The organism is Paenibacillus sp. FSL R7-0272 (assembly GCF_037969905.1).
GTDB lineage: Bacteria > Bacillota > Bacilli > Paenibacillales > Paenibacillaceae > Paenibacillus > Paenibacillus polysaccharolyticus.
In genome coordinates, this window is sequence record NZ_CP150221.1 from 6,341,618 (window position 1) to 6,399,288 (window position 57,671).

A 57,671-nucleotide genomic window follows, 5' to 3' on the forward strand; every position below is an offset into this window, starting at 1 on the left:
AATATGGTACACACATGTCACGTATTGACCTGACATTTGCCAAAGAGGACGGCAAGGTTGTGTTGAAGAGCAAGGAAGCCAAGGCACTCGCTGTCAAAAAAGCAGACGGCACTTATGAAGTTTCCGATCCTTCTCTGGAAAAAACACTGCATCCGTTCCACGAGTTCGCTCGTGCCGATGCTAATATCGTGGTCGCGGAACTGAAAGGAATGAATCTGGTTCCGGCGGATGAGATCAAAGGCATCCCTGCCGTGCAGATTCAGGAAACGCCGCTGTCTGATTTTTTCACCGAGGTCATGCTCCATTACAGTGATGCTGACGTTGTTGCCCATCAGATTGATAATGACAAAGCCAAGCTGGACGTTGGCCCGATCAAGAAAAAAGATATTGCGTTTAACTACCAGTACACATTTGGTGAAGTGACGGTATATGAAGTGACCGGACGTGATCTTAAGGATTACATGGAATGGTCCGCAGGATACTTCAACTCTACTCGTCCCGGGGATGTGACCATCAGCTTTGATCCGAAGCGACGTGCTTCCAAGTACAGCACCGATGATTTCTTCGGCGGTGTGACCTATGAGATCGACCTGACCAAGCCATATGGTAGCCGCATTACCCATTTGAAGTACAGTAACGGAAAAACGGTTCAGGCAGATGATACACTCAAGCTCGGTATGAATGCTTATCGAATGGAAGCACTGGTTGCCAAAGGCGGAGCACTTGAAGGACGTAAGCTTAAACAACTCTGGTCTTCTAAGGATGCTTCGGCCTTTGGTGAGATTCAAGGCACGATCCGTAATCTGTCTATCGCATATCTGAAAGACGTGATGAAAGGTGTCTACGAACCGAAAATTCAGCAACATTGGAAAATCACTGGCGTAGACCTGACTGCACCGGAGCGTACAGATGTCGTGGAACTTATTAATGCTGGCGTTATGACGGTACCGACAACAAAAGATGGCAAGTACACCAATATTGCCTCCATTAACATTTTGGATGCTGTAACTTCGGACGAGATTGAAGCTCTCTCTTCCAAAGCAGGGGTTGATGCAGCACAATTCAAAGGCGTAAAAACAAAAGGTGCGTTCTATCAACAGTTGAACAAGGCTCGCAAAGCAGTAGAAGGTAAAGACAATGACGGGACTTCAACACCCCCTTCATCTGAGACACCGGTAGCTCCTGCTCCGGAAAAACCAGGTAATCCAGTGAAACCAAAACCAACTCCGGTTCCTACACCTGGAGCGCCAAAATCAGGTACTCCGAAACCAGGTAAACCACCTGTTTCTTCGGACAATGGTAAGCCAAGTGTCACAGTTCCAGGCAAACAAGCGAGGGTTACAGCCTCTCATCTGAATGTACGTGCGGGCGCATCCTCCAAATCAAGAGTGATTACTTCTGTGCCCCAAGGTACGATGCTTAAGGTAGTCAGCACAGGCCATGACTATGGCTGGGTTAAAGTGAAGCTGAATGGACAGATGGCATACGTTTATGGCAAATATGTAAGCATTTCAAAATAACACTGTATGTATCAAGGCGGTACACCCATGTAATGATGGAGGTATCGTCTTTTTATTAATATGAGTTCACTTTCGAGGAAGCCCTCAGTAGAATGATACAAATCGTTTCACGTGGAACGTCGCACATCTAACGATCCCCAGAAACGCTATTTAGGTGATTTTACGCGTTTTTGTTTTCTAACGAACTGAGGAGACCTTATTTGGGCAAAATGAAGTGAGATCAGTCATTTTTATCATGTTTTCAGCAAGATAAGCTCCCTGGTGATCGTTACAATTCCAACACGCTCTATATCTTTCAAATAAGCTCATCTGAGATTGTTAGAATAATGCGGGTGCGGGTAATGACCGTAACCACCTTCACCTGCATGGAGGGGCGAACCGCTATCCAGTAGGAGGGTCTCTTTATTTCCCACGCGCTTCCCGTGCACATAGAGTATAATAAGCAGGTATATGTTACATGTACGGTGCAATGCTGGTAAGTAAGATCATTCACATGGTTACCGAGACCAAAATAACGTGAGCAGACTGCATTTCAAAACTAAACGCAAAAGAGGTAAACGATGAGTAAGCAGTATTTTAAAGATTATGGCTTGGGGGAAGAGATCGTCAAAGCACTGGACAGCCTGGGTTACGAGAATCCCACCGAAGTTCAGACCCGGGTTATTCCCGTTGCTCTGGAGAATCAAGATCTTGTTGTGAAATCACAGACAGGTAGCGGCAAAACAGCCGCATACGGTATACCGCTCTGCGAACTGGTAGACTGGAACGAAAATAAACCGCAGGCTCTGATTCTGACTCCAACACGAGAGCTGGCGTTGCAGGTCAACGAAGATATTACCAACATTGGCCGCTTTAAACGTATTAAAGCAACCGCGCTGTATGGGCAGTCCCCTTTTCACATCCAAAAAGCCGAGCTGAAACAACGAACCCACGTGGCTGTCGGCACACCAGGCCGGGTTCTGGATCATATTGAACGGGGCACGCTGCCGCTGGATCGTATCGCATACCTGGTCATCGATGAAGCAGATGAGATGCTGAACATGGGCTTTATTGAGACGGTACAAGCGATTATTCAGTCATTGCCGCAGGAACGGACAACGATGCTGTTCTCCGCAACGTTCCCGGAGGATGTGGCGAAGCTGTCACGTCAATACATGAACACTCCTGTAGAAATCGAGATTAAGGCTAGCGGACTGACTACAGCAACGATTGAACATGCCGTGATTCGCACTTCGGAAGTGAACAAAACTGCACTGCTTCAGGACTTGTTGATTACTGAAAACCCGGACAGTTGCATTGTATTTTGCCGCACACAAGAGAATGTCGATAAGCTGTTCCGCGTGTTGGCTGATTTGGACTATCCGGCAGATCGTATCCATGGCGGTATGGAGCAAGATGAGCGAATCGAAGTGATGAATGCCTTCAGACGTGGACAATTCCGTTATCTGATCGCCACCGACGTTGCCGCGCGTGGGATTGATATCACGAACATTACACACGTCATCAATTATGATATCCCGCTTGAAAAAGAAAGCTATGTGCACCGCACAGGTCGTACGGGTCGTGCAGGTAAGACAGGCAGAGCCTTCACTTTGGTAACCCCGAAGGACGGCAGACGTCTTGCGGAGATTGAATCCTACATTGGGTTTGAGATTCCTGTGGTCAAAGCACCTTCAGAAGATGAGGTGGATCGCTGCCTGGAAGCATTCGAAAAACGCCTCAAGATCGCACCTGAACGCAAAAAGGACAAGCGTGAGCAGTTGAACCAGCAGATCATGAAGCTGAACTTCAACGGAGGTAAGAAGAAGAAACTTCGTGCAGTTGATTTTGTAGGAACCATTGCGAAGATCGAAGGCGTAAGTGCAGACGATATCGGGATTATCACGATTCTGGATAACGTGACCGATGTGGAAATCCTGAATGGTAAGGGACCGCTCGTGCTGGAAGTCATGCAACATACTACGATTAAACGTATGCAACTTAAGGTACGTAAAGGGCGTAAATAGACGGATCATAGGATCATATATAGCGAGGGATAACGGAGAATTTTTACGATCCGTTATCCTTTTTTATCCCTTTACGTTGAGAATCATTATCAATATAATAAAAAGAAATGCCCACGCACGGCAGGAGGTTCGTACGAATGACAATAACACTAGATGATCATATCCAAGTATGGAATCATTCTTCGGTCAAAGTCATGGATATTCGCCTTGCCGTGCTGGAACCCGGAGAAAGCGTACAGCGTTACCAGCTCCCCGCACATTCATTCATATACGTGCTGGACGGACATGCTCAAGTACGCCTGGATCAATTGCAATATAACATGAGTCGATTTCATATCCTACATGGAGGGCGCGGCGCGTTCATCGACATTGTCGCAGAGGATCGATTGGAATATTATTTAATTCTGTACAAAGCCGTAATGATGTTACCCTCTTCTCATCCACTGCTTAAGCACCATGGAGTCGATTCTTCCTTTAGATATCAATATGCTTTCATCCCGGGTCATCCAGCCTCTTTGTTGTTGAAACTGGATGATATGTATGAAAATTGGATGACTCCTGATATACTCCATCAATTTCAGGCTCGAACACTGTTCTACCAGTTTGTTCATGCACTTCTTTTACAGATGAAACAGCAGGGAATTGAACCCGTGGCCCCGGATTTGCTCTCACAGGTGTTGCATTACATACAGGAACATTATATGGAACCCATCACACTTAAATCTCTGGCAGAGCTGTTCGATTGCAGTGTTAGCTATCTGACCAAACTGTTCAAGTCTCGTCTGAATGACAGCCCCATACGGCTGTTAGCCAAAGTTCGTGTACAGGCGGCTGCCAAGATACTGGCACGCAGAGGAACCTCCCTTCAAGAAATTGCCGAACTTGTTGGTTATCCGGATGCGCACACCTTAAGCCGCAGTTTCAAAAAAGCTTATGGCATGACTCCTGCTCAATACCGGGCAGCCATTTCTCAGACGAGTAATGTGATACCAGATATGCCCAAGCTGCGTACCCGATCTGCCCTTGTTGTGACTGAACCTCAATGCTATAGTTTCAATGATTACGATTCTCATTTACATTTAAGCGGAGGTTTAACCATGTTTAAGACAAGCAGATCATCATCCATTGCCACAGCGGCATTGCTCTTGTGTTTCACCTTAATTCTCTCAGCATGTGCTGGTGGAGCAACAGCACCGAACAACTTAGCATCAGGTACAGCAGGAGAATCGAATGTATCTCAACAAAAATCAGCCGCCACATCCGAGACATCAACGCCAGCAACCCGGACCTACACCGATAGTAGAGGAACTATCACCATTCCCGCCCACCCTCAGCGAATTGTCGATCTGACAGGCAGTGCCATCGGGAATTTACTGGTGCTTGGTGTCAAGCCGGTAGCATCGACTCATGATGCGATGCGAAACCCTTACCATCAAGGCATGCTGGAAGGGATCATCAATCTGGAGGAAGGAAGCAACGCAGAAGCCATACTGAACCTGGAACCCGATCTGATCATCACATATGACTATCTGGTGGACAATCAATATGAAGCCTTGTCCCAAATTGCCCCTGTAGTGAGCTTGAAATATGGCGGTGCAACTCCACAAGAGCTCTTGCTTGAATTCGGAAAATTAACGGGCAAAGAGAAAGAAGCTCAGACTTGGGTAGACCATTGGAATGCCAAAATCGCCAACGTTAAACCAAAGATTCAAGCAGTCGTGGGCAATCATACGGTTTCTATCCTTCAGCCCTATGCCAAAGGCATCTACGCGTGGGGAAATAAGGGTGCACGTGGGGGAGAGATTTTGTACCGGGACTTTGGTCTGAAAGCCCCTTCTCTAATTCAGAAGGATCTCATTGATGGGGAAGGCACAGGTGCAAGCCTGTCCTTGGAGAAACTGCCCGAATATGCAGGCGATTATATTTTCACAAGCAATTGGGGGTGGGACGACGGCAACCCTGATGTGGTGTACGAAAGCAACATTTGGAAGGGACTTCCTGCTGTGAAAAACAAACAGGTTTATTTCATCAACACAGAGGGCTCATTCTATAATGACCCGATTTCTCTGGAAGCACAGCTACAATTTATTGTAGATAGCTTTTTGAACAAATCTGAGTAAAGTAACTTCTCTGACGACAAACAAGCTGATAGCTCAGGCATCCCCCCCTCCTTCCAACACAGGGAACAGGAGGGGATTTTTTGAATACCGTTTTTTTGATTTCGAATGTTCTGTTTCATTTCTATCTCTATTTTCACTTCTTCTTTTTCCGTACTACACTTCCTGCTACCGTATAAAAGAACAGCTTATCCTCCGCACTACCTTGATCATCCGTCACCTGAAAAGTCTCAGCATCCGCCGTTTTGTATACCCCTCCTGTCACAAAACTGAATACGGCCTGATTATCCTTGCCCCAATACCTGTTTAACATGACAAAAGATGCTCCATTGATGCCTTTTACGGTACGTTTGCCGTTCGCATTATAGAGCCCATTCCGGTCCTTGGACCAGCTCTGGGGATCAGCTTCGAACAGATGAGTAAAGCTAGCACGATCTATCTTTTTATTGACTATGCCCCACAGATATACCTGATTCGCATCTACAGCCCAACTACCGGATGGTGTGAGCACTTCAAAACTTGCCGCATCCGCTCCCTTGATCCGTTGAAGTACATCATCAGGATGACCGAAAGGCTGACTCGTACGCGCATACTGCGCATGATATACGTCGTTCTGATCTCTGGATAAACCCAGATGCTCCGTACCGCCTAACAATTCAAATGTGAATACGTCCGCTCCCTCAACACGATACCCGTTATAATAAACATGCTGCTTGTCCCGACCAAATCGTCCTCCAAGTGACTCGAAGCTGTCCGGATCTGCTCCACCTATGGCACGCCACTGAAAATAAACCCAATTCCGATCACACGCAAACTGTTCGTCTAGCGGTTCAAATGAACTTCGATCCGCGCCGCGAATCAAATTAAAAGTTTCTTTAGCATCTCGCCTGTACCCACCGCCGGACTCTGTCCGATAGAATACGGAGGTAGCCGTGGCGTACCAATCCCCCGTAAGCTGCATCGCATCATCTGCATGATGAGCGTAGTCAGTCCGCCACCAGCCCGGTATATCTGGGTAATGCTCCCGGAGCCAATCTACGATCTCATGTTTATATTCATTGGCGTAACGAAGGCCGCTCGACAAGTGAAACAAATGATCCAGATCCGTACAGTAATCATGCCGCGCAATGGCTGAACTTGTATCAATTTCATCGAACACATGAAAATGCTGGCTGTCTTTGACGTATAGTTGATGTTTATCCTTTGCAAAATAAGGCGTCCCTGGCAACAGCCCAAAACTGCCTGGATCGGAGGGAGAGACGGGCTTGTCCTCCAGATAGACATGCTGCGAATCAAAGCTGTAATCCTCGTGCACGACGCGGAACGCTTCCGTATCTTGACTGAACAAACTGGCCTTGTTCGTACGTGCATTGAACCACCATATACCCTGATAATCTTTTAGATAGGCAAATGTCAGCCAGCCGTTGGGATAGGTCGATAAGACTTCGAAACCATCAGCAGTGATCCCGCCTTTGACCAGAACCGCCTCTCCGTTCTCTTTCTGCAAGACCACTAGAGCATTCGCATTGATCACAAAGCGATCCATAACCGTCCCTCCTTCAATCCATGGCTATATCGTCAGAAATTATAAATGAGAGCCACCACTGGCATCCAGACATTGTCCTGTCATCCAGCGACTATCCGCCGAGGCAAGAAATGCAGCGATATCAGCCACGTCCTCGGGCTCTCCCCAGCGATTCATTACAGAGAGCCCGGCTGCGTACGCCTGTCCCTGTGGGTTCGCAAGTGTTCCTGCATTCATCTCGGTGTTAATGATACCCGGTTGTATGGCGTTAACCCTGATCTGGCGGCTCCCCAGTTCTTTAGCAAGCAGCTTAGTGAACGTATCCATGGCCCCTTTGGTCATACTATAAGCAAACACTCCTGGGGAAGCTACACGTGTAACAAAAGAGGAAATGTTGATGATACACCCTCCATCCCGAAGCCGAGAGACAGCCTGCTGTGTCACAAATAGAGGTGCTTTTACATTAATTCTCATGACATCCTCAAAAGATTCTTCCGTCGTTTCCTCCAGGCTAAGGATCTGTCCTATGCCAGCGTTATTCACCAAAATATCCAACTTGCCTTCTTGCCCATGCTTCTGAACAGCAGCATCGATCTTGGAAAACAATGCATGAACGCCATCCAGCGTACTTAAATCAGCTCCGATGGCCTGCCCCTGTCCACCACGGTCTATGATGTGCCGCACCACACTCTCCGCTTCCGCCTGCCTTGTTGCAAAATGCACAAGAACGTATGCCCCCTCCTGTGCCAGACGGATCGCAATACTCCGGCCAATACCTCTGCTCGCACCTGTTACTACGGCTACTTGTCCTTCCAGTCTTCTGCATGTCTCGTTCATAACGTCATCCCCTTCAATGAATAATCTGACCTTCTCAAAGGCTCAGGACAGTTATATCACGAGACGACAATCACAATCTTGCTCTTATATTCGGGCGATACCTCAATCACTTGTACAGTCCCAAACGGTGATGAAGCTGCTCTCGAATCTCTGTTTGATTGAGTACTTTAACGATCAGCACAGGTGTGTACTGCTGTTGCATGATTTCAAAAGAAAACTCCGGACTGCACGATGAGGGAACCGTCTGAAACAACTGATAGAAATATAGGCCATTCGGTTCGTCTGAGCCTCTATACTTATACGGTGCCTGATAAATCAGGTAAGGCATTTGGGCCAGATCAGGCTTGTGAAATCCCTTTTTATCGTGATCCGACAGCAGATTTATCCATCGCGGGTCATCGCCCATATCCTCAATCAAGTTATAACGAGATGTCTTCATTTCCACATTCTCCAATATCAGTTCAGTCACGTCGGCTGTATTCTCTCTCGCAAAACCGTATACGTACCCCGCCTGACTCGGCTCCTCGCTATGATCGGTGCGGCTCAAACAGGCAAAGTACAACGCACGTAGCGGAGACGCTGTAAGTTCCAGCAAGTTCGTAGGCAGACCCTCATGGTGACACCAGGCTAACACATGCTCGCGCTCCCACTCTCCCGCTTGATCTGCCATATCTCGAACATAATCGTTTACTGCATCCACATAATATTCCGGGTTATCTCGAAGCAATCGCGCTATTCCTGATCGAAGTAAAGACGAGGATCGAGTGGCATATCGCCTGTTTTCTCCGCGATAATAATACCCCTCCTGACCATTCGGTAACTCTTCAATCATCGCTATGTAGTCTTCTATCGATTTCACCTCATAGCATACGGCATCATTCATAGCAATCTAGCACCTCCAGCACCTATATGTGTTTATCCTTCATCTTCCTACAAACATACTACCATTTACATACGACTTCATCTGATCTTTGGCTTCATATCATCAAACCATTGGGGAGGGAATTCATGCTCTTGCCGCCTATTCTCCATCAGATGTTGCTCTGTTCAGCAATCTCTGAATTGTTCACTTGCTAAATATTGTAAATCAACTACAATAGATTTGAAAGCGCTTTAATTATTCTCTAATCTATATGGAGGTGTACGTAATGGGGAAACGTAAGACGGTCTGGCTTCTGGTTTTCACACTCGCATTAACGATGTTTGGTCTACATCCTGAACGAAGCAACGCGGCAAGTGTAGCAATTACCAATGGTACCGATTGGCTTGATACGGCTGGCAATCCCATTCACGCCAATAGCGGTAATATCCTGCAGGTAGGCTCAACGTATTATCTGTATGGTGAACACGCTGTGGGCGGTAAGTTTGACAGCGTGAACGTCTACACCTCAACGGATTTGAAAAATTGGACCTTCAGCAATGCCATCTTGACCAAAGACTCCGCGACGGAACTCGCCTCCAGCAAGATTGAACGTCCCAAAGTGATCTACAATGCCTCCACCAAGCAATATGTACTCTGGGCTCACTATGAGAACGGAACAGACTACAACCTCGGCCGCGTTGCGGTAGCCACAAGCAGTACACCCAACGGCAAATTTACGTATGAAGGCAGCTTCCGCCCGCTTGACTATGAATCTCGTGACATGACTGTTTTTGTGGACACGGACGGCACAGGTTATCTCGTAACGGCCTCCCGTAAAAACGGCGGTGCGAATGATACGATGGCTATTTTTAAAATGAATGCAAGTTATACAGGGATACAATCGTTCGAAGGATGGTTGTTCGAGAATGCATACCGCGAGGCCCCGGCTGTTGTGAAAAAAGGAAACCGCTACTACCTCTTCACCTCCCAAGCGGCCGGCTGGTATCCGAATCAGGGTGCATACGCTACAGCTACTTCAATGACCGGACCATGGTCTGCACTAACGCCTTATGGCAACCCGTCTGCCTTCGGCTCCCAGATCCATGATATTGCCACGATTCAGGGCAGCAGCACCACTTCGTATATCTATATGGCGGATCGCTGGAATCCGATGAATCTGGGCGAGCATAAACATATCTGGTTGCCCCTCACGCTGAATGACGGCAATGGAACGGCATCGCTGGAATGGTATACCACATGGAATATTGATGCGGCAACAGGTCAGATCACGTTACCTGCTCTCGTCAATCATGCCCAAGGCAAGACAGCCTCCGCCAGCTCGACGGCCTCTGGCTCGTCCCCTTCCCTTGTCAATGACGGTAACTATCAGACCTCATGGGTGGCTTCCTCCAACAGTTGGCCTGCATGGTGGCAGGTCGATTTTGGAGCACCAAAGACCATTACGGAGATTAACACTTCGTGGTTTATGTATAAAGGTTCCGAGGGGTATTACAAATACAAAATCGAGATTAGCAACGATGGTGTAAACTACTCCACGCTGGATCGCACCAACAATCTGACATATGGTTTCACCACGGATGCTGTACATTTCACGGCACGCTATGTGCGAATCAATATGGTCAACGCCGTATTGTGGAACAATCCGGGCAATTGGTACACCCCAACACTGCATGAAGTCAAAATGCTGGGCCCATCCACGCCTGAAGCTACAGGCTACAGCCAGTTCACTTCACACAATGTATCGGATCGCATGATCCGTCATGCCAACTATGTTGCTCGCATTGATGCGAATGTCACCCCCGCTCTGGATGCCCAGTTCCGCGTTGTACCGGGTCTTGCCAGCTCTACAGGTGTTTCGCTGGAGGCAATCAACTACCCTGGTTATTTCCTGAAGCGTAATGCGAGTAATAAAATTGTACTTGAAGCCTTCACAAACACCACTGCATATAAAGGCGATGCCACGTTCCTGATCAGCCCCGGCTGGGCAGACGGCACCAAAGTATCTTTGCAATCATACAGCCAACCGGGATATTACATCCGACATTATGATTATGTGTTGCAACTGGATGCCGTGAATGCCGCCAGCAATACGACTACAAAAGCAGATGCTACGTTTGGGCGATTGAATTTCTAAGCAACAATGATGTTCAAATTCACCTTTTTCCATGCTCAGCAGACTATTTCCTTCACAAGAAATAGTCTGTCTACCCATCAATTGAACCTATGATTCGAGAAACGAAAGATTAATTTGAGCCCATCCTCGTCTGCGGTCATGGCTACTTCTTCCTCGTACAAACCTTGCGTATAATTCGCTACCGTCTTGCGCCAGAAATGCTGACCCGTTTTGTTTTTCTCCCCTGGATTGGTGAATATCTCCCAGTTGCCCTTAAACATAGCGAAGATCATTACAGCCGCCTTCTCCGCGATACCCATTCCCCGATACGGCTGCAACAGGAAAAATTCATGCATGAAAAAATCGATGCCTGGCGCACAGTGAGGCGGTGTTGCCACCATTGCAAATCCAGCAGGTCTGTCCTCAGCCATGATCAGGAAGGGATAGAGACAGTCCGGCTTTTCCCACCATATATTTTGTACATCGTATTGGTCGTGTAATGTTCGGTAATCAGAACTCGCTTCGTAAATACCATGTACATTCGGTCGATGTGCCTCCTGCAACCCATAATGTCCAGACAGGTCATGCAGGTATAACGGATACATGTTTTTGATGATATATGCCTTATCCTGATTTGTCAGTTCCACTTGGATATTCATGTTTATCTAAATCACCGTTCCTTCCACTGGTTACGGCCGCTTCCTTACTCTAAATAAGTAAACGTGCCCTCTGGACTCTATTGTACGAATGCTGGTGTTGGACAGATATGTAATATTCGTTTTCTAATCATTCTGTACATCCACATGTCTACTCATTGAAAGAACATAGTAAAAAGCCACATCCGATGGCTCGAATGTGGCTTCCTTTTCATCCAATCTCATTTCATTTCTATTTCTATTTCGCTTCGCTTTTTAGAATATACAATTTTCTTAATACTCTCGATGGATAAACAATATTGCTCTGCAAGCTCATCGATCGTTGCTTCCGTAGCAAACTTCTGGCGAATCTCGTTGTTCCGCTCCCGAATCAGTTGTCGACCGCCTGAATTCTCCCCCCATTTCTTATGGGTATCCTTAGGCCTCGGAATATAGATTAATCCACCAGGAAGATGACGTTGTATCTCCTCGAGCAATGCCTTCGGAAGGACGGCATCCGCATTCACATATTTCATCGTACTCCACTCCTTAAAAAGTTAATCTTTAAGGCAGCAGAGTCTTACGAAGAAACTTTTGACTTCATCGTGTCAATGATGGCGGGAATGGATATTAGGCTCTATGCAAACAACCGCCGTTGTTCCTCGCATGGACTCTGCATAGAGCGTGTCGTGAAACCTATTATGAATCGAATCATGGTAGCCCCCCTTTCGCTGAATCGATATAAAATTACGTAAAATCATGCCCCGGCATTTCAAATTGCACTCCTATATCTTCCATATAGGAAACTGATATCCTCTAATCCTCCTTATACTGCGCTACACTTTGCTCCAGCATCACACGCACCTGCTCCTGCAATTCTGGTGGGGATATCACCTTGACCTCGGGTCCATAGGAGAGTAGCCTACGCGCTGTAAAAGCAAACTCCGAATGTGGCACAACGCCGCGCCACTCTTGATCTGATACGGTCTTGAATAATGTATCCGACGCGGCTATTCTCGCCCCGAATGCTGTAAATTGCAGTACAACCTCTTCGCCATCCGTGTGCGCTGCCTGTTTCATCCATGCTTTTAGTGTGGGTACAGATTCATCCATCTGATCCAGCACTGTAAGCTGCTTTATTCGATCCACACGATATAACAATACGCGATCGTTATGACGTGCAGGCATGTACCAATACCCCTGCTCATAATAGATGCCTATGGGATTGACGGCCACCTTTTTCCAGCCACTGCGAGCGTTGTACAAAAATGAAATCACTTTCTTCTCGACTGCGGCTGTTAGCAGATCGGATGTGAGGGAATCGTGATGCTCACCCGGATGCTGCATAAATGCAATATGCTCTCTCATTCCTACAATCCGTTCCTGTACATCCGAAGGCAGTGTAGAGAAATACTGTTCTGCCAGATGTCCACGAATCGAACCATACGGAAAATCAGGAACCATCTCCAAATATTCAAGCATCATAAACAAACCTAATGCTTCCTGCTGCGTCAGCTGCAGAGGTGGCAAAATGCGATTGGGCAGCACACGGTATCCACCGTTAACACCTACCTCCGTGTATAAGGGAAAGCCCATCGCCTGTAATGCATCCAGATCACGCTGGATGGTTCGAACCGATACTTCGAATCGTTCTGCCAGCTCCCGAGCCGTGAACTTATGTCTGGAATCCATGAGGCGCATCATCGCCAGCCTGCGTTGATTCATCCTATCCCCACCTTAACTACGTCACTTTTTGTCATAGAAAAATTGTAACATATCCGAGCTATTCCACGAACGCGAAGACGTTATAGCATCCTTGAATGATTTTGCTTTGCAGGCAGGCTCTCCGCACATAGATGTAGAATATTAAGGCATCTACCATTAAATGTCGGGAGTTGAGACCAACAATGACCAGTAAAGAAATCTTTCCTGAAAATGTACGTGAGATTATTGATTACATAGAACATGGCGATGTATTGAAAAGGGCATATTTCCCCGTTACCGATGGCGTTACAACAGATGAAGACGCTTCTGAGGTACCAAATCCGTTTACGAATCTAGAGGAAGCCTTGCTATTTTACCAAGATCAAGATGTAGAACCACCTTATTATTTTCTATTAGACATCACCGCAGATGCCTCAGGAGATATTCCGCCCGCCTCTGGTGATCAGGAGAAGTCACTTGCCCGAGCGTTCATTATGTATGAAGAAGAGCAAGACTTCTACGGCATAATGAAGAAAAAATTAGAGGGACAGGCCCCGGAATTGGTACTGAAGCCTGATCAAATCAACCATCTCGCTGATATCATCAGCGGTGATCTATTTCAGATTGCGAGAGCCCGATTGTTATGCAAGGAGCCACATCCGTATTTTGAAACCATGTTTAATGTCTACAAAAATCAAGGACTGCCTGTAGGCTGGGTAGGTGGCGAATCTGCCAGTGAAGGGCACTTCGTCATTTACAGTCGTCCGAGACAGGAGAGATGATGTTGAGAGACCGGATTGCAGCCTTTCGAGGCTCCAAGCATTTTGAATTAAAACATGTTACGGATCACGTCATTGCGGCCATTGCAGTTCCTGGTACAGGATCTTTAGGGAATGCAACCATCATTGATCTGGGCGATGCAACAATGGTCGTGGATACTTTCCTAACCCCGCAGGCCGCATCAGACCTGAAAGAAGCAGCCACTTCTATTACAGGGAGACCGGTAACCTACGTTGTGAATACACATTGGCACAGTGATCATACCTCTGGAAATCAAGTGTTTGTACCAGAAGCTCTCATCATCTCGACAACGGCTACCCGCGAGATTATGGATACCTTTTCAAGACAAAGAATAGCTCAATATCGGGAGAATACGGAGCAGATGAATCAGGCGATTCATCAACAAGAAATACAACTGCAGCAAGAGACCGATGAAAAGTTAAAACGAGAGATGGCCTGGGATAATGCTAGTGACAATGAGTTTATGCAGATGCTCCCCGATCTGGTACATACCGTTCCCACGATAACCTTTAATCAACAGATGGTCATTCACGGTAGCCAATGTACCATCCAACTCCTTACATTTGGTGGGGGACATACCCAGAGTGACACGATCCTGTATATTCCTGAAGAGAAAATCGTTATTACAGGAGATCTGGTCCTGTCCAAACATCATCCGGTTTTGGCTAATGCCAACCCGCAGGAGTGGCGGCGTATATTGGAACAGATCGAGCAGCTTGGGGTGGAGACAATCATTCCCGGGCATGGAGAGGTATGCTCTCTGCAAGAGCTTCATGATGTAAAAGGATATATTCAGGATATGCTGGCTCTGGTGACAGAAGCCGTGAAGGCCAAACAATCTATAGATGATATTGAAGTACCGCACAACTATAAGGAATGGTTGTTTACAACCTACTTCAAATCGAATTTAAGCAAAATTCACACGCTTATCACGGAGTCAGAAACATAGTGTAGTTTATAAAATTTTGAAATTTGCATAAAATAAACATTGAATTATTTTCCATTACAGGGTATGGTTAAGAAGCTTAGCGATAAGCAAGTTCCTTACACGAAGGGAGAGGTTTTAAATGGCTGCTACTTATACGAATATGGTGGTTCAGTATTAAAACCGAATAGCTGGCATATCTGAAAAAAGCGGGATGACTCCCGTATTCTTTGTTATGCCATCCAAAGTAACCTTTCGTGAATATTGCTGTTTGCAGATACGATGAAGGTCGTATCTTTTTTGCGTCCTGATGCCGCAGAACAGTAGCTTCTTAAGAGGCTGCTTGTTTGCGGCATTTTTGCGTCCAAAAACAACATTTAAAGGAGCTAACCTTATACCCATGATGAATTTAAAAACCTACGGATATATCGAAACAGAAGAGGTCCCCGATGGATTAATACCTGGAAGAATCACAGAACTTCGGCGGGAGCAATTCACGGTCATGACAGAGCTCGGTGAAGTCACCGCAGTATTGAAAGGTTCATTTTATTATCAGGCGGATATGCCAACCGACTTCCCTTGTGTGGGGGATTTTGTCCTGCTGCGCCACAACGATATCGGTGATTCCCTGATTGTTAAGGTGCTGCCCCGAAGGTCCAAATTCTCGCGTGCAGACTATGCAGGCCATGCTGCAGGCTATGCCAAAACGATATTGGAGCAGGTTGTCGCCACCAATTTCGATGTCGTATTTATCCTGACTTCGTTGAACCAAGATTTCAATGTGAATCGCATTCTGCGTTACCTGACACAAGCCAGACAAAGCGGTGGTAAACCGGTCATCATTTTGACCAAGGCAGACCTCGTTACAGAAGATCATGCCATGCTCACGGAAGTTAAACAAAGGATCTCCGATGTACCTGTTCACGTGATCAGCAGTCATACTCGCTTGGGGCTGAACGAACTGGACACTTATCTAGCACCAGGTCAAACCGTTGTATTTCTCGGCATGTCTGGCGTGGGTAAATCCTCTCTGCTCAATGCATTAATTGAAAATGACGTCATGAGAGTGCAGGCCATACGGGAGGACGACAGCCGTGGACGCCATACCACAACACATCGTCAACTCTTTATGTTGCCTTCGGGCGCAATGGTTATTGATACGCCTGGCATGCGTGAGCTTGGGCTTTTCGATGCTGACGAAGGTATTCATGCAAGCTTTGCCGATGTCGAAGCATTATTCGCTCAGTGCCGCTTTACTGATTGCCGCCATCAGACCGAGCCTGGATGTGCAGTTCTCTCAGCACTCGCGGACGGTTCATTACAACATGAACGGTGGGAGAATTATATTTCCCAGCAGTCAGAGAACAAGTATGTACAACACAAAACGAACTACCTCATCGAAAAAAGAGCAAAAAACAAAATCAACAGGATTCAGAGTAAACAAACCAACAAAAGCGGAGGTCGGAAGAAATGAATAAGACGAAGATGACGAAAATAAAGATGCAAACGTTAACTCATGTTTTAAACCAATATTTTAAGAAGAACATTATTGTAGCGGACTATCATACAACCACTCTACATGGCGGAACTGTGGGTAACGTCAATCTGGTAACAGGAACAGCCGAAACCGAAGATGGTCAAAGGTTGCCTTACCAACTCGTACTGAAGGTTCAGAAACAATGGGAACGTTATAATGATCCCGGTTCCTGGCGCCGGGAATATGATCTGTACATGTCTGACCTCGAAACAACATTCTCGGAAACCTTCCGCTGGCCCACATGTTATTACGCGGAGATGAATGCCGAGGAAAATGAATTTCAGCTGTGGCTGGAATATATCGATGGCGTATCTGGTCTTGATCTATCTGTTGACATGGTTGAACAGGCTGCGCTGGAATTAGGGCGTTATCAAGGCAAGCTGTATGCGGAACAGCCCGCAGTGCTGAAGAGTCTGACCAACCTGAGCCATGCCGATCTCATGAAAAATACGTATCTGCACTATCGCTCATGGCCTGTCGTTTATAATTACATCCGTTCTGAAGACTGCGAATTCCCACTCCATATCCGGCAAATGTTGATCGATATGGATGAACACTCGGACGAAATGTTCGCTCGTATCGAACAGTTGCCACTTGTGTTAAACCATCGGGATTTCTGGGTGACCAATCTGATCTATGCCGATGGGAACATCGCGCTCATCGATTGGGATACATCGGGGTGGGGATACTTTGGAGAGGATATCGCAAGCCTGGTTGCCGATGAGTGCGATATTGAGCATATGGTGGAATATTATCAGCGCTGTGTTCCTGCGTATTATAAGGGCTTTGCGGAATATGCCGATGCTCCTCCACTCGCCGACCACTGTGTACACGAGATGATTCTGTTCGTGTTTGGATACAGACTTGTCGAGGGTTATGTACATGCCGAGTCCGATGCGGCGAAGGAAGAGAACCTGCATATACTCCAGAAAATCTATGAAATGAAACATAGCCCGCTACAGGGATAAACGGTGCGGTAGTTCATTGCTTATCCATGCTTCCAAGCTCCCTCCTTGGCTGTACTTTAAGTAAATAAGCATTTAAACTGCGTCAAGTATTGTCATAGTTATGGTGTATCTTACAGGTATCACAGGAAGGGAGCGATGAACGATGAATACTTCTAATTCAAAAACGATTCTTTACATTGCCATGAGCCTGGATGGATATATTGCCCGATTGGATGGTACGTTCGATTGGTTGCTTGATGTGGAAGGTGATGGCGGCGATAACGGCTATGCCACATTCTATGAAACGATTGGCAGTGTGGTTATGGGACGTTCCTCGTACGAGGCAGTGCTTACCATGCCGGGAGACTTCCCTTATGCAGATCGTCCGACTTATGTGCTTTCTCGCTCAGAACAACCACCTGCACCGCATGTACAATTCACAACCGAGAGCGTAAAAACACTCATTCCCCAGCTGAAACAGTCTTTCGAGGGAGATGTTTGGATTTTAGGCGGAGGCCAGCTTGTTCATTCTGTGATGGAGCAGCAGTTACTGGATGAAATTGAGGTCGCTATTATCCCGAAAGTACTGGGTGAAGGTATTCCCTTATTTCCAATGGGCACCGTACCGACCCTGCTGAAAACGATTCGTACCCAGACGCTTGGACAGATTATATCCATCCGTTATGAGGTGCAATGCCATCTTGCAACAGAGGGTTCATTAGAATTAAACGACCAGACTCGATAAAAACAACTCGAAGAAGACCGCACAGCGTCCTGCTGCGCGGTCTTTCGTTACCCTTGGGTATATAACAACCATTGCGAGAATCGATATAAGCCGGAGAGTTTATTTACACAACTTGTATATTATAGAATTCTCCGAATGTACTCTGTTAAAACATCAGCCGACCGGCGATGTGATTGATCGCCAGGGTGTGACCTTGCGCCCATCGTTTCCTCGGTCGTATTTGGCAACTGAAGGATCGACACAGCATGATCTCTTGTTTGCCCGTGATAGGCATCCACCGCACGGTAGATGGCGGGAAGCAGAGAAGATCCAAGCATGCCATACGCCCAGATGATATGCGCTTGCGGGTTATTTTTTCGCAGCTTGATCAGAAAGCGCTCCACTGCATTCTCGAACTTGGCCAAGTCCGCCTCATGATACGTCCCGTCTTCGTTCAAGCGCTGCTTGTACACTTGTCCGGTCAGTGGATCTGTCCAGGCTGGAGACTGGAATGCACCATCGTCATTGCTACCCAGATTGACCACAACCACATCAGGCTGCCAGGAGCTAAAATCATGTGGCTCCAACGCACCAAGCCGCTCATTGTGCTCCCCTTTTAGCAGACCGCATACCTGCTCATAATACTCCGGAATGTTGCCAGCGGGATTGTTGTCCCAACTACTCAGCACGCCCCATCCGCTCTGAGAGATGACACGATACTCTGCATCTAAGGCCTCAGCCGTCATGAACGTATAATTGTGTAGTGCACTGAACCACATGGGTACCCAGTCCTCTTCTGTCTTCGCCCCAATTGCTCCTTCTCCCGAGGTGATGCTATCTCCGATAAACTCGATTTTAAGAGGTTTCTCTTCTACAGGTAGGAACGTGCCCTCCGCCTTCACCGCATGAAACTGCAGACTGTTGTTCAGGTCACCACTCATCGCCTGTACATCCTTGATGATACGCACATTTTTGACCGCATTAGGATTCATGCCACGAAATACACAGATCCAGGCTCTACCCCTGGTTAACATCTGACGGCTTACCGGAACACCATTGATAACAATGCTGATCCAGAGCTCAAGCAGATCATAGGAGGATTCTATTTCAACCCAAAATTCCGCACCCTGTACGTTCAATTCAACTGCACTACCTGTCCAAAACAAGGTCAATGGTGACCGCCCTACCGCAGTTCTACCATGTATTTTTACATGCTGTACATCTGAAATAGCGATAACCTCTAATTCTCCATTGGAGCTGTTACTCATAGGAAACCTCCTGTTCAATTCATGGTTATATTCTCACTTATCGGATACTACCACCCGGAATGGAGCATGCCCTGTTTCCGCATGAAGAAGCTGTGTGGGTTTGCGTAGACGCGGACTGCAAACCAGTCTAAACACTGCCTGCTTCTGTTCAACTTCCACCAATGAAACATCAATCCATAGAGGAACCAACGGGGCATGCCAGCATAGGAGATCCACGGCCTCATCCACTGTAAATTGCCGATGCTCTACATTCTGCGGAGCAAGCACAACCAGCCGCATCATCTCGTCTGCACCGTTCAGCGATTTGTCCAGTTCGGGAGCAGGTTCAATGAGCAAGCCAATCTCTTCATACTCCAGTTGGTCCCGCTCCCTAATCTCTTCGATGGCCTGTATCAGATGTGCTCGGAAGATTACTTTATCCATCTGAGTTATTCGCTCCATAAACCCATGCCCTCCCTGGTCGTGATATGTACTGACACAATTGATGAATCTATCAATATGTTTACACGGACACTCCAACTTATATATACCTTTTATAATTATTATGCACAACAGCAAAAATCCCCTGCAAGCAACCCTGTTCAAGTTCATCATATCAGATGTGCTCAAGTCCATGGTTTGTCCGTAAGGGATATGTTCATTTATTTTTGATTGTCGGAGGAAAAAGGTAGCCTTTCCGGCTTCTCTTCTGCGCGTTACAGCACCTTACCCAGGAATGCCTTGGTTCGTTCATGACGCGTATTCTGAAAAAGTTCCTCTGGCGTGCCTTCTTCGACAATATAACCGCCGTCCATGAAGATCACCCGATCCGCGACCTCACGGGCAAAGCCCATCTCATGTGTCACAACAATCATCGTGATTCCTTCATGCGCAAGGTTTTTCATGACTTGTAGCACTTCCCCGACCATCTCGGGATCAAGAGCCGAGGTAGGCTCATCAAACAACATCACACTCGGATTCATGGCGAGTGCGCGCGCAATGGCTACACGTTGTTGCTGTCCACCGGACAGCTGATCGGGATAGGCATCTTTTTTCTGAGACAGCCCTACCTTACCAAGCAGTTCCATTGCTTTTTTCTCATTTTCGGCTTTGCTCAGCTTCCGGATATGTTTGGGCGCCAGCATGATGTTCTCCAGAACGGTCAGATGTGGAAACAGATTGAACTGCTGGAATACCATGCCCACATTCGTGCGCAGCTCGTCGATATTGGTCTTCGGGGAGGTAACCTCCACCTCGCCAATCATGACCTTGCCTGACGTGACCTCCTCCAGTAGATTGAGGCAGCGCAAGAAAGTACTTTTGCCAGACCCCGAAGGACCAATGACACATACCACTTCCTGCTCCCGAATCGTTGTGGAGATATCCTTCAGCACCTCGTTCGCACCAAACTGCTTTCTTAAGTTCTCTACAATAATCATCGGATTGCATACCTCCTTTCAATGAATCGGGATGCCCGGGATAACAGCACAATAATGATCAGATAGAACACACCGACTGTACCCCAGATTTCAAATGCCCGGAAGTTCGCGGAAACGATAATCTCCCCGCTCTGTGTAAGCTCCGCAATCCCTATCGCTGATAATAATGAAGTATCCTTAATCGTAATAATAAACTGGTTTACAAAAGTAGGAATCATACGCCGGGTTGCCTGCGGCAGTACCACGAGCCACATGGTTTTGAAACGACTCAGGCCTAATGACCTTGCTGCCTCATGCTGCCCTTTGCCAATAGATTCAATCCCTGCCCGGAAAATCTCCGAGATGTATGCACCAGCATTTAAGCTAACCGCGATAATGCCTGCCGTCATGGCCGGAATGCGCATATCCAGAAACACCGGCAGACCGAAGTAAATGAAGTATACCTGCACGAGAAGCGGTGTGCCACGGATGATATCCACATAAAGCGAAGCCACCAGTCGCAACAACCGATTCAGGGAAGTGCTCATCAAGCCAGAGATCAGACCAATCACCATTGCAAAGATGAGCGAGATCACAACAATTTTTAACGTAACGACCGTTCCCTCTAACAGAAGAGGCAATGCGTCCAGTATGACTTGCCAGGAGGAATCCATCCGTACCACCGTTCCTTTCTACTTCGCTGCTGTTCCTAGGTATTTTTCAACGATCTTGTCGTATTCGCCGTTTGCCTGCAATTTTTTCAGTCCGTCATTGATCTTCTTCTGCAATTCAGCATCGCCTTTAGCTACAGCAATTCCGTAGAAGTCACCGTTCAAGCGGTCACCAACAATCTTAAGTTTAGAGTTAGGGTCCACAGCGATTTTATAAGAAACCACCGGGAAGTCTTCGAGTGTCGCATCCGCGTTTTTATTCGCTACTTCCTGATACATGGATGGGCTATCATCAAAATATTTCACGGTTGCGCCATAGGTCTTCGCATATTCATCAGCGAGATTCGCACCTGACGTTCCTTTTTTGATCGCAATTGTTTTACCTTTCAAATCCTGCGGACTCTTAATATCGTTGTTATCCTCATTCACGATTAAGGACAGTCCAGCTTGATAGTACGGTTCGGAAAAATCTACAACCTTTTTGCGCTCATCCGTAATACTGATGCCTGCAATTGCGCCATCCAACTGATTTGCTGTAATGGCTGGAATGATACCTTTGAAATCCATCGGCTTGATCTCTACCTCAAAGCCTTCTTCTGCCGCAATCGCATTCATCAGGTCAATGTCGATCCCAACGTATTTTCCATCCTTCTGAAACTCAAACGGAGGATATGTTGCATCCGTACCAAATGTATATTTGGTTACTGCCGATCCACTTGCAGACTGGGCACTGCTGTCTTCTCCTGATTTTGCTGTGCCGCAGGCACTAAGTGCCAGAGCAAGAACTGAAGCCATAACGATGGATGCTACCTTTTTCATGGAAAAACCCCTTTTCCTGATTAGATTGGAATCGACCGAATCGATCATTTGTATTTATGTACGTATTGTATTTCTACACCTACGAGAACTTACGCAATCCTACACATTTTATTAACAACATATGAAAAATAAATTAACACAATGTTGTTTTTGACTACTTTTTTGTACAAAAATCTAAATAATTATATGAAAAACCCTCGTTTTATGTAACTTTATATAACACATAAATAAAAAAAGACCCTTGGAAAGGGTCTCTAGAATTTTGACTTACACATGCCTGCGCTGTGATATGGATTTTATTCACTTACTATTCTAGCTATTTATTTTCTCTACTGTCTCCATGTAGAATACTTGCAGGAATTTCTTGATGTTTACCTTGCTCTTGTTGTCGCTCGCCTGCTCTTCTTCCATCGCCCTCATCTTCATACGCACGTCCTGAAAATCAAAATAAAGCGGCGCATAATGCTCAAATTTATGATTGCTGTAATCCGTAAGCCCAATGGAGGCGAGATTTGTCAGTGCCGTCAGAACCGTTCTGCGGATGCGCTGCTCCATAGCCTTGCACTCCTTCTCCACTTCCTTGGCCGTTAGCTTGTACTTCTGAGCCACAGCTTCATAGGATTCCTTCAGCGGCGGCAGCTCGGAGGCTTGCTTTTGCTCAATAGCGTACTCCATCAGAGCTACGATATCTTTGCTCCCACTCTCACCGATGATGCCCAGATCCATTAATATGCTTCGCGCCGAATCTCGCACCGTTCGGGTCTGAGCAGGAGCCAGGGCCGGAGCTTCTACCAGATTCAGGCGAGCCATGGACTGTTTGATCTCCTGTACGTAACGCTCATACTTCCATTGCTCATTCACTTTATTGAGCACATGCTCTACTTCCACCCGGTTGATCGGTTTGTGAATGAAGAACTCAATCCCCTTCTGGTAGGCCGCTCCCACCATCTCTTTGTTGACCACCTGTGAGATCATAATAAATTTGCCGTTATAGCCGCTCTGCTTCAGGTTAGCCACGGTTTCAATCCCGTCTTGATCTGGCATCAACAGGTCAATCAATACGACATCGGGTTTGAGATCCAGAATCATACGCTGTCCTTCCAGACCGCCCTCGGCCATGCCTGCAAGCTCCCCGGTTCCACAATTCTCGATGATATCCTGTAGCATGCTGCGGCTCACCACATCATCATCCACGATCAGGATCGAAAGTGTCATGGGCATCGGCCTCCTTCATTAGATTGACCCTGGGGATCATGACTGTGAACACGGTACCCCGCCCGAATGGAGCGGCTTCTACTTGAATCTGTCCTTCCAGCGACTGAACGATATCACGTACATGGGAGAGACCAATACCTGTGGCAGCAATGCCCACTTCATTAAACTTGGTCGTATAACCGGGTTCAAAAATAACCCCGCGCTTCGCGTCAGGTACACCTTTTCCCGAATCGGTCACCACAAAATGCACATCGGCATCCTGTTCAAACACCCGTACTTGGATCATGCCCTCCTGCTCAATTGCTTCAACCGCATTAGCCAGCAAGTTATTCATGACCGTAAGCAGTGGGATGTAGTATGGAGACTCCCCTTCATATTGTTGTTCAATCTCGATCTTCACCTGTTTGTGCAACATCTCACTGTATTTCCGATTGGCCCTGCCTGCAAAATGTACCACTTCCGACAGACTCATATTGACCGTCTTCTCGTTATCATAAAGCTTCAACAATCCGGCCAGAATCCGCTGCGAATCCTTTTTAACTTCATGAATCTGTTGAGCAATGCCCAGGGTTCGCTGGCTGTATTCGTTCATGTCCTGCTCACGCAGATCACGATATAGCTCATAACTGTTAGCCGTAATACCTTCAATAGTATTCATCGCTTTTTTCAGGTAAAAAACTTCGCCGTACAGTCCCGAATTCACACTTAACATCTGTTCGATCCGCTTTTCCTGTTCTGCATGCAGGAGCCTAATCTGTCTGACCGCAAAACTGTTATACAGCCCGATGACAAAGTAACTTCGCAAACCACCTACAATCAGCAGATAGAGCCATTCACGCATATAAAAAATATTCGTCCCGCCCAGCACACCTCGCACGAATAACTCCACCAGGTTGGAGGAAAAATCTATACCGGTGATGATACCACCAAGCAATAGCGGGGGAATTTCATGAAAACGGTGTTTGAGCTTGCTTAGCCCATAGGCAAAGACCACATAGTATAAACCTGCTCCAAGGTTATCTTGCATGCTCTCTAGTACGGAGATGGTGTGTATATGGTGAATCAAATCAGCCGATTGGAAAGCTATGCTCGCTAGCCCCGTCAGGATTCCTGTTTTTATATAAGATAAATGGGGCATAATCATCAGCAAAAACAAAAGAATGCTGACCCCGAGGCCGATCCGGAAATAATCTTCCCGAAAGGGATTAATTTTGAACTGTGCACCTACGGACGTAGCCAAGGCAACGGCAACCATCTGCACATTCTCGTTTTTGACCCAATTGCGCATCCCTTAATCCACCTACTATCGCAACGTTCACAAGCCCACACTGCTACGGCTCATGCTTCTGATGTTAAATATACTAACATACGAGAGAAACATTAGAAATATTTAAAATTTGGGGATTGTGTCATTCCACTGTTAAACAACATAAAAAGGCTGGAAGTTTGATAAAATGTACCCCTTGTAAAGGACAAATTAAAAAAGGTTAGGCAGCTTCAAGCTGTCGTCTGTATCTTGCAGGCGGCAGCTTGTTTAAGTTCCATTGGCCTCGATAATGATTGTAGTAGATCATGTAGCTCTTTACTTCTTGCTTAACCTCCTCCAGAGTCATGCATGTTTTAAAATTGGTTTCATCTTTAAAATGCCCAAAGAAGGATTCTTGTGGAGCGTTGTCCCAACAGTTTCCTCGCCGTGACATGGATTGATTGAACCCCATTTGTTTCACAAGCTTTTGGAACTTGGGGCTTGTATAGTGAAATCCTTGATCCGAATGAATCAAGGCATCCGAAGTCAGATGCCTATGCTTTTTGAGTTGTTTCAACGACTCCATTGCAATGTCCAATCCAAGGGAAGCGGAGACTTCATAGGCTAATATTTCATTCGTCTCGGCATCTTTAATCGTTGATAGATAGGCTCGTTTGCTTATCCCATAAGTTAAGTACGTAATGTCGGTTAAGAGAACCTTGCCTGCAATTCCTGGCTTAAAGGCTCGCTTTAACAGGTTGGGACAGGTTCGATGCTCTTGCGTCGCTTTAGCCATACGACGTGCTGGATTTGCTTTTCGAATGGGACAAACGATGTTGTACTTCTGCATGATCCGACGAATGCGCTTAAGATTGTATATGACGTTATACTCAAGTGCGAGCGTCATTTTAATTTGACGTGCGCCTTTGTTCCTCCTACGGTAATGGTAGGCTTTCAGGATGATCGCTTTCACCTTATGGTCGTCCTGTTCCTGCTTTTGACGATGTAGCCTGGCGCTTTCACTACAATAGCGGTAGTAGCCTGAGCGTGAAACACCAGCAATAGCACAAAGAACATGCACCTTGCCTTGGAAAGAGCAGGTATGCATCATCTGTTGAATCAGTTCGAATTTTTGTCGTGTACGGAGTTGGATTTTTTTCTTCTCATCTGCCTTTCGAGGTGATCGAGCTTTTTTAAGAATTCATTCTCCGCTTCAAGCCATTTCATTTTTGCTTCCAAACGGGCATATTTTTCTTCAAGACTTAATTCACGGTTTAGAGGACGGCCTGAAGCGTGTTTTCTACCATCCGTTAATCCAGCAGATCCTTGTTCCTGAAATGCCGTACGCCACCGATTGGAAGCCTTTTGAATCCGGGTTGCACCCAAAACGTCAATGGGGAAGCCAGCTTCCTGAAAGATTTCACTGGGAAGCGTACCTTGACTATGTTGTTGAATAAATCGTTCTTTGAATGCATCCGTGTATGTAATCGCTTTAGCACTAACATTTCTTACATAGGGATTTCTTCTCAACTGATCTTGCTCTTGCATTGTAAAGTGTTTTTTTGACATTTGCTTGACCACCGCTCGTTTTTTATTCATTGTACACAAAAAAGACCCTACAAGATGACCTTTTTTAAGTGTCCATCTTATAGGGTACATTTTATGACTTCAACAGCCTTTTTTATCCTTGTCTCCTACCTGCAGGTTTTCCGCTCAACGATTCTGGTCATACGTGAGTATTCCTTGGAGGTTAGGAGTTTAGCTATTCGATCCGAAACGAAACTCCGTAGCTACGGGTTATTCCGTTTCACTGTCAGGAATCTCGAAAGATACCGTGGTCCCCTCGCCCGGCTCACTTACAATGGTTAGTCCGCGGCCATAACGCTGGAGCAATCTACGGTTTGTGTTCGCGATCCCAATCCCGCCTTTACTGCTCCAGGAAGCTTCCTGTAATGCGGCGACTTGCTCAGGTTGCATGCCTTTGCCATTATCCTTGACCTCAATTCGGGTGTAACCCTCACACCGGTTAATGCTCAACCATATCGTTCCTCCGGCAGTACGGCTTAATAAACCATGTTTAACCGCATTCTCCACCAGAGGCTGAATGGATAGAGGAGGCAGACGCAGCGTGAGATTAGACTCCATGTCCAAGACAACAGACAGCCGGTCCTCAAATCGTGTTTTTTCGATAAACAGATACGCTTCGACGAGCTCCAACTCATGGGACAACCTCACTAATTCTCCAGTATTGAGGTAGTTAAAACTGATGCGAAGGTAAGATGAAAAAGCTTCTCCCAGCCTGCGCATATGATCCGTATCTATCTCGCTCAGCACCATCAGTGAATTCAGCGTATTAAACAAGAAATGAGGCTGAATCTGTGCCTGCAGATAGGCCGCTTCCATCCGCAGCCGCTCCTTGATAGACTTATTCAGCATCGTCAGTGCTCGTATCCGGTATTTAAGCTCCACGGCATCCACCGGTTTGGTAATATAATCATTGGCTCCAGACGCAAATCCGGTATAAATGTCTGGCGGCTGACTTCGAGCCGTGAGCAGCAGCACGGGAAGCTCTGACATGGAAAACTGCTCACGCACCTTCCGGGTCAGCTCATATCCCGACATGTAAGGCATCATTACATCCGTAATCAATAAATCCCACTGGCGTGTATTTAATAATTCCAGCGCTTCCTGCCCTGAACGAGCGGTTGTAATCAGACAAGGCTCATTAGAAAGAATACTGACCAGCACCTCAAGGTTAACCGGGTCATCATCAACAGCCAGAATGAATGACTTTCCTTCTGGCAAAAGAGGGGGCATTTCTTCTGCCGCTGCGGATTCGGCATGTTCTGAAGCAGTATGCTGTAACACAAAGCCGTTTAATGCTTCCTCCATCATCTTGGAGCTTTGCTCCCACACGGCAGGCAGTGGCTCAGCCAGCTGCGGTTGCGGATCTTCCTGCTCGGCTGGCTGAGCCAGCCGCAGATCAAAGCTGAAAATTGAGCCCGCCCCTGGCATGGAACTCACGGACAGTGATCCGCCATGCAGCTCAACAAGCTGTTTGCAGATATTTAATCCAAGCCCGATGCCCTGTCCGTCCCGTTCATCATAGGGACCCTGCTCATACGGAAGAAAAATTCGCGCTTGCGTTTCCTCGTCCATACCTGTACCTGTATCGGCAACATGAATTAGAGCATGGCTCTCAATAAGCTCGGCACTTACCGTAATCGTACCTCCCTCTGTATGTTTAAGGGCATTATGCAACAGGTTATACATAATCTGCACAAGTCGCTTCTCATCGGCCATGACCTGAGGGAAACCTTCTTTAATGTCCATTTGCAGCTGAACCGGCTTTCGTTCAACCATGTATCCCAGCATCGTCATGATGCCAGGCACAACAGATTGCACGGATACCGGAGAACACTGCAGTGTAATACGGTGCTCTTTAAGTCGTACAACATCCAGCAGGTCGCCAAGCAGATGAGACATTCGGCGCCCGATCGTAATAAGCAGCTCCATATCCTCTACACTGCGCGCTTCAAGCTTGCTTTTTTCCCGAATAACGACATTATGAGCAATGTTAATGATTCCGTGCAGCGGTGTTCGCAGCTCATGCGATGTGTTCGCGAGGAACTGGTCTTTGATCTTGTCACCTTTTTGCAGCTCCTTATTCAGCTCTATAATTTCGTGGGCATTTCTAAAATACTTTTTGAACCAATAGGCCGAAAATCCCGTAATCGCAAAAACGATATCCAGCGGATAATAAACGGTCATGTCGCCCCCGAACCTCCCCGCTGCACTCCATAACAGGTTCGATATAATACCTCCAGCAGTTAGAAGCAGGAAGACCGTATCCCGATCCAGTGATACTCTAAAGATCATCGTTGCTACAATTGAAAAGAACCAGAACGCTGAGATCATAGTGAACAGGTTAATCACATAGTAATGACTCATCGCATAAACAACGCTGATAGGCACGACCAGAATGACAGCAATATAAGCTAAAGTGACAGCTGCATAAATTTGAAGCCATTTTTTTCGGATATGAACGAGAGCCAGTCTCTGGAATAACAGCAGGATACAAGAATTTTGCAACATTACACAGATGACCCGCAGCTTGACTCCCCATGTATAGTTTATCGGTAGCCACAGCATCAAGAGGTTATCATGACCAGCCATAATAATGAAACCAACCGAAGATGTAAGAATAGCTGAAACCAGCAAGGCCCGCTCTTGCGGATTGAAAGCATACAAAATACAGGCGTACATTCCATGCAGCATCAGCACAAGAAAGATCGCCAGTTGAAAACCAATGGAACACCAGCGCGCATATTCTACAGCAGCTTCCGAGCCGAAACGGACAGGTTTGCTAATCCCACCCTTATAAGGGCTGTCATAATTGGCTACACGAACAAGCAGTTCAATGGATGTCGTACCTTCCTGATCATAGGTGGCTGTAAAAGCCGTGCCCCTGGGTACATAGCTCACTTCATTGTCCGTCACTCGTCCCATACGATAAGCGTTCTCTCCGTTAATCTCGACATCGGATGCACTGCGGATATCTTTGAACCAGAAGGTCACGGATGTCTGAAGTGGATCAGTCAAAATACGCAATCGATATGTCGCATATCCAAGTGAATTTCCCCCATCCGGTTTAAGCTCTTCCCTCCAGTCCCCTGGAACCCGAACAAGCTTTCCTTTGGCATTCTCCCCTTTGTTCATAAGCTGCTGACCCGTTAATAGTTCATGCGAGTACAGCTCCCACTCTCCGTTCAGATACATCACAGGAGACTGTTCCAGATCGCCCCCTCGCAAGTCAATGACGCCATTCACGGCGCGATGTTCATCCGTAATCGGAAATAACTGAAACCACACCCAACGCGTACCTAGCAATACAGCAAAAATAACCAACATTATCCATATGTAGTGATAACGCTTTACCCATCCTTTATCCTGTGCCTTCATCCCATCGTTTGCCCCGGCTCAGTTAAGCCCAGCTTCCAGTCACGATACCAATGACGAATCTCTTCACTAATTGGAATGCCCAAGTCCTGCTCCATTCTGCTCATTAAGAGCCGGTATTGCTCTTCTACACCAAGGTCATGATTTATCTCATCATATAGTTTCATGAGCATGAAGTAGCTTTCTTCTTCGTCAGGTAACATCTGCTGAATCTGCTGCATGTTCTCGACTACACGTTCGTTCTCATCCTGCTTGAGATAATAGAGATTGAGTTGTCTCATATGGTACAACCACAGGTAACGTAATCTCTCCCGCTCAGGTTCAGCCCAAATAAAGTCGTATTGTCCAAAATAGGTGCCCTTGTACCGATATAATGCCTGTTCATAAGCTTGAACCGTTCCGGGCTGCACTTCCCTCCATGCTTTCATCTCCTGCTCCCACTGCTCACTGTCCAGCTGAGCATCCCCCACTTCAAGCTTGTAGCCCGCTTCCAGATGCGCACTTTGAATTGTAATCATATCCATACCACAAGCCTTCAATGTCTGACGAACATGATACATCGTAGTATAGAGTTGATGCGCTGTCTTCTCTTCTTCCATTCCCGGCCACATCAGGTCCAGCAGCACACTGCGATAAATAACCCGGTTCCGATGATGTAGAAGGTAGGCAAACAACTCCTGAGCTTTGCTGGTACGCCACTTGGCGATCTGCGGCTCTTTGCCTGGCAGTTTAAAGCTTATTTGATTGAAGCAGCAGATCAAGGGAACTTCTGTATCCATCACTCGCTGTTCACATCTGACGGCAAGCTTCTCCCGCACACGTTGCAACGTCCGCTTGAGACGTTCCGTCTGCACGGGCTTCATCACATAATCCAATGCCTGAAGTTCAAAGGCATGAACTGCATATTGATCATAGCTGGTGACAAAAATAATCTCAGTACCGGGCACCGCGACCTGAATTCGCCGCCCCAAGTCCATTCCATCTATTTCTGGCATATGGATATCCAGAAATACCACATCCGGCCGATGCAGCACAACACCTGCCATCACCTCAGCCGGATTCATATAGCTGGCAGCAATCTGAATGCCGCTTACTTCTTTCTCTAATAACTTTTGCAGTCCGATCAACGCAAGACGTTCATCATCAACCAGAATGACCTTCACAGGAGCTTCCTCCTCGACCCAGAGGTCTTAATTTTTATTTATACTATTATATCATACGTGTTTTCCAAATCAGGTCCCTGTTTCCACTTTTTAATTTTCTGCAATTTAATTGTATAATGGACATAATGACAGGCCAGAGCCTGTTCTTATAGAGAGGAAGATCACACATGTCAGATGTAAATCAGAGTTTTGGACAAGCCCTTGTTAAATCCCTCGTAGGGGAGCGCGGACATATTCGCATAACCAAAGCACTGCCCGATATTGATGTGGAGCTGGCGGGACGTACGCATGAGGCTATGCCCTATACCATTTATCAATTGGTTAAACATATGCACTACTGGCAGAATTTCATGCTGGAGCATGTTGAGGGGCGCAAGCCGCAGATGCCAGCCAACGTAAGCGAGAGCTGGCCGGTAGAGACAGGCCCACAGGATGAAGCAACTTGGCAAGAGGATATTCAGGCATTCCTGGGCGGAATTGATCAAGCCGTATCCATCGCAGAAACCGCACAACTGAATGATCCGCTTCTCTTTTTCCCAGACGAAACCAAAGGTGGATTACTGCGCAATATCGCCTCACATAACTCTTATCATCTCGGCGAGATTGTGCTGCTTCGCCGTTTCTATGGCGCATGGCCGCCTCCAGGCGGCGGATTCCCGGCGTAGTAGTTTAAAAGTGCAGCGCAGATTTATGTGGAGCTATTCTTCATTACAAAAGAGAAGCCGCAAGGGTCAAGCCCTTGCGGCTTCTCTTCTATATAACATTATTGCATAAAAGGCATTAAACCTCCGGTCGCATTAAGCCTTGAATAAACGTCTCAAAGTTCGGTGCGAGGGGAATGATTTTACGCTGTTCTTTATCAACGTACACGACCTCCGGCTCACCATCATTGCCGAAAGAACGGTAGTCCAGCATGACAACTCCTGCTTCAGAAGGTGATTTGGCAATGACCACCCCAATCTCGGGATAACCATCACGTTCAATCACAGCCCAGCTTCCTTCTTCACCACACAGCGAATGGCGTTTCTCACGGCCAATACCTAATATCCCCTCAATCTCGACATGTCCGGTTTCTCCAGACTCTTCGTTTGTCACGGGGAAAAAGCGGTTATACGGAATGCCACCGTTATGTTCCTTCATCATCTCAATGTAAGAGGCAGGCAAGCGGAATACAAGTTGTTCTTCCACCGATTCAATCAAGCCATCGCTTGGCAGATCAGACACATACTGCTCCAGAGCCAATTCACTGTCATTCCAGAATTCACCGGATACGGGTACTGGATCATCATGGACTAAAGGTATAGAAGAGATCACCACCGGTTGCTCTTTGGCTGTTATTTTTTCCAACTCACCGTCTTCGTCATCTTCACCCGTTACGCCCTCGCCCTCGCCCTCGTCCGCGTCCTCATCCTCTTCTTCCTCATCGTCCCGGTTTCGAATCCATTCCAGAAACTCCAGCGTATCTTCATCCCCCGGTTCCAGTTCGTCGGATCGTTCAAAAGCTTGCTCTGCCTTGTCGTATTGTTCCAGATAGTAATAAGCCAGTCCAATCCGGTATTGCCAGAGCGGGTCATCTGCTCCCTCTTCGGCCACGGTCAGGAATTGCTCCACAGCTTCTTCATATCGTTCCAGATTGTTTAGGGCCCGGCCCAAGTGATTCACCAGCTCGTAGTCTCTCTCTTCTGCAGGAATCTCCTGCACTGCTTCTACAATTTTCTCGTACTCATCTTGCTCATGCCAAGTTTCCAGTTGCTCCAATAACTCTTCGTTCATCATCGTGCCTCCGTTCCTTCTTCTCATCATTATGTATTGAAAATTATACCACTATACGGAACCGCTTCTCCAGCGAAGAGGGAAACGGTCTACATCGCAATGGCATTTAACATTGAAAAGCCTAAAAAAGTAGCCCGACCCCATGTTATCCATTCAGTCAGGCTACTCAAGCTATTGCTTCCTTCGTTAATTCAGCAGTTCCACACAATCGTAAACCCAACCAGCACTTAACCAGTTACCTAGGTCGCTGGAGCCGCTGATCGGTGTAATGGTGATTGTATTGGCACCGTTAACAAAGTGTGATGCGGGAATATTCCAGCTAAAGGTGGTATTGTTGCCCCGGTACGTGCCGATGGTGAAACTACGAGAGTTCGGCTGAGCAGAAGGCGCTGGATTACTTAATGTGCGTCCATTAATAGTTACACTTGGTCGGCCATTATTGTAAGCAGCTGTGATACCGATATTCAGCACATGTGAGGAGGATGCCTGCGCTGCATTTAAGTTAAAATTCACCGTTGTAGGCGAGTTCTGACCCCGGAATTGAATAGCCGGAAAACGATTCGTTGCACTGCCCGGAGTATACGTTACCGGCCCCCAGCTTGGGTTGCGACTGTCCGAAGGATGACGAATCGGAATCGTCTGTCCGTTCAGGAATTCCCGCGGTGTCCCGTCCCAGTTCCCAATCCGCCAGATGCTGGAGGCTTTGCTCGGATCATTGTTGATGGTGCGGGTGTTCACCGTTGTCGTTTGTCCCGCATTCACGTTCACATTTTCCGTGTATACGGCAAGCTCACCTTTATACACCGTCATGGCATATGTTCCCGGAATCATGCCGTACTTGGTTGCAGACCCACTCGATGATGCATTTGCCCAATACTGAGCGTTGCTGTTCGCAAATCCAATTGTATAAGCATAACCTGCATCCATGCCAGAAAGTCCATTCAACACCACATTCCCTCGGCTGGTCACCCATCCTTGCAGATTTAATCCTGACATCCAGCTAAAATCAGGTGCCGCAGGAGTGCCACCAGTTGTAAAAATAAGGGCATACGGCCCATGCAGACCAAGACGCCAGTTCTCCGTCTGGGCATGTCCCGAGTTCATATAATTATAGACTTCCGTCTCAGAACCGCTCTGGAACTGAATATCACGGAAGAAAGGCCCGCCTGAGCTTTTCTCTCGGTTGCCGTAAGCCATGAATACACCAACTCCGTTGCCCGTTACCCCTCGAACAGACAGGTCTTTCGCCTGATCATTACCATAATATTTAGAAGCTGACTGTCCATTCGCGAATCCGAATACATCCTGACTTTCAATCGCCCCCGTATTACCCCGGTTGTTCGAGTTCACCGGCACACCGGACAGTACACTCCCATTGCCGCGGAAAATATAACGAAGCTCTCCAATAGACGGCTGTGCCGTAATATGGGTAGCCATATAGATAATATTCTCACCACCGCGCGAAGCATAATAATGAGTCAGCGTGTTGGTTGAAACGGTGATCAACACCGTTGAACCCGAGGGTGATTTATTCCACGTTACATTAGCGGAAGACCCCAAACCTGAACCAATGTGTGAGCCTCTATTGCTATTCAGCTCCGTTCCGTTCATCTTGGCCGAGATGATATCTCCATTTGTTTTGTTGACCACATACACAAGCCCGGACCCGGTATTCACCTCAATTCGGGAACCATTGTCTGTCACCTGGATGGTGGCTGCATGGCTCTTTGAAGCAGGAAAAGCAAAAACGGAAGCAACCATGGCGATGAACAGTAGCATACTCATTCCCTTTTTAATGAAACGTTGAGTCACGTCAATATCCCTCCTGTTTATCATCACATTATGAAGCGCTTACATTTTGATGTATGCTCAACCTCTACGGTGGATTGTGATGTGCCACATCGTTTGATGTGTACCTCATAGTTGCAATACTTCCGTATTAACCTCCTTTCCCAAAACACCTTTTGATACGATTTTCTTACAGTTACATTACCATAATACCATTATATTACATATCCATACAATGATAAGCTTCCCGTCCCTATGAATACTTCTTTTTCTTATTGGTATCCATTACAAGTTCGTATTGAGCAAAAATCCGTCTAATCCATATTTTACTACAAACTCGGATGACATAGATGTCTACAGCATCATTCACAACAAAAAAACCGAAACGGCTCGCATATGCGAACCGCCCCGGCAATCTTGATCGATCATAGTAGGATGAGATGGGATGAGATTTGAATTACAGACCTGCAATCAGTGATTTGATTGTGCTGTCGCTTTCCAGCGCACGGATGATGATCGTTACCGCTTCAGCGCGAGTTGATTTGCCGTTTGGCGCAAACTCGGAAGCTGCCAATCCATTAACCAGCTTCGCGGATGAAGCAAGTTCAATCGCTTCAGCAGCCCAGTTTCCGGCTTTTACATCACTGAATTTAGTCGGAGCATCCGTAGCCAGCGCATTCAGATCGAGAACACGGGCAATGATAGCAATCATCTCGGCACGAGTGATCGTTGCATTCGGCTTGAAGGAGCCATCTGTGTATCCACCGATTACACCCTTATCTGCGAGAGCCCCGATATATCCAGCAGCCCAGTTAGAACCTGCATCTTTGAAGCTATTTGCTGCTTTATTCTCACTAAGTCCAAAAGCACGTGCAATCATTGCTGTAAATTCAGCTCGTGTTACAGGAGCATTCGGCTTAAACGATCCGTTCTCATAACCGTTAACGACACGCAGTTTCAGGGCAATGTTAATATTTTCGTTAGCCCAGTGACTCGCGATATCACGAACGACGAATTGTTGATTCTGGGTTGCCGCAATAGCATCGCTTACTGTTTTCAGCAAACTATCCGGGTTAACAACTCCAGACTTGAACGGACTTGTCGTTGTACCTGGATTAGGCTGTGTTCCCGTCGATGGCGTCGTTGTGCCTGGTACAGGTTGTGTTCCTGTCGATGGTGTCGTTGTACCTGGGCTAGGCTGTGTGCCTGTTGAAGGTGCAGTCGAAGAACCGCCGCCACCATTTCCTGGTGTAGTTCCTGTGTTGGTTGTATCTGTGATCACTAAAGCAATACGATTGTTTTCATATACAACTTGTGTGCTGTATTTTGACGGTAGTCCTTGGACGTTAACGGAGGTGAATTGACCCGTTCTTTGGTTTGTACCATGAGTAACTAGTGTGAACGTACCTGCACCCGGTACATAACCGTTACCAAAATTCACATCCAGCTCCCCAGCTGCTTGAATCGTACCTTTCACATCAAGTACATCTGAAGCTGTCGCTACATTCAGTTCCAACACCCCTGTTGATCCTTGAGTGAAGTTCCCTTCAATGTTCCATTTTCCGTATACACTTTCGGTCACTGTACCGCTGTTGTTTGTAACGTTACCTGTACCAAATGCCGAAGGCGTGTCGCCTTCCAATGTACCTCCGTTGATCTCTGTACCACCGGAATACGTGTTGTTACCTCTTAATTTCAGGGTACCGCTGCCTTCTTTCGTCAATTTACCTGTACCGGAAATATCGTTTCTCCACACATCCTGTGCATTGAATCCGCCTTTAGCCGCATCCATTGTTACTTTCACGTCATGATTGAACGCGCCGTATCCATCTGCCGCAGCAAACAAGTTAAGACGTCCCCAGCCTTCTGGATCATCCAATACCGGATAACCGGAAGCAATAGCTGTTGTCGCCAGTACTGCACGACGTTGCTGGTCGGACAAGTAAGGTTGTCTAGTTTCAAGCAACACTTCTGCACCTTTAGGTACAGCAACAGGTTCGTTCGTTGAATCGATCTGCGGGAATCCATATGTTAAACGTTGAGTGTATTCTTCTTTATTCTTCTGATAATCTGTGAACCGATCTTCTGCTGTTCCATTTTGTTTCAACAGGATATCATGTGCCTGCTTGTACGCATCTTGTTTCAACTGTTGATTGTCTGGATCATTCAAAGCCGAAGCTGCGAATGCCGTCGCCAGTACACGACCTCCCATAACATCAAGCGGTGAGTGCATGCCGGCTACAATCCGGTCATCTCCCATTTCAGATGCACGTGTCATTAATTCCTGAAAGCGCTCAGGAACAGAATATGCCAGTGCGATTGCTGCAAGGTAGGAGGCATTGGTGTGACCACTCGGGAATCCGCCATCTTTAGCTGGAGTGTCACTTTGTACTTTAACCAATGTAGGCACGATCACAGACTCATCTTTCCAACGGAAAGGTCGCTTATATTGGTAAAACATCTTTGCTTGTTGTGTTGAGGCATAGTTCCCCCGCACTTTACCAATCAAATCTACCATACTACCAAGCTCAGAGTCGGAGTCTCCTCCTTTGTTGGAATCATTCGTATCTGTAAACTTCTTCGCTAATGCCTCTTGTGGAATATACGTGATAGAAGTTACCGTTCCTGACATCTCACGATACACATCCGTTAAAGCACCCAGCCCTTCTACTGCTCCATACGTCTGGTTTCTTCGATCTGTATAATAAGCATCTTCTTCATCTTTTGCGGTGCGGGTTTCAGCACGATGTACAACATAATCAATATTGTGGTCCAATACCAATTTGTTTTGCTCTATGCCATTGTCCCAAGACGTTCCCGGTGTCCATAGTTTAAGAAACTCCGAGAGAGTACCTATGGCTGGGTTGCCATTAATCGTCATGCCTGCACCCGTGTTATTTTTGTACGTGTCTACAAAATATCCCCACTCTGGTTGAGGTGGCAATGGAATGGTTGTCTCATCTGATGCAGCGAGCACGTTGCTTGCGGCAAAGGTATTGGATAAAAGAACGACTCCCATCGCTGCGGCGAACAATCTCTTCTTGTTGCGTTTGATCACTTTCGTTTTCAAATTTGTCGACTCCCATCGTTTAATAGTTGGTCTCGGTACGGTCTCAATGTAGCATTGGGGCCGCAAAACCAGCAATAAAACAATTTCGTCATTGTATCAATTTCGACGCAATATCATAAATCCTCAACATTTTACATCAAGTTAATATAAATCGTGAACCTTACTGAATTCGGGTAGTGTATAATTTGGGCCGGGAGGAATGTTTGATGAAAAAGTGGAGCTCTGCATGGGCGGGACTAGCCCTTTCTTATGGTTCAATTGTCATCGTTATTGTGCTGCTGATCTGCTCATTTTTCTATATCTATTTCTCACGCAGTTACAATGAAGAATTAAGAAATAAGAATCAGCTGATTCTTGAAAATACAGCACGTACTATTGAAGGAACCGTACTCAAGCGGGTGCAACAGATGTATGTTGACCTCTCTCTTAATAAATCAGCCAATATTCGTCTCTTTACCGATCAGGAGGATCGAAATGAATTAAATCAGGTGGTAGACCTGCAAGAACTGCTCAAAGCCAAGGTTGCCGCCAATACCGATATTGTTCAAGGCATTCATCTCTATTATCCTGCACGTAATATTATGCTCTCCTCGCTCTATGGACTGCGCTATAATGCGGATCAGAGCGAAGGGTCTGTGTATTATGCGGACTGGCTTCAGGAGATGCGCACCAGTAAACATAACAGCCTGTGGACGCCAGTACGTCATATTCCAAAGGACATTTTCTCCAGTCAGACAAGCGAGAATACCAATGGTTTGTTTACGTATGCGCACAGCTATCCTTTTCGCTCAACAGGAGAAACCAGTGATGTCATTATCGCCATAGATGTCAAAGAAGAGGCCGTGAATGCAATCATTGAGAATATGATGCCTTCCCAGTATCAACATACCGTGATCGTCAACGCTGCCGGGAATGCAGTGAGTCGATTGCAAGAACAAAGTGCCGGACAGTCTGATATGTACACCGCAAGTCTGAAGAAGACGCTTGAGCTAGGCCACGCCAAAGGTAGCTTCGACGAGAAGATTGGCGATGCACCATATGTGGTTTCCTATCAAACGTTACCATCGACTCAGTGGATGATCTACAGTGCTACACCATCCAGCTACTACTATGAACAGTCCATCATGATCCAGAAACTTATTCTTGGGATCTGTCTCATTGCGCTGTTGATCGGGCTGATTTTATCCGCTGTGCTTGTACACGCGAATTATAGTCCGATCAAACGACTGGTGAGCCGCATTAAGGATCTTTCTGGGACTACATCTCATCAGGTTACCAATGAATTTCGCCTGATCGATAATGCCTTTCTTCATCTCAAAGAACAGGTGAATCATCTCGAAGAGACTGTACATGCGAACAGTGCGGCTGTAAGGCACAAAGCTGTGCTTAACCTTTTGCAAGGTAATCCGGAACACAGGCCATGGAAAGAGGAACGTGCTGCTCTCGGTATCGCAAGACAATACAAGGAATACTGCTGCATGCTGATGAATACCGGTTCAGCGATTGCTGAAAGTGGCTCATCGAAACAGCCTGAGACCATTGCCAAACTGATGCATGGGCTGGAATGTTTGTCCTTGCAAGATAGCCGTCTCATTGCAGAAGAACTGCCAGATAAGCGATTTGCCGTCATTCTATGTACGGATGTGGCTTCAGAAGCGTTATTGGACAAGTTCGCCGAGCTGCTGCTCGCAGAGACACGTCAGCAGTTACAACCAGACATTCAACTGTCTACGGGCTGTTGGGTCCAGGATCTACGTGATATTCATCAGAGCTTCAACGAAGCACAAGTCTTAATGAAATATGCTTATCTTTTGCCAGAGCTGCACATTCTGAAAGATCACTCCCTGCTTCAGCGTGAGCACAGCCTGGATGAAATTCCGCAGACTTTGCTTGCCAAGTTCAGAGACAAACTTCAGAGCAGGCAACTTGATGAGGCTGTAGGCACCATCGAACAAGTGGTTGAACTTATGCGGGAAGGGGAATTCCCCGCGGATTATTGCCATTTTATCCTGTCAAATATGGTATTTATCTACTCAGATGCAGCCAAAAACGTTCGTTATAAGCACCCGTTGCAGTTCGGACACCCTGATCTGTATCACGAATATACAAATCTGCATGATATATTGGCATACCGCAACTGGCTGACAGCATCAATCACTACATTTATAGAAGAAACCGAGAATCGTAACAGTGATCGAGCCGTCTCCACCATCGAACTGGCCAAGCAATATATTGAAGCCAACCTTTCGGAAGACCTCTCACTTGAGGCTGTTGGAAGCAAAGTATTCCTTAGTCCCAAGTATCTGAGCAAGCTCTTTAAGGAAGAAATGGGTGTCACCTACACCGACTATGTAACATCAAGGCGGATGGAGCAGGCCAAGCTGTTGATTGAAAACAACAACATGACCATTGACCGGGTTGCAAGCTCGGTTGGTTACGGCACAACCGCCTATTTCATTAAACGTTTCAAAGAAATGTACGGCTGTACACCGGGCAACTATGTACGCAATCTCTCTTCGGCAGCAATATCCGAAGCCGGATCATAAGGATGAGGAGGATGGATCGGATGAAGGTGAAGGAACAGCAGGCAGGAGCGAAAGTTCCTTATCGCTATCGAGTGTTTCTGACTACGGCACTACTGACGCTGGCGGGCGTTATTCTTGGCGGCTGTAATCTGCTGACCGGACCCAATGCTGTAGTCGAATCAGAGCTGAACGGTACGCCATCCTCTCCTTCGGGCAAAGCCAAATATCATATTTCGTGGACGTTGCATCAAAATCTGCCCGTTCCGCAAGATGCCGAGATGTTGAAACAGGTGGAAGAGCAATTTGATGTAGATCTGGACATCTGGAATATGGAAAACAACAAATATGAGTCGCTTCTCGATATGAAGCTGGCTCAAGGTAACATTCCCGACCTATTCCGTATCCGTCAGCCGCAGGATTTGTTGAAATATCAGCAGCAAGGGGTGCTTGCCGAGATTCCGGTAGAGACGTTGAAGCAGTATGCCCCAAATCTCATGCGTATCATCCATGAACAAGCCCCGGCCTATGAACATGCAGGAGTTATAGACGGGAAGTATTATGGCATTCCTGTCATCAATCCAACGAACATCTACCGTACACCGGTGGTATATCGGCAGGATTGGCTGAACAAGCTGGGTTTGTCCGTTCCGCAGACGCTGGCGGAATTCGAGAAGGTTATCTATGCATTTACCTTTGATGATCCCGACGGCAACGGCATCCAGGACACGTATGGTTTATCTAGTGAAGGCATGAATGTGGTATTCGGAGCCTTCGGTCAGATTGTTTTTGCAGACCAGCTGTATTTCGGCACGAAGGATGGGAAGAAAGTTATTGGTGCGTTGCAGCCCGAAATGAAGGAAGCACTGACCTACCTGCGGAAATGGTACAAGGACGGTGTAATCGATCCCGAGTTTGTCACTGGCGAGAATAAAGGCGGTTACAAACATCTGTCCCATGCGTTTATTAACGGTAAAATCGGGATGACCTCGATGGGTAACTACTACCACTGGATTCAGGATGGCGATTATGAGGATTGGCATGTTGAACGTGACGGTAAAGTTGTGAAAAGTCCAGTCCAAACAACTTTTAATGTAAAAGAATTAACGGCCAAGTTCCCTGAAGCTGGGGTCACATTAGGCCAACCCTTCATGGGACCTCACGGACAACGTGGCTCCAAAGGAAATGACATGTTAATGAGCTTCACTGCCATCGGAGCGGATGCGGTCAAGGAGCCGGGCAAGCTGGAGATGATTCTGCGTATTTTGGATGAGGTTAGTGCAAGCCCTGATCCAGATAAAGCAACAAGCATGACCTATGGCTTGCAAAATAAACACTGGGTCTGGACACCAGCCGAGCCCCGGAATGTCGTCATCATGCCGCCATATGACACCATGTTCGGGTATCAGAATACGATTGGTGCCAATATCGGCATGACGGTTCCGCTGAAAGAGACGGGAGAACGGGAGCAATGGGCTTCAACGCTACACCTCGATCAGGACGGCATTTATAACGCGCTGGAGGTCGCTACACCCGCTCTGGCTAAATATAGCGATTCGTTAATCCGGTTGAAGAACAAAGCCTATATCTCATTTATTACAGGTGAGCGACCACTCCGTGAATTCGATGAGTTTGTACAGGAGTTCATGTCTGCAGGCGGTGCAGAAGTGGTGAAAGAAGCGAATGCGTGGAAGCAGTAGGGGAATGAGGATTGGAGGAAGTTTCTCGCAGGCGTGCCGGGGCAGCTTGGGAAGGGAAAGTGTCGCAGCAGGATTGAAAGGTGAAAAAATCCATTTCAGTGAGGTTTAAGACACGACCTAGGCAACACGCTCAACTCTAACGATCACCAGTGACCTTATTAGGCTGATTTTCACACATTTAGAAATCTAACGATCTCCAGTGACGCTATTTCGGCCAAAATGTATTAAAGACGATGATTTTCCACTGAAAAAACGCAAATAGCGTCATCTGTGGACCTATGTCAAGAAAGTAGACACTTACGCGACGGATTTGTCCGTAAACTTCTTCGCAAAACGAGTAGGGGAAAGATAACCTAGCGCACCATGCATTCGCTTGCGGTTGTAATAGAACTCAATGTACTGGTAAATGGCGTTATACGCCTCTTCTGGATTCTTAAAACGAGGGTTACAGTAAATGAGTTCCTTCTTCAAAATACTGTGCCAAGACTCGATACATGCGTTATCGTAACAGTTTCCTCGGCGGCTCATACTGAGCTCCATACCATACGATTTCAGTTGCTCCACGTATTCTTTTGACGTGTACTGTGAGCCACGATCCGAGTGATGGAGCAATCCTGAAGCGGGGCGTTTGGCCTGGTAAGCATCTTTCAATGCATCTAACACCAAGCTCGTTTCCATATGGTTGTACAGGCGCCAGCCCACAATCTCACGCGTACACAAATCCAGAACACTGGCGAGATATAACCGGCCTCCACGGCAGGGAATGTAGGTGATATCGGTGACCCATGCGGTATTCGGTTTGGACGTTTGAAATTGCTGGTTCAGCGTATTTGGTGCAATGGGATGATGATGGTTAGAATCCGTCGTCTGGACACGATACCGAGGACTGTGCACGGAACGAAGATTCATTTGACGCATGTATATACTGACGGTACGGGAAGAGATTTTGTATCCTTCCAGATGGAGCGCATACGTAATTTTCGGACTTCCACACCGCTTCTGGTGGTCGTAGAAATGAAACCGAATACGCTTCATGATTTCAGTTCTCCGATGCTGTTGCTTACTGGTTAGATCCATCCGCCACTTGTAATATCCGCTCCGTGACACGTGTAACAGAGTGCACATCTTCTCCAAAGAAAACTGGGAGCGATGGTCTTCCACAAACTGAAACCTTAGCGCTTTGGTTTGCTGAAGATGTGCACTGCTTTTTTTACAATAGCCAGTTCCTCTTGCGTGTCCGCAAGCGTATGCTCTTTCTCTTGAAGTAACCGGCGCATTTCTTTAAGCTCTGCTTCCAGTTCTTTCACTCGATCTACGCTAGCTACAGGCTCATGTTTAAGTTCGCGATACTTGCCCATCCACTGGTGTAGTGTACTTTTTGGAATGTTGAGTTCTTCTGCCAAGTCTCCGAGTGTCTTGGTCTGTTCTTGAATAAATTTTACCGTTTGTTTTTTAAACTCTTCATTGTATCGTTGCCGCTGTTCTCCCATGTGAACACACCTCCGTTAGCCTTATTATCCTTCCGTCCGTTAACGGGTGTCCACTTTTTATTCTAGCTCCATTAGATTTTCAAACAGGCTCAAATGCTCCAAATAACGTTATCTGTGATCGTTAGCCGCTGTCCAAAGCTTCGGGGACTGGATCTTAGCTAACTTATGCATCTCTAGATCAGCTGATGGAGAAGAAGCAATAGAATACACAACATCACCGTCAGAATTGCAAAACAAACTCCAGCCCACATAACATATCCTTTGGGTGCCTGAGGATTAATCACTTTACACATAAAGTAAATAAAGAAATAGCTAACCAACGCAAACAACACCAAAATGACAGGGGTAATAGTCATACTTCACGCCCCTCCTTCTTGGCCACCGTCAAATATGCCCAATCTTCTCCACGCTTAATCGGACAGTTTACATCTTCTTGAAACTTGATGAAGGCCTCTTCATAATGCTGTTTCTGCACTTCACTTAGACTCGCAACGTATCGCTGCCTCGCCTGTTCAAATTGCGCATCTGTCCCATAGCGATAGTAAAAATAAGGGCTGAATATCTTGTCTTTTAACTTTGCATCGTTCTTATATTCCTCATGTTCTTTATGTTCCTTATATTTTGCCCCTATCACACCTTGAGGATCAGATATAAGCTGCTCGATTAATGGAATCTCGTGTTGTGTAATGTACTCCATCATCGATAAGAGGCTGCCCTCGAATGCCTCTTTCCCCAATAATTCATACCACTTTATCTCCGAATGCTCATAGTAACTTTCCGGCAGTCCTGTGTAGGACTTATGCTTGATATGCGTAACTTTACAGTGCAGCATAACTTCTATGCTCGTTCCTGCTGTATTATGTCTATTGGCCTGCAAATAGATGGATATCAACAATTCCTTCGTTCTCATCTCCAGGGCTTTGCGGGATTTGACAATCTTGAAGCCAGCGAGTGGCAACAAGCTCTGCAATGATTTTAATGTGAACTCGATCAACTCAGTGGAAGATGACTGCTCGTTAAATGCATACTGGTCGAGAATGGCATCCAGGCTTTTATTGTGACTTGTATTATTATTCATGTAGACTAGATCACTCCTTTGAGCATTTCTTTGAAAAAGAAAGCAACAACCCCTTATAGTCACGCCAAGGTTACTATAAAATGGAACTCATCGTCAAATGAAGTCATGTTAACATGACTCTCCCATTGATATGTTCCTGCATAGCTTCTGAACCAGCCTAAAAAAGAGCAGCCTTATGACTGCTCCTTCTTCACCAGTTGTGCTAATTGTGCTTGCACATACATACTCATGGACTTCCAACACAACACAGTACCTCACATTACCCAATCCACTCCAAATCATGCCGTCCTTGTACAGATCAAGCCAGATATTCCGCCATAATCTGCTCGATATCATACGGTGTCACACCTTCATCGACCGCATAGATGGTATCGGCCTGCTCCTTCGTATCCACCAGTTCACCTCTCGCCTTGGCATGCATCATGAACAAGTCATACAGGTGAGGTTTGCGTAATGAAGTCATTGCTTTCCCCATCAGCACGATGCCTCCCCGATTGCCTTCCACATTGTTGTAATAGTCCGGGTACCTTGTCAGCGCCAGATCCGTCCAGATGATCATACGATCAACCAGATCCAGAATGACGGGAATTGCGATCTGCGTATCAGCCGTAATATCAATCTTGTTCTCCACCGTGGATGGTTCATAGATTTCGCCCGAGCCGGGTTTCTTACGCATCATCCAGCCTGCAAAACATTCCGGCAAGTTGCAGTACGGATGACTGGTGAAGGAGTGAAGTGTGGTCACCACATACCTTCCGCCATAATTCACAATCGAAGGGATATGCAGATCAATAAACTCACTCGCCCCATAAGGTGCAGTCACAATATCGCCGCTGTGGACAGCCTTATATTTAACAGACTTCAGATTCGTATATGAAATATGTTCAACATAGTTCCAGTTCTTGTCATACATGATCGCAGATAGGTCAATATCCACACGCCCTGTAGGTGTACCATCGACCTCGCCTTCTTTCCACCAGCTGAAGAAACGAATTGTGTCGCCCTCCCCCATCGGGATACGGCTTCCTCTCACAATCGTTCGTAAGGCTTTGCTCGCAGATCGTTGTGAAAAAGGCACCAGATAATGCTGCAGCCGCTCATCGACATACGTCTTCCCGAGCGAAGGGAATTCAGCGAATCGTGTGATCAGGGCCTGCTCGCATAATTGCACCACTTCCTGACACACAGCTTCGTCAAGCTCCGGTAACTCATTCGGGATACCAACCGCTTTGGCGACATTGCCTTTCGGAAAAAACACTCGCATTTTTGACGCTTCATTCCGCTGTGCGAAATGCTGTCTCACCTGCAATAACACCGGCGTGGACACCTGCCCCGCTACCTCGCCAAAAGCGAGCAGCACATATTCTTCATGTTCTGTTATGCGTAACATATGATCCAGCTTCCGTGCAAATTCACCCGGACGCTGGGACAACAGGTCAATCAGGCTCCAAATATTCCGATACTGGAATGCCAGTTCAACGCTACCGTTAAAGGTTGTAAACGACTTGTTATTTCGCAGGATATCGAAGGCTTTCTGGCTCCGCGGATACCGTAGCTTGTATTCGGATGGGTGCAAAATCTCCCCCAGACGAATCCAGCGATCCTTGTAGCGCAGCATATCTTCCGTGATGGAGCCGCATTGCTCCAGTAAACTGAGGAGCAAGCGGCGCTCACGGCGTTTGAATTTACGGAAAGGCGTGGCGGTTGCCAGACTGACGTCCCCCTCCGACCAGGATACTGCCAGTCGGAGTACATCGCTTGCCGTTTTAAAATAAGTCCCGATACGTTCCATGCTTGCCAGTTCATATTTCAGTAACACCGCAACGACAAATCCTACATTCTCCTTAAACGGAATCTCCTCAGGCAGCATGGTCTCAACATCACTCGGATCGGCATGTTTCAACGCTTGTTTGATATCTTTTTTGTCCGTATCCGAGATGGAGCCATTCGCTTCGATTACCTGACGGATCAGCTTCTGGAACGCTTGCTTGCTCCCCAGATCAATGATTCTCAGCTTCGTTTGCTCCAGGAAAGGAGACCGCGCGCCAGCAGCCATATCTGAAGGCTCAAAATCACCCAGTGTATGATGTGTCAGGTAATAAAAAACAGCATTCAAGTAAAGCTCCGCTTCGTCTGCTTCCATCACCTGCTCCGGGAATCCCGCATACATCGGTTTGTACTTCACATGGGCACCGACCATCACTTTAAGGTCTTGGACCAGCTGCCCAATCAATGCTGCAAATTGTTCTTCGGACAGCGTTCGCAATGCCTGCATCAGCTCATTGGAGAAGGTAAACCCAAGTGACTCTATATTTTTGAGCGCTGTTGCCAGAAGATTTTTGGGCAATCGATGCACCCTCTGTTGGTCAGGCTCGATCATTAATTTGCCGGCTCTGCGCACATAGATACTGTTCATTTTTATATTGCTGTAATTTACATCTTTATTGTTCATGATCAAAGAGTCCAGGAAAGCCATATCCCTAATTAACATTTGGTGGTTAGCTTGAGAAGGAAGGAATATGATAGCCTGGACGCCTCCTCTCTGATTTGAAGTCTTCAGGAGAGCGGCGACCCTAGTAATCTCCAATGATGTAGAAGGAAGGACCGCCATAGCCTGAAGGCCAAGAGTTCGAGGTTCCGAAGTTCGTCACCCGAACCTTTGGTGAACTCATCATCTCAGATTTTGGCATCCATGAGCAGGGCAAAAGTATTACGACATGATTTATATGGAAGGAGTGCTCGAACAGGTGTCGAATAGGATGCAAAGAATAGAAACCAGAGAGTACAATGAAGAGCGAGGCAGAAGTACAGGAATCCAATGTATTTATGAAACGAGGTTATCCGAAAATGAGACTCCACACTTTATATAATGATTATATTCGTCTTAAATTCCATCTCCCCCCGGAACCCACACACGGAGATATGATAATGGCATTTGGTCAATATGAGGATGACAGTGCAGCGTTATTCTGTATTGATCACCCCGAGGAAACCTTCTCAGGCTGGATCGTCCGATTACGTCCGAAAGACCCCTACTATGGATCAAAGCCAGACTGGAAGCCCGTATTAGCTGAGACGTTTGAGCAACTGAATGTTTACGATGAGATGATTCTGTACTACCTGCTGTTCACAATTAATAGCACCCTATCCATCAACACACACAACACCTACAGCGATATGAATGATGTGATGAAAAAATATAGCTTCCTCCAGCTGTCCCATCTGCATGACATAACTTGTTTAAATGCTTCACAGAAGCAGTCGCTGCGCGACTTTTTCTTCTTTATCTATCTCTACGCCCATCCGGTGAATGATGAGACTTTATACGCCTGTACATTTGACCAACAACGTTTGATTCATACCAATACGGGCATTCCACTCAAGGATTATTTCGTTGCTTATTATAATCACTACACCACACATCGCGACGAGCACGCGGAACATATCGTGATCTCAGCAGACGAGATTCAAGCCTGCAAAGCGTTAACTCTGGAGCTGTTACAGGTCATTGAGGGACGTTCCCCCAAGTTAATCATACCTTCTATTAAAAGTTTGGAGCCCGCCATTCAACTCATTAACGATGTCGATGGAATGCTCAAGCTATACAAGGATGATCCTTCGGCATTTTGCCAGATCATTAGAGATTTGCTCGCTGATGTCATGATGGATGTGACGTGTGAGACAAACGCTAGTGCTGATTCGGATTCCGATACCACTGCCAATATAGATACACTGGAAGTTGCCGCTGAGGGTGCTTCGGTGAACTCCAGATCATATCGTGATTACTGTTTTACCGTGTTGCTTCAAAATTACGCTTCATATATCCTGTTCTTTGATTTTAACGAAATTCAAGTACTTATAGATGCTTTCCAGGATACCCCCATGGAATGCCGTTTCATCATCAGCAAAATGTTAACAGACACCATTTTTCTCAATAAAATCATACGCCAGCAAGAGATTGATCTGAACGAGTATCCCGAGGTGACCCGATTTTTTAATGAACAGGCTACGGAGTGGTTTCTGTAGTACCCCTGCAACGAGTAACAATGAGTAACAAGTACTCTTGGCAGTGTCGTTGGGATAAAAAACAGCCTCATTCATGAGGCTGTTACAAGGTACAACACATTGATTTTTTCCATACGCCAAATATCCCAGTGAGCAGATGCTCATATATTCCTGGTTTTCCATTCCTGATACCATGATTCCACTTCGGGGCCAGGGTCTACTCCTGCCTCTTGTTGTAATGCTGCTGCCAATTGATGATACTGAGCAACCACCGGCTCTTTATTGCCTAACCGATCATACAACTTCATTAAAGAAAGGCTGACCTCCTCCATCATCGGATCAAATTGCTGCATCTGGTGGTACAACATCAGGGCTTCATTAGGGTGTCCCGATTCAATGTAGTATTGCGCAAGCTTCAGCGCATGATTCTGCCAGAGCGCATGCAATCGCTGACGTTCCAGTTCCGCCCACGCGTAATCACCCTCACCGAAATACTTGCCTTCATACTGATCCGAAACATACCGATGCTCGGCAAGTGTAGACGGCGATAATGAAGGCAATCGGTTAAGACGGCTCTCCCACTCTTCCGCATCAATCCGGAGTTCGCCAGTTTCCAATATATAACCAAATTGTTGATAGCGTACCGAAATCCGGTCCTCACCCATGAATTCGTTCAGCATACCACGTAAGCGATGAATGCCACTGTGCAGGTTCGTTATACCTCTCCTCTCATCGAGCTCCGGCCATAACAGCTCAAGCAGGGTGTCACGCTTGATCGGTTTATTGCGATGATGGAGCAAATACGCGAATAGTTCTCTGATTTTGGTCGTTCTAAACTTCAGATGTTTGGGCGCCTCATTCGGATGCAACTGCACCTGAAGCATTCCCAAGCAACGGATTAACGTTCCTCGCTCTGCTGTGTCTTCGATCACGTCCATCGGTGCCGGTACAGCCCTGCGCTGATACATCTTCATCGTTTTATCCAAACGATTCCGTGTGACGGGTTTCATAATATAGTCCAGCACTTCAAGACCATAAGCCGTTAGTGCATGTTCGTTATATGCTGTTGTGAAAATAACTTCTGTTCTTGGAGATACCTCATGAATTCGTTCAGTTGCTTCAATTCCATTCATCCCCGGCATCTCAATATCCATGAAAACGAGGTCAGGCAAATGTTGCTTAATTTGCTCTATCGCTTCTTCTGCCTTCAAAAAAGAACCGATGACCTCGCAATCCTCTCTCTCAACTAACAATTTATTTAACCTGCTCAGAGCGAGATTTTCATCATCTACCAAAATCACTCTCATATGCACAGCCCTCCGACTCACTTGATGATCCTTTAATCTATAATTTTACCATAAACTTTGGATTGCGAACGCTATCAATTTGGTAATACGTCTAAAATTCGAAATAAAAAAAGGGCGCTCATCGAACACGACGGTGCAGGAGTTAGACGAAACTTGTCGAAATTAAAATCTGCCATGAAACCAATAACGAATATAAAAATACCTAGATATGTCGTGTTGTCCCTTGTCTTTTTAACCATTTTACTTAGCTTTCGCTGGATATGGTCCGCCTCTTTTGTTATACCGGATCATCCAGAACCCGTTCGAGGCGTGTTGGATCTTCGCGGTTGGGATTTTGCTGACACTTCCCCGATCTCTCTGGATGGAGAATGGGGGTTCACACCCCATGCATTGATTTCTGGCGGAGAAGATAAACATACGAATTCAGATATGGGGTCGGACAAGCCTTCCACCTGGGTCCAAGTGCCGGGTGATTGGCGCAAAGCGTTACAACCACCTTCTGCTTCGTCATTCGGATATGGAACGTACCAGCTTCGTATACTGCTCGACCCTTCGGTGAAGGAAATATCCCTCTGGGCTCAGAAAATTCAGACCTCATCCATCATTGAGATCAACGGAACGGTTGTTGCCCAGTTCGGTCAACCTGCCAGCGATGCCGAAAGCTATCAACCAGAAAGGACTGCATTTGTAACTTCCTATGCACTAGACAAGACGAGTGAACTCACTCTACTTGTGCAGACAGCCAATTTCGACGATCCATTCAGTGGAGGCATTACGCGTTCTCTATACTTGGGTTCTCCTGAAGCCATCGGAAGTGAGCGAGGTTTATCGATTGATTTGCAGAAAATTACGTTCGCTATACTGCTTCTGCACAGCCTGTATGCCTTTGTCATGTTTCTATTTATCCGGAAGCAGCGGGCACTGCTCACGTTCTCGTTGTTAATACTGGCCACGGCCTTAACGGTGGTCTCTGACCATGACGGGCTGTTATTAAACTGGCTGCCACTGAACTTCACTTGGATGGTTAAAGCCAAGGCGATTTCATATGCTTCATTTGCGCTTTTCCTTCTTATGCTGGCCAGAAGCTTTGCGAATCCGAATCATGGGCGAAAGCTCTTTCTTGCATATGCCGGTATTGTAGGAGGATATCTATTATTTTTGCTCCTTGCTCCCGTAACGCTTGTGTACCAAGCACTTCATACTCAAATTCCTGATTTCCTGTATTTGTTCGCCATTGGTTGGTCTGTGCTCCTGTTCTTCAAAATGGCCGCAGCCAAACAAAGCGACGCAAGCTTTCTGCTCTTTGCAGCAATGAGCAGTATGTCCAGTGTGCTGTGGGGAATTGTAAACTCACACAACGAAATCACCAATGTGTATTATCCGATCGATGTTATTGCTGCCATATTTGGCTTTGCGGCCTACTGGTTCAGAAAATATTTCCGCAATGCCACTGAAATTGAAAAACTGTATGAACAGCTCAAAGTGGAAGACCAGCAAAAAGATCAATTCCTGGTGAACACCGCGCATGAACTGCGCACTCCCCTGCATGGGATTATTAACATTGCCGAAAGTATTGCGGTGCGCGAACAGCGTCAATCCGGAGGACAACATACGGAAGACATGAAACTGCTCGTCAATATCGGGAGACAGATGTCGCAATTGATTGATGATCTTCTGGATGTCATTCGTCTGAGAGAAAAACGCATCATATTGCAGAAAAAACCGTTATCCCTCGCCTCTGTCATATCCGGCGTCATTGGTATGTTCCGATTTATGGCGGAGGGCAAGCGAGTCCAGATCATCGTAGATACACCCGAGGGATTACCGCTTGTTCAGGCAGATGAGAGACGACTTGTTCAGATCTTGTACAATCTGCTGCATAACGCGCTCAAATTCACGGATGAGGGTACCATTACCGTATCGGTCAGGGCAGATAAAGATAGCGTCATTATGCAAGTTTCGGATACAGGCACGGGAATTAGCGAGGAGTTACAAGAACGAATATTTGAAGCTTACGAGCAAGGTACTGCTCAAGCACGTTTGAGTGGTGGGATTGGGCTCGGGTTAAGTATCAGCAAACAGCTCACAGAGCTTCATGGTGGTGAACTTACCGTGCAGTCCGTGCTGGGACAAGGATCTACTTTTCAAGTTTCGTTGCCACGAAAAGATACAACTGCCTTAACCGAACAGACCGATCAGACGGAGCATTCGCGATGGGGTGTCCAGCATCTGAGTGAGGTTGCTGTGAGCCTAGATGAAGAGCAACCTCCTGTGAACCCCGTCATACCTGGGAAAACTACTGCTCGCATTCTCGCTGTCGATGATGATCCGGTCAACTTACGTGTACTCATCTCGATGCTGTCGAATGAACCCTATGATATACAACCTGCCACTTCAGCGTTAGAAGCCCTGGAATTACTAAATACGCAGTCATGGGATTTATTAATTGCCGATGTGATGATGCCTCATATGTCCGGTTATGAACTGACAGAGAGCGTGCGTAAACGTTATCCCGTATCGGAGCTTCCTATTCTGTTGTTAACGGCCCGCAACGAACCTGCTGATATTTATGCCGGATTCATGTCCGGTGCTACTGATTATGTGACCAAGCCTGTTGACGCTGTAGAGTTGAGACATCGCATTGGTTCATTGATTGTGTTGAAACAATCGATTGATGAGAGATTGCGGATGGAAGCCGCTTATTTGCAGGCACAGATCCAGCCTCACTTCCTGTTTAACACACTCAATTCCATTATGATGCTCAGTGAGATCGATACAGATCGAATGCAGCGATTGGGAGATGCTTTTATCGAATATTTGCAGACCAGCTTCCACTTTGTGAATTCGGAGAAAATGGTGGAGATCACCCATGAGATAGACCTTTCGAAAGCCTATCTCTACATTGAGAAGGAACGATTCGCGGAACGATTAAACGTAGTCTGGGACATTCCAGAAGACATCGATGTGATTCTTCCTCCGCTCACCATCCAGCCGCTGATTGAAAATGCCGTTCGCCATGGTGTCCTCAGTCAAGTGGACGGCGGGACGGTATGGATTCGCATCGTTACCCAAACCGCTGGTACGCTGATCGAGATCGAAGATAACGGCTCAGGCATGCAGCCGGAGCAGATTGAACGAGCGCTCGCATGGCCTAAACCGAATCCGTTAAAGCCTGGAGGCATCGGTTTAACCAATACCCATCGGCGCTTGAATCAGCTCTATGGACAGGGTTTGACGATTGTCAGCTCTCCTGGGCAAGGGACGAAGGTTTCCTTTTTTATCCCTGACCAGACCGATATGGATTCGTTATAAGTTCATTTTCGGGAAAACCAAACCACAAAAAGCTGAGCCTGGACTTGATCCGGACTCAGCTTTTTTGATTCATTTCCTGGCTTCATGAAGCACTTTATCCATTACACATGCAATGCTTGCTTCTCATCCGACAATCCCAGCGATTTCGCCGTAGACAGATTCACCTCACGTAATAGATCGAGGTTCTCTGCAAGCGAGATGCCGTAAGACGGGATCATCTCTTTGATCTTTGGTTCCCATGCCTTGATATTCTGCGGGAAACAACGTTCCAGAATCTCCAGCATGACTTGAACCGCCGTCGAAGCACCCGGCGATGCGCCTAGTAATGCCGCAATGGAGCCATCTGCCGCAGTTACAACTTCGGTTCCAAATTGCAGTGTGCCTTTACCGCCCTGAACGGTGTCCTTGATCACCTGCACACGCTGACCTGCCAGCACCATATCCCAGTCCTCACTCTTCGCACTCGGCACGAAATCACGCAGTTCCTTCATGCGCTGTTCCTTCGTTAACATGAGTTGTTGAATAAGGTATTTGGTGAGTGAGAGTTCCTTCACACCTGCCGCAAGCATTGTTAAGAGGTTATGCAACTTCACCGAAGCAATGAGGTCTGCATTCGATCCGGTCTTCAAGAACTTCGGTGAGAAACCGGCGAATGGACCAAACAGCAGTGACTTCTGGTTGTCGATGTAACGTGTATCCAGATGCGGTACGGACATCGGTGGAGCACCTACGGAAGCTTTGCCATATACTTTGGCATGATGCTGTTCCACGACTTCCGGATTTTTGCAGACCATGAAGATCCCGCTTACCGGGAAGCCACCGATATGTTTACCTTCCGGAATACCGGACTTCTGGAGCAGGTGCAGACTTCCGCCGCCCGCGCCGATGAAGACAAATTTCGCCCGATGACGTTCAACAGCTCCACTCGTCAGATTTTTCACGGTCAATTCCCATGACTTATCACTTTTGCGTTTAATGCTCTTCACGCTATGTTTATAGTGGACTTCCACCTTTTGTTCCTGTAGATGTTTCAGTAGCATACGCGTTAAAGCACCAAAGTTAACGTCCGTACCGGAGTCAATCTTGGTCGCCGCTACCGGCTCGCTACTTGTGCGGTCTTTCATCATTAGCGGCATCCACTTCGCCAGCTCTTCCCGGTTGTCCGAGAAATCCATGCCTGCGAACAGCGGATGGTTTGACAATGTGTCGTACCGTCTTTTCAGAAACTGCACATTACTCTCGCCATGCACGTAACTGAGGTGAGGAATCGGCATAATGAAGTCCCTCGGATTCCGAATCAGACGACTGTTCACCAGATAGGACCAAAATTGCTTGGAAACCTGGAATTGCTCGTTCACCTTAATGGCTTTGCTAATATCTACGGTTTTGTCTGGTCGTTCAACAGTATAGTTAAGTTCGCACAGCGCAGCATGCCCGGTTCCGGCATTATTCCACTCATTCGAGCTTTCTTCTCCTGCCGTGGCAAGCTTCTCAAAAACCTTAATATTCCAGTCTGGTGCCAATTCTTTAAGCAAAGTTCCCAAAGTTGCACTCATAATTCCAGCACCGATCAAGATTACATCTGTACTCGTTTGTCCCTGGCTCATGTCTACCGTCCTTATATCCTATATTTGCCAAAAGGATGTAAGCGTTATCGATTTGGCATTGGCTGCAAGCCCACTCTTCGAGGGTTCACGCCTTGTCTGAATGAATATAACCTTGAACTAGTGTATCAATAATATGGAGCAATTTAAATATGCAATTTCAAGATATTTGCTATTCCCTCAGTATACGCTAGTTTGCCGCGGTTCGTTAGCCCGGTTATAGGCCTGAAAGATTTATTTGTTCAAAGCAAAGAAGGAACTTTTCATTCGCTAGGCAAACGGCCTTTTTTTAAAACATATGATTCGCTGTGAAAAAGAGTGCATAAAGAGCCGCATGCATGATAACCTTCGCATAACGGCTCTTATTATAGAAAGAAGTCAGTCCACACGCTCATACGCGCTGCGCCCTCAGAATATCGAAATCAGTTCCTTCGTATACGGGTGGCGTTCCTCGGCGAACAACGCATCCGCGCCAAATTGGTCTACGATCTGCCCGGATTGCATCACGATGATTCGCTGGCTCATCCGGTGCACCGCCGCCAGATCATGTGAGATGAACACATAGGACAGGCCGAGAGATATACGCAAATCGGTGAGCAATTGCAAAATCGCTCCCTGCGAAATGACATCCAGACTGGCCGTCGGTTCATCCAGCACAACCACATCCGGCTCAATGCCGATGGCTCGCGCAATCGTAACACGTTGCCGCTGACCACCACTCAGCTCGTGCGGGTAGCGGTTCGCCAGTTCACTCGGCAGTTCTACGGCCTCCAGTAGCTGACGGATGTAAGCTTCTTTCGATGTATAGGTGAAGTGTGTGAGCTTCGCATCCCGACCTAGTTGCTCATAGGGATCGATCAAAGATGCTCCAATGGTAAGTTTCGGATTAAGTGCAGCCGAAGGATTCTGGAAAACAATCTGAATCTTGCGACGGTGCGGGCGCAAGCGGCGCCCATCCAGCCGGGCAATATCCTGCCCGCCAAGTTGAATCGAACCATGATCCACGTCCTCGATGCGTAGCAGGCAGCGGGCCAGTGTGCTTTTGCCGCAGCCGCTCTCTCCGACAAGACCCAGGCATTCGCCGCGATTCAGGGTGAACGAGATATCGTTGACGGCAGGATGTTCCGCACCAGCATAGGTGCGGGTGAGCTGTTCCACGTGTAACACGACTTGGCTGGCTTGGCTTCTCACTCCGCGCCCACCTCCTTCAAACCAGACTTCAATTCATTACTCAATACAGGCGCTGCTTCAATTAATTGACGTGTATACTCATGCTGGGGATGATCCAGAATCCGGTGTTTGCCGCCTGATTCCACGATCTGCCCTTCTTTCATGACAGACAAGCGGTTCGCATATCGGCGCACATGCCGCCAATCATGCGTAATGAACAGGATCGCACAGCCCGTCTCGGCTTGCTTGCGTGCGAGTAGTTCCATTACGCGATGCGCGGACATGCTATCCAGCGCTGTCGTTGCTTCGTCGGCAATGAGCAGACGTGGGGAGAGCATCAGGGATGTCGCGATGGATGCTCGCTGCAACTGACCCCCACTCAGCTGAAACGGGTAGCGGCGAAGCAGCTCCGGGCTGAGTCCGACAGACTCCAGCGCTTCTGCGGCACGCTTTTTACGGATCGTAGCAGACTTCTCGCCGTGCACCTTCTGATATTCATCAAAGTGTCCGCCAATGCTGCGAAAAGGGGTAAATGCTCCCTGATAGTCCTGAAAAATATACGAGATATCGCGTCCACGCAGTGCACGCATCTCCTTCGGTTTCCGTTCGAGCAGATTGCTGCCTTCGAACATGACACGGCCAGATGCGCGCAGGTTGGGAGGCAGCAGCTGTCCAATGGCCTGCGAGAGCAGGCTTTTTCCACTGCCGCTCTGTCCCACGAGCGCCATGAATTCCTCTTCGCGGACGGCAAGGGACACCTGGTCCACAATCGTCCGCTCTTGGCTGAAGATGCTCAGTTCCTCGATAGAGAGGATCATGACTGCACCTCCTTTCTCACATCAAACCGATCTCGCAAGTAGTCTCCCAGCATATTCGCCAGTAGCACAACAGAGACAATCGCGAGACCCGGAAAGACCATTAGCTCGGGTCTGGACTGGAAATAAGGACGCGAGTCATTCAGCATCGCTCCCCATTCAGGTGTCGGTGGCTGTGCGCCTAGTCCAATGTAGGATAAGGATGAGATCAGCAGGATGATTTTGCCGAGATCGAGACTCGCCAGTACCAGCACATGACCTGCAATATGCGGTAGCAGATGTTTGGTCATGATTCGTGCATCGGACAGACCGTTCGTTCGGGCTACACGGATGTAATCCTTTTGCGACTCGGATAGGACAGTGCTTCGAACCAGACGCGCGTAACTCACCCATTTCACGATAACAATCGCCAGCACCAGATTGCCGATGCCTGCACCAAGCAGACCGCTCAGTACAATCGCCACGATGGTGTCCGGAAAAGCCAGAAAAGCATCTGCAATACGCATGAACAGCTTGTCGATCCAGCCGCGTTTGTACCCTGCGATTAGACCAAACGGAATGCCGATAAGCAGTGCCGCACCCAGTGCAAGCAGGCTGTAACCGAGCGTCTGACCGCCGCCGAGAAGCAGACGTGTCAGTACATCACGGCCCAAGTGGTCGGTGCCCAGCGGATGAAGCGCACTCATCCCTTGCAACCTGCTGCGCAGGTCGGTGAGGGTATGATCATGTTTCAAATATAGAAAGGCATAGAGTGAGGCCGCGATAACGAGCAGTGCAAACAGCATGCCGATGATGGCCTGCCAGCTGTGCTTTTTTGTTTTGGTTGACGGCATGCGCAGGGGCATCGTTTTCATCGGTGGGCCTCCCTTTCCTTCAATTTCATCTCTGGATTTAAATAACGGTAAGACAGATCTACCGCCGTATTCACCAGGAACACGACAACCGCCATGATCAGGATGTATCCCTGAATCAATGGATAATCGCGCTGGCGAATGGCATCCACAACCAGCTTGCCGATCCCCGGA

43 protein-coding genes and 2 pseudogenes (2 of these 45 running past the window's edge) are annotated in these 57,671 nt (G+C 47.0%); 15 read left to right on the forward strand and 30 right to left on the reverse strand.

Annotation, left to right across the window (positions count from 1 at the left end):
- The 3 genes from MKY23_RS27770 to MKY23_RS27780 all read left to right on the forward strand — a co-directional run.
- On the forward strand, positions 1 to 1,520 hold the 3' portion of the coding sequence (locus tag MKY23_RS27770; protein WP_339833995.1) for a 5'-nucleotidase C-terminal domain-containing protein. It extends 835 nt beyond the left edge of the window; only the last 1,520 of its 2,355 coding nucleotides appear in the window; its start codon lies off the left edge, out of view; its stop codon occupies positions 1,518 to 1,520.
- 560 nt (positions 1,521 to 2,080) lie between these two features.
- Positions 2,081 to 3,526, forward strand: a complete 1,446-nt coding sequence (locus MKY23_RS27775) for a DEAD/DEAH box helicase (protein WP_339833998.1) — start codon at positions 2,081 to 2,083, stop codon at positions 3,524 to 3,526.
- 137 nt (positions 3,527 to 3,663) lie between these two features.
- On the forward strand, positions 3,664 to 5,646 hold the full coding sequence (locus tag MKY23_RS27780) for an AraC family transcriptional regulator (protein WP_339834001.1): 1,983 nt from the start codon (positions 3,664 to 3,666) through the stop codon (positions 5,644 to 5,646).
- A gap of 133 nt (positions 5,647 to 5,779) precedes the next feature.
- Here MKY23_RS27780 and MKY23_RS27785 read toward each other — a convergent pair whose 3' ends face one another.
- The 3 genes from MKY23_RS27785 to MKY23_RS27795 form a co-directional block, all read right to left on the reverse strand.
- Entirely contained in the window at positions 5,780 to 7,189 is a 1,410-nt protein-coding gene (locus MKY23_RS27785) for a DKNYY domain-containing protein (RefSeq protein WP_339834004.1), read from the reverse strand.
- 39 nt (positions 7,190 to 7,228) lie between these two features.
- The gene (locus MKY23_RS27790) at positions 7,229 to 8,005 is read right to left on the reverse strand and encodes a glucose 1-dehydrogenase (RefSeq protein ID WP_339834008.1); all 777 of its coding nucleotides are present in this window, start codon (positions 8,003 to 8,005) and stop codon (positions 7,229 to 7,231) included.
- 106 nt (positions 8,006 to 8,111) lie between these two features.
- Positions 8,112 to 8,864, reverse strand: coding sequence for an FRG domain-containing protein (locus MKY23_RS27795; RefSeq protein ID WP_339834011.1), 753 nt, complete (start codon positions 8,862 to 8,864; stop codon positions 8,112 to 8,114).
- A gap of 340 nt (positions 8,865 to 9,204) precedes the next feature.
- Between MKY23_RS27795 and MKY23_RS27800 the strand changes: the two are divergent.
- Positions 9,205 to 10,578, forward strand: a pseudogene (locus MKY23_RS27800) (family 43 glycosylhydrolase); the annotation flags it as partial.
- Positions 10,579 to 10,620: 42 nt separating this feature from the next.
- Positions 10,621 to 11,022: pseudogene (locus MKY23_RS27805) on the forward strand (AbfB domain-containing protein); the annotation flags it as partial.
- Between the two features lie 77 nt (positions 11,023 to 11,099).
- On the opposite strand, the gene MKY23_RS27810 reads toward MKY23_RS27805, so the two are convergent.
- The 3 genes from MKY23_RS27810 to MKY23_RS27820 all read right to left on the reverse strand — a co-directional run bounded on the left by MKY23_RS27810 (position 11,100) and on the right by MKY23_RS27820 (position 13,361).
- Entirely contained in the window at positions 11,100 to 11,660 is a 561-nt protein-coding gene (locus MKY23_RS27810) for a GNAT family N-acetyltransferase (RefSeq protein WP_339834014.1), read from the reverse strand.
- A 218-nt stretch (positions 11,661 to 11,878) separates the two neighbouring features.
- Positions 11,879 to 12,172 (reverse strand): CD3324 family protein, encoded by a 294-nt coding sequence (locus MKY23_RS27815; RefSeq protein WP_154984271.1) that lies wholly within the window; start codon positions 12,170 to 12,172, stop codon positions 11,879 to 11,881.
- Positions 12,173 to 12,452: 280 nt separating this feature from the next.
- Positions 12,453 to 13,361, reverse strand: coding sequence for a YafY family protein (locus MKY23_RS27820; protein ID WP_339834018.1), 909 nt, complete (start codon positions 13,359 to 13,361; stop codon positions 12,453 to 12,455).
- Between the two features lie 182 nt (positions 13,362 to 13,543).
- Here MKY23_RS27820 and MKY23_RS27825 point away from each other — a divergent pair, with 182 nt between their 5' ends.
- The 5 genes from MKY23_RS27825 to MKY23_RS27845 all read left to right on the forward strand — a co-directional run bounded on the left by MKY23_RS27825 (position 13,544) and on the right by MKY23_RS27845 (position 18,295).
- Positions 13,544 to 14,122 (forward strand): hypothetical protein, encoded by a 579-nt coding sequence (locus MKY23_RS27825; RefSeq protein WP_339834020.1) that lies wholly within the window; start codon positions 13,544 to 13,546, stop codon positions 14,120 to 14,122.
- Complete coding sequence (locus MKY23_RS27830) at positions 14,119 to 15,090, forward strand: MBL fold metallo-hydrolase (protein ID WP_339834022.1); 972 nt, start codon at positions 14,119 to 14,121, stop codon at positions 15,088 to 15,090. Before MKY23_RS27825 ends, MKY23_RS27830 begins: the two co-directional genes overlap by 4 nt.
- Positions 15,091 to 15,466: 376 nt before the next feature.
- Positions 15,467 to 16,540 carry a ribosome small subunit-dependent GTPase A gene (rsgA, locus tag MKY23_RS27835; protein WP_339834024.1) on the forward strand — a complete coding sequence of 358 codons (1,074 nt, stop codon included), beginning with the start codon at positions 15,467 to 15,469 and terminating at the stop codon, positions 16,538 to 16,540.
- Complete coding sequence (locus MKY23_RS27840) at positions 16,537 to 17,571, forward strand: aminoglycoside phosphotransferase family protein (protein ID WP_339834027.1); 1,035 nt, start codon at positions 16,537 to 16,539, stop codon at positions 17,569 to 17,571. The genes rsgA and MKY23_RS27840 overlap by 4 nt, the downstream gene beginning before the upstream one ends.
- 142 nt (positions 17,572 to 17,713) lie before the next feature.
- Complete coding sequence (locus tag MKY23_RS27845; RefSeq protein ID WP_339834030.1) at positions 17,714 to 18,295, forward strand: dihydrofolate reductase family protein; 582 nt, start codon at positions 17,714 to 17,716, stop codon at positions 18,293 to 18,295.
- A gap of 119 nt (positions 18,296 to 18,414) precedes the next feature.
- Here MKY23_RS27845 and MKY23_RS27850 read toward each other — a convergent pair whose 3' ends face one another.
- From MKY23_RS27850 to MKY23_RS27895, 10 genes are all read right to left on the reverse strand, one after another.
- Positions 18,415 to 19,542 carry an SGNH/GDSL hydrolase family protein gene (locus MKY23_RS27850; protein ID WP_339834033.1) on the reverse strand — a complete coding sequence of 376 codons (1,128 nt, stop codon included), beginning with the start codon at positions 19,540 to 19,542 and terminating at the stop codon, positions 18,415 to 18,417.
- 33 nt (positions 19,543 to 19,575) lie between these two features.
- Positions 19,576 to 19,983, reverse strand: a complete 408-nt coding sequence (locus MKY23_RS27855) for a hypothetical protein (protein WP_339834036.1) — start codon at positions 19,981 to 19,983, stop codon at positions 19,576 to 19,578.
- 254 nt (positions 19,984 to 20,237) lie between these two features.
- Positions 20,238 to 20,960, reverse strand: coding sequence for an amino acid ABC transporter ATP-binding protein (locus MKY23_RS27860; RefSeq protein WP_090923440.1), 723 nt, complete (start codon positions 20,958 to 20,960; stop codon positions 20,238 to 20,240).
- Positions 20,957 to 21,613 (reverse strand): amino acid ABC transporter permease, encoded by a 657-nt coding sequence (locus MKY23_RS27865; protein WP_090923441.1) that lies wholly within the window; start codon positions 21,611 to 21,613, stop codon positions 20,957 to 20,959. Before MKY23_RS27865 ends, MKY23_RS27860 begins: the two co-directional genes overlap by 4 nt.
- Before the next feature lie 18 nt (positions 21,614 to 21,631).
- The gene (locus MKY23_RS27870) at positions 21,632 to 22,429 is read right to left on the reverse strand and encodes a transporter substrate-binding domain-containing protein (protein WP_221787566.1); all 798 of its coding nucleotides are present in this window, start codon (positions 22,427 to 22,429) and stop codon (positions 21,632 to 21,634) included.
- 312 nt (positions 22,430 to 22,741) lie between these two features.
- Positions 22,742 to 23,644, reverse strand: a complete 903-nt coding sequence (locus MKY23_RS27875) for a response regulator (RefSeq protein WP_339834052.1) — start codon at positions 23,642 to 23,644, stop codon at positions 22,742 to 22,744.
- Positions 23,616 to 24,932 carry an ATP-binding protein gene (locus MKY23_RS27880; RefSeq protein ID WP_339834057.1) on the reverse strand — a complete coding sequence of 439 codons (1,317 nt, stop codon included), beginning with the start codon at positions 24,930 to 24,932 and terminating at the stop codon, positions 23,616 to 23,618. The genes MKY23_RS27875 and MKY23_RS27880 overlap by 29 nt, the downstream gene beginning before the upstream one ends.
- Positions 24,933 to 25,131: 199 nt before the next feature.
- Positions 25,132 to 26,459 (reverse strand): IS3 family transposase gene (locus MKY23_RS27885; RefSeq protein WP_260511209.1). Its coding sequence is split into 2 segments (ribosomal slippage): positions 25,132 to 26,090 and positions 26,090 to 26,459, totalling 1,329 coding nucleotides; the frame shifts between segments, so codons are not numbered across the junction.
- Between the two features lie 228 nt (positions 26,460 to 26,687).
- Entirely contained in the window at positions 26,688 to 29,801 is a 3,114-nt protein-coding gene (locus tag MKY23_RS27890; protein WP_339834060.1) for an ATP-binding protein, read from the reverse strand.
- A gap of 47 nt (positions 29,802 to 29,848) precedes the next feature.
- Positions 29,849 to 31,012, reverse strand: coding sequence for a response regulator (locus MKY23_RS27895; protein ID WP_154889825.1), 1,164 nt, complete (start codon positions 31,010 to 31,012; stop codon positions 29,849 to 29,851).
- Between the two features lie 167 nt (positions 31,013 to 31,179).
- Here MKY23_RS27895 and MKY23_RS27900 point away from each other — a divergent pair, with 167 nt between their 5' ends.
- Entirely contained in the window at positions 31,180 to 31,677 is a 498-nt protein-coding gene (locus tag MKY23_RS27900; protein WP_339834064.1) for a DinB family protein, read from the forward strand.
- Between the two features lie 115 nt (positions 31,678 to 31,792).
- Here the strand turns inward: MKY23_RS27900 and MKY23_RS27905 are convergent, their stop codons facing one another.
- The 3 genes from MKY23_RS27905 to MKY23_RS27915 form a co-directional block, all read right to left on the reverse strand.
- A complete protein-coding gene (locus MKY23_RS27905) occupies positions 31,793 to 32,785 on the reverse strand; it encodes an SMI1/KNR4 family protein (RefSeq protein ID WP_339839753.1) in 993 nt (330 codons plus the stop codon).
- Positions 32,786 to 32,971: 186 nt separating this feature from the next.
- The gene (locus MKY23_RS27910) at positions 32,972 to 34,597 is read right to left on the reverse strand and encodes a rhamnogalacturonan lyase B N-terminal domain-containing protein (protein ID WP_339834067.1); all 1,626 of its coding nucleotides are present in this window, start codon (positions 34,595 to 34,597) and stop codon (positions 32,972 to 32,974) included.
- A 433-nt stretch (positions 34,598 to 35,030) separates the two neighbouring features.
- Positions 35,031 to 37,643: an S-layer homology domain-containing protein gene (locus tag MKY23_RS27915; protein ID WP_339834070.1), complete on the reverse strand. Its 2,613-nt coding sequence runs from the start codon at positions 37,641 to 37,643 to the stop codon at positions 35,031 to 35,033.
- A 206-nt stretch (positions 37,644 to 37,849) separates the two neighbouring features.
- Here MKY23_RS27915 and MKY23_RS27920 point away from each other — a divergent pair, with 206 nt between their 5' ends.
- Both MKY23_RS27920 and MKY23_RS27925 read left to right on the forward strand, forming a co-directional pair.
- Complete coding sequence (locus tag MKY23_RS27920) at positions 37,850 to 40,189, forward strand: AraC family transcriptional regulator (protein ID WP_339834073.1); 2,340 nt, start codon at positions 37,850 to 37,852, stop codon at positions 40,187 to 40,189.
- Between the two features lie 20 nt (positions 40,190 to 40,209).
- A complete protein-coding gene (locus tag MKY23_RS27925; protein ID WP_339834076.1) occupies positions 40,210 to 41,865 on the forward strand; it encodes an extracellular solute-binding protein in 1,656 nt (551 codons plus the stop codon).
- Positions 41,866 to 42,162: 297 nt separating this feature from the next.
- Here MKY23_RS27925 and MKY23_RS27930 read toward each other — a convergent pair whose 3' ends face one another.
- The 5 genes from MKY23_RS27930 to MKY23_RS27950 all read right to left on the reverse strand — a co-directional run bounded on the left by MKY23_RS27930 (position 42,163) and on the right by MKY23_RS27950 (position 46,885).
- On the reverse strand, positions 42,163 to 43,026 hold the full coding sequence (locus tag MKY23_RS27930; protein WP_339834079.1) for an IS3 family transposase: 864 nt from the start codon (positions 43,024 to 43,026) through the stop codon (positions 42,163 to 42,165).
- Between the two features lie 11 nt (positions 43,027 to 43,037).
- Complete coding sequence (locus MKY23_RS27935) at positions 43,038 to 43,355, reverse strand: transposase (RefSeq protein ID WP_090924849.1); 318 nt, start codon at positions 43,353 to 43,355, stop codon at positions 43,038 to 43,040.
- Positions 43,356 to 43,528: 173 nt separating this feature from the next.
- Positions 43,529 to 43,711 (reverse strand): hypothetical protein, encoded by a 183-nt coding sequence (locus MKY23_RS27940; RefSeq protein WP_339834082.1) that lies wholly within the window; start codon positions 43,709 to 43,711, stop codon positions 43,529 to 43,531.
- A complete protein-coding gene (locus MKY23_RS27945) occupies positions 43,708 to 44,433 on the reverse strand; it encodes a hypothetical protein (RefSeq protein WP_339834085.1) in 726 nt (241 codons plus the stop codon). Before MKY23_RS27945 ends, MKY23_RS27940 begins: the two co-directional genes overlap by 4 nt.
- 298 nt (positions 44,434 to 44,731) lie before the next feature.
- Positions 44,732 to 46,885, reverse strand: a complete 2,154-nt coding sequence (locus MKY23_RS27950) for a TerD family protein (protein WP_339834088.1) — start codon at positions 46,883 to 46,885, stop codon at positions 44,732 to 44,734.
- A gap of 476 nt (positions 46,886 to 47,361) precedes the next feature.
- Here MKY23_RS27950 and MKY23_RS27955 point away from each other — a divergent pair, with 476 nt between their 5' ends.
- The gene (locus tag MKY23_RS27955; protein WP_339834091.1) at positions 47,362 to 48,459 is read left to right on the forward strand and encodes a hypothetical protein; all 1,098 of its coding nucleotides are present in this window, start codon (positions 47,362 to 47,364) and stop codon (positions 48,457 to 48,459) included.
- A 140-nt stretch (positions 48,460 to 48,599) separates the two neighbouring features.
- Here the strand turns inward: MKY23_RS27955 and MKY23_RS27960 are convergent, their stop codons facing one another.
- Entirely contained in the window at positions 48,600 to 49,745 is a 1,146-nt protein-coding gene (locus tag MKY23_RS27960; protein ID WP_253499033.1) for a response regulator, read from the reverse strand.
- A 153-nt stretch (positions 49,746 to 49,898) separates the two neighbouring features.
- Between MKY23_RS27960 and MKY23_RS27965 the strand changes: the two genes are divergently transcribed.
- Positions 49,899 to 53,057 carry an ATP-binding protein gene (locus tag MKY23_RS27965; protein WP_339834097.1) on the forward strand — a complete coding sequence of 1,053 codons (3,159 nt, stop codon included), beginning with the start codon at positions 49,899 to 49,901 and terminating at the stop codon, positions 53,055 to 53,057.
- Between the two features lie 101 nt (positions 53,058 to 53,158).
- On the opposite strand, the gene MKY23_RS27970 is transcribed toward MKY23_RS27965, so the two are convergent.
- The 5 genes from MKY23_RS27970 to nikB all read right to left on the reverse strand — a co-directional run.
- The gene (locus MKY23_RS27970) at positions 53,159 to 54,664 is read right to left on the reverse strand and encodes a malate:quinone oxidoreductase (RefSeq protein WP_090923461.1); all 1,506 of its coding nucleotides are present in this window, start codon (positions 54,662 to 54,664) and stop codon (positions 53,159 to 53,161) included.
- 405 nt (positions 54,665 to 55,069) lie between these two features.
- The gene (locus tag MKY23_RS27975; protein ID WP_339834101.1) at positions 55,070 to 55,852 is read right to left on the reverse strand and encodes a dipeptide/oligopeptide/nickel ABC transporter ATP-binding protein; all 783 of its coding nucleotides are present in this window, start codon (positions 55,850 to 55,852) and stop codon (positions 55,070 to 55,072) included.
- Positions 55,849 to 56,649 (reverse strand): ABC transporter ATP-binding protein, encoded by an 801-nt coding sequence (locus MKY23_RS27980; protein WP_339834104.1) that lies wholly within the window; start codon positions 56,647 to 56,649, stop codon positions 55,849 to 55,851. The genes MKY23_RS27975 and MKY23_RS27980 overlap by 4 nt, the downstream gene beginning before the upstream one ends.
- Entirely contained in the window at positions 56,646 to 57,500 is an 855-nt protein-coding gene (gene nikC / locus MKY23_RS27985; protein WP_339834107.1) for a nickel transporter permease, read from the reverse strand. The genes MKY23_RS27980 and nikC overlap by 4 nt, the downstream gene beginning before the upstream one ends.
- Positions 57,497 to 57,671, reverse strand: the 3' end of a protein-coding gene (gene nikB, locus MKY23_RS27990) for a nickel ABC transporter permease (RefSeq protein ID WP_339834110.1). It continues 773 nt past the right edge of the window; 175 of the gene's 948 nt are visible here — the last part of the coding sequence; its start codon lies beyond the right edge, outside the window; its stop codon occupies positions 57,497 to 57,499. Before nikB ends, nikC begins: the two co-directional genes overlap by 4 nt.

What these genes read in the sequence shown, in the direction of transcription:
- MKY23_RS27830 (WP_339834022.1), top strand. Translation starts at nt 14,119, where the DNA reads ATGATGTTGAGAGACCGGATTGCAGCCTTTCGAGGCTCCAAGCATTTT.
- MKY23_RS27890 (WP_339834060.1), bottom strand. Translation starts at nt 29,801, where the DNA reads ATGTTGGTTATTTTTGCTGTATTGCTAGGTACGCGTTGGGTGTGGTTT.
- MKY23_RS27955 (WP_339834091.1), top strand. Translation starts at nt 47,362, where the DNA reads ATGGCATTTGGTCAATATGAGGATGACAGTGCAGCGTTATTCTGTATT.
- MKY23_RS27810 (WP_339834014.1), bottom strand. Translation starts at nt 11,660, where the DNA reads ATGAATATCCAAGTGGAACTGACAAATCAGGATAAGGCATATATCATC.
- MKY23_RS27905 (WP_339839753.1), bottom strand. Translation starts at nt 32,785, where the DNA reads ATGAACGAAGAGTTATTGGAGCAACTGGAAACTTGGCATGAGCAAGAT.
- MKY23_RS27785 (WP_339834004.1), bottom strand. Translation starts at nt 7,189, where the DNA reads ATGGATCGCTTTGTGATCAATGCGAATGCTCTAGTGGTCTTGCAGAAA.
- MKY23_RS27845 (WP_339834030.1), top strand. Translation starts at nt 17,714, where the DNA reads ATGAATACTTCTAATTCAAAAACGATTCTTTACATTGCCATGAGCCTG.
- MKY23_RS27865 (WP_090923441.1), bottom strand. Translation starts at nt 21,613, where the DNA reads ATGGATTCCTCCTGGCAAGTCATACTGGACGCATTGCCTCTTCTGTTA.
- MKY23_RS27875 (WP_339834052.1), bottom strand. Translation starts at nt 23,644, where the DNA reads ATGACACTTTCGATCCTGATCGTGGATGATGATGTGGTGAGCCGCAGC.
- MKY23_RS27855 (WP_339834036.1), bottom strand. Translation starts at nt 19,983, where the DNA reads ATGGAGCGAATAACTCAGATGGATAAAGTAATCTTCCGAGCACATCTG.
- MKY23_RS27790 (WP_339834008.1), bottom strand. Translation starts at nt 8,005, where the DNA reads ATGAACGAGACATGCAGAAGACTGGAAGGACAAGTAGCCGTAGTAACA.
- MKY23_RS27935 (WP_090924849.1), bottom strand. Translation starts at nt 43,355, where the DNA reads ATGGGAGAACAGCGGCAACGATACAATGAAGAGTTTAAAAAACAAACG.
- MKY23_RS27870 (WP_221787566.1), bottom strand. Translation starts at nt 22,429, where the DNA reads ATGAAAAAGGTAGCATCCATCGTTATGGCTTCAGTTCTTGCTCTGGCA.
- MKY23_RS27860 (WP_090923440.1), bottom strand. Translation starts at nt 20,960, where the DNA reads ATGATTATTGTAGAGAACTTAAGAAAGCAGTTTGGTGCGAACGAGGTG.
- MKY23_RS27780 (WP_339834001.1), top strand. Translation starts at nt 3,664, where the DNA reads ATGACAATAACACTAGATGATCATATCCAAGTATGGAATCATTCTTCG.
- MKY23_RS27980 (WP_339834104.1), bottom strand. Translation starts at nt 56,649, where the DNA reads ATGATCCTCTCTATCGAGGAACTGAGCATCTTCAGCCAAGAGCGGACG.
- MKY23_RS27925 (WP_339834076.1), top strand. Translation starts at nt 40,210, where the DNA reads ATGAAGGTGAAGGAACAGCAGGCAGGAGCGAAAGTTCCTTATCGCTAT.
- MKY23_RS27960 (WP_253499033.1), bottom strand. Translation starts at nt 49,745, where the DNA reads ATGAGAGTGATTTTGGTAGATGATGAAAATCTCGCTCTGAGCAGGTTA.
- MKY23_RS27940 (WP_339834082.1), bottom strand. Translation starts at nt 43,711, where the DNA reads ATGACTATTACCCCTGTCATTTTGGTGTTGTTTGCGTTGGTTAGCTAT.
- nikC (WP_339834107.1), bottom strand. Translation starts at nt 57,500, where the DNA reads ATGAAAACGATGCCCCTGCGCATGCCGTCAACCAAAACAAAAAAGCAC.
- MKY23_RS27950 (WP_339834088.1), bottom strand. Translation starts at nt 46,885, where the DNA reads ATGAACAATAAAGATGTAAATTACAGCAATATAAAAATGAACAGTATC.
- MKY23_RS27840 (WP_339834027.1), top strand. Translation starts at nt 16,537, where the DNA reads ATGAATAAGACGAAGATGACGAAAATAAAGATGCAAACGTTAACTCAT.
- MKY23_RS27815 (WP_154984271.1), bottom strand. Translation starts at nt 12,172, where the DNA reads ATGAAATATGTGAATGCGGATGCCGTCCTTCCGAAGGCATTGCTCGAG.
- MKY23_RS27900 (WP_339834064.1), top strand. Translation starts at nt 31,180, where the DNA reads ATGTCAGATGTAAATCAGAGTTTTGGACAAGCCCTTGTTAAATCCCTC.
- rsgA (WP_339834024.1), top strand. Translation starts at nt 15,467, where the DNA reads ATGATGAATTTAAAAACCTACGGATATATCGAAACAGAAGAGGTCCCC.
- MKY23_RS27970 (WP_090923461.1), bottom strand. Translation starts at nt 54,664, where the DNA reads ATGAGCCAGGGACAAACGAGTACAGATGTAATCTTGATCGGTGCTGGA.
- MKY23_RS27775 (WP_339833998.1), top strand. Translation starts at nt 2,081, where the DNA reads ATGAGTAAGCAGTATTTTAAAGATTATGGCTTGGGGGAAGAGATCGTC.
- MKY23_RS27820 (WP_339834018.1), bottom strand. Translation starts at nt 13,361, where the DNA reads ATGAATCAACGCAGGCTGGCGATGATGCGCCTCATGGATTCCAGACAT.
- MKY23_RS27945 (WP_339834085.1), bottom strand. Translation starts at nt 44,433, where the DNA reads ATGAATAATAATACAAGTCACAATAAAAGCCTGGATGCCATTCTCGAC.
- MKY23_RS27825 (WP_339834020.1), top strand. Translation starts at nt 13,544, where the DNA reads ATGACCAGTAAAGAAATCTTTCCTGAAAATGTACGTGAGATTATTGAT.
- MKY23_RS27850 (WP_339834033.1), bottom strand. Translation starts at nt 19,542, where the DNA reads ATGAGTAACAGCTCCAATGGAGAATTAGAGGTTATCGCTATTTCAGAT.
- MKY23_RS27880 (WP_339834057.1), bottom strand. Translation starts at nt 24,932, where the DNA reads ATGCGCAATTGGGTCAAAAACGAGAATGTGCAGATGGTTGCCGTTGCC.
- MKY23_RS27920 (WP_339834073.1), top strand. Translation starts at nt 37,850, where the DNA reads ATGAAAAAGTGGAGCTCTGCATGGGCGGGACTAGCCCTTTCTTATGGT.